General features: G+C 64.5%; 47 protein-coding genes and 1 pseudogene (1 of these 48 cut by a window edge). 19 read left to right on the forward strand and 29 right to left on the reverse strand.

The features are described from left to right. The 5 genes from PVW27_RS14240 to PVW27_RS14260 all read left to right on the forward strand — a co-directional run. A protein-coding gene (locus PVW27_RS14240; protein ID WP_274558859.1) for an ABC transporter ATP-binding protein crosses the window boundary here: on the forward strand, nucleotides 1-587 show its 3' portion. The gene continues 502 nt to the left of window position 1, outside the view; the window shows 587 of its 1089 coding nt (coding positions 503-1089); the start codon falls outside the window, past its left edge; its stop codon occupies nucleotides 585-587. 246 nt (nucleotides 588-833) lie between these two features. Then, nucleotides 834-1049, forward strand: a complete 216-nt coding sequence (locus PVW27_RS14245; protein WP_274558782.1) for a twin-arginine translocase TatA/TatE family subunit — start codon at nucleotides 834-836, stop codon at nucleotides 1047-1049. Nucleotides 1050-1052: 3 nt separating this feature from the next. Next, the gene (gene tatB / locus PVW27_RS14250) at nucleotides 1053-1649 is read left to right on the forward strand and encodes a Sec-independent protein translocase protein TatB (protein WP_274558784.1); all 597 of its coding nucleotides are present in this window, start codon (nucleotides 1053-1055) and stop codon (nucleotides 1647-1649) included. Between the two features lie 3 nt (nucleotides 1650-1652). Then, nucleotides 1653-2564, forward strand: a complete 912-nt coding sequence (gene tatC, locus PVW27_RS14255) for a twin-arginine translocase subunit TatC (protein WP_274558785.1) — start codon at nucleotides 1653-1655, stop codon at nucleotides 2562-2564. Beyond that, nucleotides 2561-3409 (forward strand): ATP-binding protein, encoded by an 849-nt coding sequence (locus PVW27_RS14260; RefSeq protein WP_274558787.1) that lies wholly within the window; start codon nucleotides 2561-2563, stop codon nucleotides 3407-3409. The genes tatC and PVW27_RS14260 overlap by 4 nt, the downstream gene beginning before the upstream one ends. Nucleotides 3410-3491: 82 nt before the next feature. Here PVW27_RS14260 and PVW27_RS14265 read toward each other — a convergent pair whose 3' ends face one another. The 22 genes from PVW27_RS14265 to PVW27_RS14370 all read right to left on the reverse strand — a co-directional run bounded on the left by PVW27_RS14265 (nucleotide 3492) and on the right by PVW27_RS14370 (nucleotide 25676). Further along, on the reverse strand, nucleotides 3492-4799 hold the full coding sequence (locus PVW27_RS14265) for a LysM peptidoglycan-binding domain-containing M23 family metallopeptidase (RefSeq protein WP_274558789.1): 1308 nt from the start codon (nucleotides 4797-4799) through the stop codon (nucleotides 3492-3494). A gap of 91 nt (nucleotides 4800-4890) precedes the next feature. Next, entirely contained in the window at nucleotides 4891-5532 is a 642-nt protein-coding gene (locus PVW27_RS14270) for a protein-L-isoaspartate(D-aspartate) O-methyltransferase (protein ID WP_274558791.1), read from the reverse strand. After that, a complete protein-coding gene (surE, locus tag PVW27_RS14275) occupies nucleotides 5529-6317 on the reverse strand; it encodes a 5'/3'-nucleotidase SurE (RefSeq protein ID WP_274558792.1) in 789 nt (262 codons plus the stop codon). The genes PVW27_RS14270 and surE overlap by 4 nt, the downstream gene beginning before the upstream one ends. Nucleotides 6318-6491: 174 nt before the next feature. Next, the gene (locus PVW27_RS14280; RefSeq protein ID WP_274558794.1) at nucleotides 6492-7133 is read right to left on the reverse strand and encodes an SDR family NAD(P)-dependent oxidoreductase; all 642 of its coding nucleotides are present in this window, start codon (nucleotides 7131-7133) and stop codon (nucleotides 6492-6494) included. 79 nt (nucleotides 7134-7212) lie between these two features. Then, a complete protein-coding gene (locus PVW27_RS14285) occupies nucleotides 7213-7488 on the reverse strand; it encodes a hypothetical protein (RefSeq protein WP_274558796.1) in 276 nt (91 codons plus the stop codon). Between the two features lie 213 nt (nucleotides 7489-7701). Continuing rightward, nucleotides 7702-9177 (reverse strand): amidophosphoribosyltransferase, encoded by a 1476-nt coding sequence (gene purF, locus PVW27_RS14290; RefSeq protein ID WP_274558861.1) that lies wholly within the window; start codon nucleotides 9175-9177, stop codon nucleotides 7702-7704. 131 nt (nucleotides 9178-9308) lie between these two features. Continuing rightward, nucleotides 9309-9869: a CvpA family protein gene (locus PVW27_RS14295; protein ID WP_274558798.1), complete on the reverse strand. Its 561-nt coding sequence runs from the start codon at nucleotides 9867-9869 to the stop codon at nucleotides 9309-9311. A 64-nt stretch (nucleotides 9870-9933) separates the two neighbouring features. After that, on the reverse strand, nucleotides 9934-11298 hold the full coding sequence (gene radA, locus PVW27_RS14300; RefSeq protein WP_274558800.1) for a DNA repair protein RadA: 1365 nt from the start codon (nucleotides 11296-11298) through the stop codon (nucleotides 9934-9936). A 154-nt stretch (nucleotides 11299-11452) separates the two neighbouring features. Further along, on the reverse strand, nucleotides 11453-11902 hold the full coding sequence (locus PVW27_RS14305) for a paraquat-inducible protein A (RefSeq protein WP_274558802.1): 450 nt from the start codon (nucleotides 11900-11902) through the stop codon (nucleotides 11453-11455). After that, on the reverse strand, nucleotides 11899-12288 hold the full coding sequence (locus PVW27_RS14310) for a hypothetical protein (RefSeq protein WP_274558804.1): 390 nt from the start codon (nucleotides 12286-12288) through the stop codon (nucleotides 11899-11901). Before PVW27_RS14310 ends, PVW27_RS14305 begins: the two co-directional genes overlap by 4 nt. Continuing rightward, nucleotides 12285-13031 (reverse strand): ABC transporter ATP-binding protein, encoded by a 747-nt coding sequence (locus PVW27_RS14315; protein ID WP_274558806.1) that lies wholly within the window; start codon nucleotides 13029-13031, stop codon nucleotides 12285-12287. Before PVW27_RS14315 ends, PVW27_RS14310 begins: the two co-directional genes overlap by 4 nt. Beyond that, on the reverse strand, nucleotides 13028-13810 hold the full coding sequence (locus PVW27_RS14320; RefSeq protein ID WP_274558808.1) for an MlaE family ABC transporter permease: 783 nt from the start codon (nucleotides 13808-13810) through the stop codon (nucleotides 13028-13030). Before PVW27_RS14320 ends, PVW27_RS14315 begins: the two co-directional genes overlap by 4 nt. Further along, nucleotides 13807-14850 carry an alanine racemase gene (gene alr / locus PVW27_RS14325; RefSeq protein ID WP_274558809.1) on the reverse strand — a complete coding sequence of 348 codons (1044 nt, stop codon included), beginning with the start codon at nucleotides 14848-14850 and terminating at the stop codon, nucleotides 13807-13809. The genes PVW27_RS14320 and alr overlap by 4 nt, the downstream gene beginning before the upstream one ends. Before the next feature lie 122 nt (nucleotides 14851-14972). Beyond that, entirely contained in the window at nucleotides 14973-16472 is a 1500-nt protein-coding gene (locus tag PVW27_RS14330; RefSeq protein ID WP_274558811.1) for a replicative DNA helicase, read from the reverse strand. Between the two features lie 217 nt (nucleotides 16473-16689). Then, nucleotides 16690-17370 (reverse strand): orotate phosphoribosyltransferase, encoded by a 681-nt coding sequence (locus PVW27_RS14335; RefSeq protein ID WP_274558813.1) that lies wholly within the window; start codon nucleotides 17368-17370, stop codon nucleotides 16690-16692. A 110-nt stretch (nucleotides 17371-17480) separates the two neighbouring features. Beyond that, nucleotides 17481-18524 carry a dihydroorotase gene (pyrC, locus tag PVW27_RS14340; RefSeq protein ID WP_274558815.1) on the reverse strand — a complete coding sequence of 348 codons (1044 nt, stop codon included), beginning with the start codon at nucleotides 18522-18524 and terminating at the stop codon, nucleotides 17481-17483. Nucleotides 18525-18596: 72 nt separating this feature from the next. Further along, complete coding sequence (locus PVW27_RS14345) at nucleotides 18597-19592, reverse strand: phosphoadenosine phosphosulfate reductase (RefSeq protein WP_274558817.1); 996 nt, start codon at nucleotides 19590-19592, stop codon at nucleotides 18597-18599. 125 nt (nucleotides 19593-19717) lie between these two features. Beyond that, nucleotides 19718-20779: a glycosyltransferase family 2 protein gene (locus tag PVW27_RS14350; RefSeq protein WP_274558818.1), complete on the reverse strand. Its 1062-nt coding sequence runs from the start codon at nucleotides 20777-20779 to the stop codon at nucleotides 19718-19720. Between the two features lie 5 nt (nucleotides 20780-20784). Then, on the reverse strand, nucleotides 20785-21549 hold the full coding sequence (locus PVW27_RS14355; protein WP_274558820.1) for an FkbM family methyltransferase: 765 nt from the start codon (nucleotides 21547-21549) through the stop codon (nucleotides 20785-20787). A gap of 1 nt (nucleotide 21550) precedes the next feature. Further along, nucleotides 21551-23977: a glycosyltransferase family 2 protein gene (locus tag PVW27_RS14360; protein WP_274558824.1), complete on the reverse strand. Its 2427-nt coding sequence runs from the start codon at nucleotides 23975-23977 to the stop codon at nucleotides 21551-21553. Then, on the reverse strand, nucleotides 23974-24639 hold the full coding sequence (locus PVW27_RS14365) for a sulfotransferase family protein (protein WP_274558826.1): 666 nt from the start codon (nucleotides 24637-24639) through the stop codon (nucleotides 23974-23976). Before PVW27_RS14365 ends, PVW27_RS14360 begins: the two co-directional genes overlap by 4 nt. Continuing rightward, nucleotides 24636-25676 carry a glycosyltransferase family 2 protein gene (locus PVW27_RS14370; protein WP_274558863.1) on the reverse strand — a complete coding sequence of 347 codons (1041 nt, stop codon included), beginning with the start codon at nucleotides 25674-25676 and terminating at the stop codon, nucleotides 24636-24638. Before PVW27_RS14370 ends, PVW27_RS14365 begins: the two co-directional genes overlap by 4 nt. A 247-nt stretch (nucleotides 25677-25923) precedes the next feature. Between PVW27_RS14370 and PVW27_RS14375 the strand changes: the two genes are divergently transcribed. The 7 genes from PVW27_RS14375 (at nucleotide 25924) to PVW27_RS14405 (ending at nucleotide 34147) form a co-directional block, all read left to right on the forward strand. Further along, nucleotides 25924-26832, forward strand: a complete 909-nt coding sequence (locus PVW27_RS14375; RefSeq protein WP_274558828.1) for an AAA family ATPase — start codon at nucleotides 25924-25926, stop codon at nucleotides 26830-26832. Nucleotides 26833-26933: 101 nt separating this feature from the next. Next, on the forward strand, nucleotides 26934-28193 hold the full coding sequence (locus tag PVW27_RS14380; RefSeq protein WP_274558830.1) for a vWA domain-containing protein: 1260 nt from the start codon (nucleotides 26934-26936) through the stop codon (nucleotides 28191-28193). 37 nt (nucleotides 28194-28230) lie between these two features. Then, nucleotides 28231-29199, forward strand: a complete 969-nt coding sequence (locus PVW27_RS14385) for an XdhC family protein (protein WP_274558832.1) — start codon at nucleotides 28231-28233, stop codon at nucleotides 29197-29199. Continuing rightward, nucleotides 29196-30227, forward strand: coding sequence for a molybdopterin-binding protein (locus PVW27_RS14390; RefSeq protein WP_274558833.1), 1032 nt, complete (start codon nucleotides 29196-29198; stop codon nucleotides 30225-30227). Before PVW27_RS14385 ends, PVW27_RS14390 begins: the two co-directional genes overlap by 4 nt. Before the next feature lie 159 nt (nucleotides 30228-30386). Next, complete coding sequence (locus PVW27_RS14395) at nucleotides 30387-30872, forward strand: (2Fe-2S)-binding protein (RefSeq protein ID WP_274558835.1); 486 nt, start codon at nucleotides 30387-30389, stop codon at nucleotides 30870-30872. A 104-nt stretch (nucleotides 30873-30976) separates the two neighbouring features. Next, on the forward strand, nucleotides 30977-33343 hold the full coding sequence (locus PVW27_RS14400) for a xanthine dehydrogenase family protein molybdopterin-binding subunit (RefSeq protein WP_274558836.1): 2367 nt from the start codon (nucleotides 30977-30979) through the stop codon (nucleotides 33341-33343). A 12-nt stretch (nucleotides 33344-33355) separates the two neighbouring features. Beyond that, nucleotides 33356-34147, forward strand: a complete 792-nt coding sequence (locus PVW27_RS14405) for an FAD binding domain-containing protein (RefSeq protein ID WP_274558838.1) — start codon at nucleotides 33356-33358, stop codon at nucleotides 34145-34147. Nucleotides 34148-34680: 533 nt separating this feature from the next. Here PVW27_RS14405 and infC read toward each other — a convergent pair. Further along, nucleotides 34681-35235, reverse strand: coding sequence for a translation initiation factor IF-3 (gene infC, locus PVW27_RS14410; RefSeq protein ID WP_338019959.1), 555 nt, complete (start codon nucleotides 35233-35235; stop codon nucleotides 34681-34683). Nucleotides 35236-35431: 196 nt separating this feature from the next. Between infC and PVW27_RS14415 the strand changes: the two genes are divergently transcribed. Then, nucleotides 35432-36124 (forward strand): translation initiation factor 3, encoded by a 693-nt coding sequence (locus tag PVW27_RS14415; protein WP_274558839.1) that lies wholly within the window; start codon nucleotides 35432-35434, stop codon nucleotides 36122-36124. A 96-nt stretch (nucleotides 36125-36220) separates the two neighbouring features. Here the strand turns inward: PVW27_RS14415 and PVW27_RS14420 are convergent, their stop codons facing one another. The 5 genes from PVW27_RS14420 to PVW27_RS14440 all read right to left on the reverse strand — a co-directional run bounded on the left by PVW27_RS14420 (nucleotide 36221) and on the right by PVW27_RS14440 (nucleotide 40224). After that, nucleotides 36221-37039 carry a ferredoxin--NADP reductase gene (locus PVW27_RS14420; RefSeq protein ID WP_274558841.1) on the reverse strand — a complete coding sequence of 273 codons (819 nt, stop codon included), beginning with the start codon at nucleotides 37037-37039 and terminating at the stop codon, nucleotides 36221-36223. A 76-nt stretch (nucleotides 37040-37115) separates the two neighbouring features. Continuing rightward, nucleotides 37116-37529, reverse strand: a complete 414-nt coding sequence (locus tag PVW27_RS14425; RefSeq protein WP_274558843.1) for a DUF934 domain-containing protein — start codon at nucleotides 37527-37529, stop codon at nucleotides 37116-37118. Then, nucleotides 37526-38269, reverse strand: coding sequence for a phosphoadenylyl-sulfate reductase (locus PVW27_RS14430; protein WP_274558844.1), 744 nt, complete (start codon nucleotides 38267-38269; stop codon nucleotides 37526-37528). Before PVW27_RS14430 ends, PVW27_RS14425 begins: the two co-directional genes overlap by 4 nt. Further along, nucleotides 38259-39926, reverse strand: coding sequence for a nitrite/sulfite reductase (locus PVW27_RS14435; protein WP_274558845.1), 1668 nt, complete (start codon nucleotides 39924-39926; stop codon nucleotides 38259-38261). The genes PVW27_RS14430 and PVW27_RS14435 overlap by 11 nt, the downstream gene beginning before the upstream one ends. After that, the gene (locus PVW27_RS14440) at nucleotides 39919-40224 is read right to left on the reverse strand and encodes a DUF2849 domain-containing protein (protein WP_274558846.1); all 306 of its coding nucleotides are present in this window, start codon (nucleotides 40222-40224) and stop codon (nucleotides 39919-39921) included. The genes PVW27_RS14435 and PVW27_RS14440 overlap by 8 nt, the downstream gene beginning before the upstream one ends. A 167-nt stretch (nucleotides 40225-40391) precedes the next feature. Here PVW27_RS14440 and PVW27_RS14445 point away from each other — a divergent pair, with 167 nt between their 5' ends. Beyond that, nucleotides 40392-40853 (forward strand): Lrp/AsnC family transcriptional regulator, encoded by a 462-nt coding sequence (locus PVW27_RS14445; RefSeq protein ID WP_274558847.1) that lies wholly within the window; start codon nucleotides 40392-40394, stop codon nucleotides 40851-40853. Nucleotides 40854-40892: 39 nt separating this feature from the next. Here PVW27_RS14445 and PVW27_RS14450 read toward each other — a convergent pair whose 3' ends face one another. Continuing rightward, on the reverse strand, nucleotides 40893-42080 hold the full coding sequence (locus PVW27_RS14450) for a cytochrome P450 (protein WP_274558849.1): 1188 nt from the start codon (nucleotides 42078-42080) through the stop codon (nucleotides 40893-40895). A gap of 60 nt (nucleotides 42081-42140) precedes the next feature. Here PVW27_RS14450 and PVW27_RS14455 point away from each other — a divergent pair, with 60 nt between their 5' ends. From PVW27_RS14455 to PVW27_RS14475, 5 genes and pseudogenes are all read left to right on the forward strand, one after another. Beyond that, nucleotides 42141-43910, forward strand: coding sequence for an ATP-binding protein (locus tag PVW27_RS14455; RefSeq protein WP_274558851.1), 1770 nt, complete (start codon nucleotides 42141-42143; stop codon nucleotides 43908-43910). Beyond that, nucleotides 43907-45145 (forward strand): sigma-54-dependent transcriptional regulator, encoded by a 1239-nt coding sequence (locus PVW27_RS14460; protein WP_274558853.1) that lies wholly within the window; start codon nucleotides 43907-43909, stop codon nucleotides 45143-45145. Before PVW27_RS14455 ends, PVW27_RS14460 begins: the two co-directional genes overlap by 4 nt. Nucleotides 45146-45434: 289 nt before the next feature. Continuing rightward, nucleotides 45435-46430, forward strand: a complete 996-nt coding sequence (locus tag PVW27_RS14465) for a TRAP transporter substrate-binding protein (protein WP_274558854.1) — start codon at nucleotides 45435-45437, stop codon at nucleotides 46428-46430. A gap of 96 nt (nucleotides 46431-46526) precedes the next feature. Beyond that, nucleotides 46527-47219 carry a TRAP transporter small permease gene (locus PVW27_RS14470; protein WP_274558856.1) on the forward strand — a complete coding sequence of 231 codons (693 nt, stop codon included), beginning with the start codon at nucleotides 46527-46529 and terminating at the stop codon, nucleotides 47217-47219. Nucleotides 47220-47222: 3 nt separating this feature from the next. Then, a pseudogene (locus PVW27_RS14475) lies at nucleotides 47223-47678 on the forward strand (TRAP transporter large permease subunit); the annotation flags it as partial. Nucleotides 47679-47800 lie beyond the last annotated feature (122 nt).

Below are 47800 nucleotides of genomic sequence, written 5' to 3' on the forward strand. Positions count from 1 at the left end.
TCTCCGGTCTGGACAACCGCTTGCGCGACGACATCCGCGACCAGACGCTCGAGATCCTCAAGCAGGAGGATGCCGCCGTCCTTCTGGTCACGCATGAGCCGGACGAGGCGATGCGGATGGCCGACGAGATCGCGCTGATGCGCGCTGGACGGATCGTGCAGAAGGGCGCGCCCTACAACATCTACAACGCGCCAAAGGATCGCGATTCGGTCGCGTTTTTCAGTGATATCAATGTGATACGGGGCACTGTTCGCGGCGCGCTGACCGATACGCCCTTTGGCCAGTTCCTCGCGCCCGGCGTGCCTGACGGGGCCGAGGTCGAAATCGTGATCCGGCCTCAGCACATCAAGATCGACCTTGATCGGGGCGGACGCGGCCCCAATCCCACCGTGCAGGACGGCGTCGCCGCACGCGGCGAGGTGGTGCGCGCGCGCTTCATGGGCAGCGAAAGTCTGGTCGAGATCCGGATGGATCATGACGGCTCGGTCCTCAAGGCGACCGTGCCCAATGTGTTCCTGCCCGCACCCGGCAAGCCGCTGTGGCTGATGATCCGCCGCGACCGTTGCTTTGTCTTTCCGGTGCGCTGACACGGTTCCCGGCGGCAACTGTGCAGGATGCGGCAAGGCGCGGCATCGGGATATGTGAAGCCAGAACAGGCCGACGGCGGGAATAACCGGCTTCGGGCTTGCGTTCTGCGGGACGAGGGCAGAAAAACCCCGGATGATCGCTGCTTTGGTTCTTCCAACCGGCGCTGATCGTCATTAGATGTTGAGAGTGATGGCTGAGGGCCTGTGCGGATCAAGCCGCGACGGGCCGAGCAAGGGAGAACTGCAATGTTGAACAATATCGGACTTCCGGGTCTTCTGCTGATCGCGGTGGTCGTGCTGGTGCTTTTCGGGCGCGGCAAGATCAGCTCGCTGATGGGCGAAGTCGGCAAGGGGATCACCGCCTTCAAGCGCGGCGTGAGCGACAGCTCCAAAGAGCTTGAGGACGGCAGTGGCGAGATGACCAAGGATGTCACGCCCGACAAAGAGAAAGACAAGGTCTGATCCATGTTCGATCTGGGCTGGACCGAGCTTCTGCTCATCGGCATCGTCGCGTTGATCGTGGTCGGGCCGAAAGACCTGCCGGTGCTGTTCCGCAATGTGGGGCGCTTCGTCGGCAAGGCGCGGGGCATGGCGCGGGAGTTCAGCCGGGCAATGGAAGACGCAGCCGACGAGTCGGGCGTGCGTGATGTGGCCAAAAGCCTGAAATCCGTGGCCGATCCCAAGAAGATGGGGTTGGACAAGATCCGCGAGGCGACGGACGAGCTCAAGGCGTGGAAGCCCGGCTCGGAAACCGCCAAACTGGCCGCAGACCGGGCCGAGGCGGCCGCCAAGCTGCGCGAGCAGAGCAAGCCCGAGGCTGTCGCGGCCAAGGCCGAGGCGGCGCGGACCGTGGCGGCCGAGCAAGCGGCCCCCGCCGCCAAGCCAGCCGCTGCTGCCCCCAAGGCCAAAGCCGCAGCCAAGCCAAAGGCGGCGGCCCCGGCCAAGCCTGCGGCCAAACCGGCTGCATCCAGGACCAAGGCCACATCCACTGCTGCGGCCTCCAAACCTGCGCCCCGGACCCGGTCCAAGGCAAAGACCGCAGATCCCTCGGCGCAAGAGTAGATCATGACCAAACAAGACGAGATCGACGATAGCAGCGCCCCGCTGATCGAGCATCTGGCGGAACTGCGCACGCGCCTGATCCATTCCGTGGTGGCCTTCATCCTTGGGATGATCATCTGCTTCACGGTATGGAACCCGATCTTCAACTTCCTGACGCATCCGCTCTGTTCGGCCATGGCCGAGCGCGGGCACGAGGATTGCGGGCTGATCCTGATCCGCCTGCAGGAAGGTTTCTTCGTCGCCGTCTCGATCTCGCTGATGGGGGGGCTGATGCTGTCCTTCCCCTACATCGCCTATCAGCTATGGCGCTTCGTGGCGCCGGGCCTCTACAAATCCGAAAAGGGCGCGTTCCTGCCCTTCCTGCTGGCCTCGCCCTTCATGTTCTTTCTGGGCGCAGGCTTCGCCTTCTATGTGGTGACACCGCTGGCCTTCGATTTCTTCCTGGGCTTCCAGCAACCCGGCACCATTCTGGGCGACTCCGCACCAGAGGGGAACGCCGTCGCCGGGATCGCCTTTCAGGGCTCCGCGCAGGAATATCTCAGCCTGACAATCAAGTTCATCGTGGCCTTCGGCCTCTGCTTCCAACTGCCGGTCCTGCTGACCCTGATGGGCAAGGCGGGGATCGTCAGTTCGGAAGGGCTGGCCAATGTGCGCAAATATGCGGTGGTCGGCATCCTGATTCTGGCCGCCCTTGTCACGCCGCCCGATGTGATCACCCAGATCATCCTCTTTGTCGTGGTCTACGGGCTCTATGAGATTTCGATCTTTCTGGTCCGCCGGGTCGAAACCAAGCGCGAAGAGAAACTCCGCGCCGAGGGTTACTACGATGACGAAGAGGATTTCGACGATCCGCTGATCAAGGAATTCGACGAGGATCTGGCCAGTGGGACCGACGGCGAGGACAAGTCGAAGTGAGTTCCAAGACCCTCAAACGCATCGCTGCGGCGCTGGAACGTCTGGCCCCACCGCCGCCGCAAGCCCCGGATTTCGACGCGGCTGAGGCTTTCGTCTGGCATGTCGAGCCTGACCGGCTGGAACCCGTGCCGCAAGTGTCGGGTGTGGCGCTGCGCCTGCTGGTGGGCGTGGATCGGTCGCGCGACACGCTGCTTGAGAACACGCTGCAATTCGCCCGTGGTCTGCCTGCGAACAATGCCCTTCTCTGGGGCGCGCGCGGCATGGGCAAATCCAGCCTCGTCAAGGCTGTCCATGCCGAAGTGCAGGCGCAGGGCCTGCCCCTGAAACTGGTGGAATTGCAGCGCGAGGATCTGCCGTCCGTCGCGCGCCTGCTGAACCTGCTGCGCGTGCGCCCCGAGCGGTTCGTTCTGTTCTGCGACGACCTCTCCTTCAGCCATGACGATCAGCATTACAAATCGCTGAAAGCGGTTCTGGACGGTGGGATCGAGGGACGCCCCGACAACGTGATCTTTTACGCCACGTCGAACCGGCGCCATCTGATGCCGCGCGACATGATCGAGAATGAACGCTCCAGCGCCATCAATCCCTCCGAAGCCGTGGAAGAGAAAGTGTCCCTCTCCGACCGTTTCGGCCTCTGGCTGGGCTTTCACGCCTGCGATCAGGATCAGTTTCTGGCGATGATCCGGGGTTATTGCACGGCCTTCGGCATCGACATCCCCGAAGAGCGTCTGCGGGCCGAAGCGATCGAATGGCAGGCCACGCGCGGCGCACGCTCTGGCCGGGTGGCCTGGCAATTCGTGACCGATCTGGCGGGCCGCGAAGGTGTGCGCCTCACGCAAGGCTGAAACGCCGCGCCGCCTGTGTCACCGTTCTGCAAATACTATACCTGCGGCCCGCATCCTTGCGGACCGCCTGAGGTTGCGCGCCTCAGCGCGGTGCGAGATAGGGGGTCGGGTCCACGCTGTCGAAGCCTTTGCGCACTTCGAAATGCAGATAGTTCGACGACCCGGACCGGATCTGCGCGATCTTCTGCCCGCGGGTGACCTTGTCATCCTTCTTGACGACCGCGCCTTCCACATTGGCATAAACCGTCAGAAGGTTGTCCGGATGCCGGATCACGATGATCGGGATCTGATCGGCGCTGGCGGTGATGGCGGCCACGGTGCCGGCTTCCGCAGCGACGATGGAAGTCCCCGACGGGGCCTGGATGTCCAGACCGTCATTCTTGCCCTTCTGGTAGTCGCGGATGATCGTTCCCTGCACCGGGGTGGCCAGTTGCGCATTGCCTGCCGGGGCGGACTGCGCCGCGCCAAGGTTGGGCGCCGTGGTGGCCGGCGCGGGGGCGGCAGCGGGCCGCGTCGTCTCGGTCGGCAGCGGTGTCGCCGCCGATGGTGGAACCGGCGTCGGCGATCCGGCACCCGGCGCGGTCACGGCGGCGGCCGCCGCCGGACGGGCCGGGGCCTCGGCATCCGGGACCGGGATCAACAGGAACTGACCTTCGCGGATGGTGTAATCCGATCCCAGACCGTTCCATTCGGCCAGTGACCGGACCGAGACATTGTAAAGCCGCGAGATCGTAAAGGCCGTCTCGCCGCGCTTGACCTGATGGCGCGTGGGTTCCAGTCCGACCTGCGGACGCTGTGCCGCGGCGGCGGGTGCCGGGGCTGCGGCAGAGGTGATCATCCCACCGCCCGCCGGTGGCAGGGTCGTCGTGCTGACGGCCGCCGCGTCCGAGCGGTCGATGGCGCTGCTGGCCAGACTGGTGATATCGGTGCCCGGCGGCTGGATCGTGCCGAACCCGCCCGTCGCTGCAGAAGGCTCCGCGACGCGGCGGGGCAGGGCCACCACCTCGTCCGGGCGCAGCGGATCGGCAGGGCGCAAGCCGTTGAAACGCGCCAGTTCATCGGGCGCGATCCCGATCCGCGTGGCGACATCCGCGACGGTGTCTCCTTGCCGGGCGACGGCCACCTGATAGTTCGGATAAGAGATGACGCCGCGCGCATCCGGCGCAGGGCGGTTGGCGACGGGCTGTCGCGCCGCCTCGGCGGTGTCGAGCGTGTCGCCGAAATTGCCACGCATGTCAAAGTCCAGCGGCCTGTCACAGGCCGCCAACAGGCCAAGCGCCGTGCCGGCCAGGATCAGGTGACGCAGCGTGCGGGTCGGGGATGGACGGCCTGTGCCTGTCAGGCCCGGACGAAATGTGCGGGGGGCAGCGGGACGGCTCTGTTCGGTCATCTCGATTTCCTCTGTCCTGCCCCTTGCGGCGGGGCCTGGTTGTTATCGTTCTGTCCGGCCCTGCGACCGGTTCGGGGTCATCCTTCGCCTGTCAGTCGCGCCCCAGACCCTCGACCAGAGGCACGAACCGGACCGGGCGCAACTCGTCATAGTCAAAGCCCGTGTCATGACGGGTCACGCGGATCAGGCTTTGCACCGTGTCGGACTGTCCCACCGGCAAAACCATGATACCCCCGATTTTCAATTGGGCCAAGAGGGGGCCGGGCGGGTCTTCGGCGGCAGCGGTCACGAGGATGCGATCAAACGGCGCCTGATCGGGCAGACCAAAGCTGCCATCGGCGGTAAAGGCGGTGATATTGGTCAGTTGCAACGCATCAAAGATCTCGCGCGCCTCGCGGACAAGTCGGCGATGCCGGTCCACCGTATAGACCCGGCGGGCCAGTTGCGACAGGATCGCCGCCTGATAGCCCGATCCCGTGCCCACCTCCAGAACCGTGTCGCGGGCGCTGACCTGCAAGGCCTGCGTCATCAGCCCCACGATCGACGGCTGGCTGATCGTCTGCCCGCAGGCGATGGGCAGGGGCATGTCCTCATAGGCGCGGGCGGCGAAGATCCCGCGGATGAAAGGGCCGCGGTCGATCTTTTCCATGGCCGTCAGGACACGGCTGTCTGTCACCCCCTTGGAGCGCAGGGCATAGAGGAACTGCATCTTGCGTTCCGCCGCGTCGCTCATTCGATCCCTTTCAACGGCTCCAGAAGGTCATGCGCCGTCAGATCCGCCCGCATCGGCGTGACCGAGATATAGCCGTCCAGATTCACCGCCGCATCGGTGCCGGGCAGGGTGGGCACATGCTGCTCGCCACCCTTGATCCACAGGAAACGCCGCCCCGAGGGCGACAGATGCGGCTCGACCGAGAAACGGGTGTTGCGGCGGAACCCCTGCGGCACCACGCGCGCCCCGCGCACGCCCTCGGCCGGAACGGGCGGGAAGTTGATGTTGTAGAACACCCGGTAATCCGCTCCATGCTCGGCCTCTGGCGTCGCGGCCAGAAGCTTGCGGATCAGCGCAGGACCATGCACCCCTGCCGCCTCGAAAGGATCGGGCGCGGCAAAGTTCGAGGGGCCCAGATATTGCGACAGCGCCATCGCGGGGATGCGTTGCAAGGCCGCCTCCATGGCCCCCCCCAGCGTGCCGGAATACAGCGCGTTCTCGGCCGAATTGTTGCCCCGGTTCACGCCCGACAGCACCAGATCGGGCACCGCCCCCTCCATCACGTCATGAATGCCCGCCAGCACGCAATCGGCGGGGCTGCCTTCGGTCGCAAAGCGCCGCTCGCCCAGCTTGGCGATCATCATCGGATGGGTATAGCTGATGCAATGGGCGACGCCGGATTGTTCGAAAGCAGGGGCCACGACCCAGACCTCGCCCTCCGGTCCGGCCAGATCGGCGGCGATGCGCTCCAGTACGGCCAGACCCGGCGCGTTGATCCCGTCGTCATTGGTAATAAGAATACGCATGCCTGCCCCGGTTCACCTTTTTTCATGGTGTAGAGGACGGGCGCGACGGGGGCAAGAAGGCAGCGCCCTCCTTTCATCGTTCTGCAAATACGCAATTCTCCCATCGCAGCAGGCGGGCCCTGTGCATGTGATCAGGCGGGGAATGAGTATTTGTGGAACGATGAAGCGGATGGCTCAGCCCAGCAGGGCCAGCAGGCGCGCCGCCTCGTCGCGCGGATGCGCCAGGGGCGCGCGATCCTCGCCGGGGAAAAAGCGCGCGCGGGTGGCGGTGGGCATGGGGGCTGGGGTCAGCACATGCACGCGCGGCCCGGTCTTGACGGTTTCCGCCGCCCAGCTTTGCGCCAGCGCGATCTGCGCGGCCTTGGTGGCGCCATAGGCACCAAAGAATTTGTGCCCCGCGCGCGGATCGTCAAAGAACAGCGCCGTGCCCGCCTGTCCCAGAAGCGGGGCAATATAGGGGATCAACTGCCCTGTCGCCGTGACGTTGCAGGCTACGGATTTGTCCCAGTCGCGCGCGTCGATGGTGTTGGCGGGGGACAGGGGCGCGGCGTGAATGGCCGTATGCGCCCAAAGATCGACATGCCCCCAGCGATCATGGATCGACCGGCACAGCTGCGCCATCGCCTCGGGCTTGGTGATGTCCATCGGGGCCAGTGTCGCCTGACCGCCCGCCGCCTTGATCCGGTCGTCCAGTTCCTCCAGCGCGCCGGTGGTCCGGCCCACCGCCACGATGTGATGGGTGGCGGCCAGCGCCTCGGCCAATGCCGCGCCAAGGCCCCGCGAGGCTCCGGTGATCAGGGCGATTTTCTCGGACATCTTGGTTCTCCTCGCGCTTGCGTCGCGCCCGATGTGAGGGGTTGCGCGCCCAAGGTCAAGGGGGCAGGCGGCGCAAGCGTCAGGGCATGGCCAGCCGCTGGGCCTCGCCATTGCGGATCATGTGGATCAGGCCCGGTTCTATCGCCGCGATGGTGGCGTCGCCGATCCTGTCGCCAAGACCCAGTTGCTGCACGCTGCCATTGCTCATCCGGATCAGCGCGCGCGAGGCTTGCCCCGCGACCACCGTGCCAAGCAGCGTTGTGCCGTCAAGCGGCAGCCGGCCTGTCAATGTCGCGGCGGATTGGGTTTTTTCCGTTGTGGGTGTTGTGTCGTCGCTTGGATATGTCGTGCTCATGCCGGTCTGTCATGCCCTGTGATGTTGCCGTCACGCGGCCTGTCGCATGGCAGACAGGGCAGGGAAAGGGGGGTGGCACCACTCTTTCGATCCTCGGCGGGGCATGCGCGATCCGATGCCGAGACGCGGGCAAAACCTTGCCGCATGTCCCATCATCCGGCTGCGACGGATTGTCCGCATCCCTTGTGGCGCTTGATCGCGTGACCTTTCAGGTCACTCGGCCGCCTTCAACTGGAAACCTTTTTCGATCATGTCGGACGGGGCCACCGGATATTCGCCCGAGAAGCAGGCGTCGCAATATTGCGGGCATTTGGCACTGCGCCCCTGCGCCTCGCCCACGGCACGGTAAAGCCCGTCCAGCGAGATGAACTTGAGGCTGTCCACCGCCAGATGCTCGCGCATCTCCTCTTCGGTCATGGTCGCCGCCAGCAGCTTGTCGCGCTGCGGGGTGTCCACACCATAGAAGCAAGGCCAGGCCGTGGGCGGAGAGGCGATGCGGAAATGCACCTCCTTAGCGCCTGCATCCAGGATCATTTCCTTGATCTTGCGGCTGGTAGTGCCGCGCACCACCGAATCGTCCACCAGGATCACCCGCTTGCCCCGGATCAGCGCGCGGTTCACGTTCAGCTTCAGGCGCACACCCATGTTGCGGATGCTCTCGGTCGGCTCGATGAAAGTCCGGCCCATATACTGGTTGCGGATGATGCCCATGCCATAGGGAATCCCGCTCTCATGGGCAAAGCCGATCGCCGCGGGCGTGCCGCTGTCGGGCACCGGGCAGACCAGATCCGCATCCTGCGGTGCCTCGCGCGCCAGTTCCACACCGATCTGGCGGCGCGTTTCATAAACCGACCGCCCTCCGATGATGCTGTCGGGGCGCGAGAAATAGACATGTTCAAAGATACAGAAGCGCGGCGATTGCTTGCGGAAGGGAAAGCGGCTTTCCAGACCCTTGTGGTCGATCACCACCATCTCGCCGGGTTCGATCTCGCGGATGAACTCGGCCCCGATGATGTCCAGCGCGCATGTTTCCGACGACAGCACCCAGCCATCGCCCACGCGGCCCAGCACCAGCGGGCGCACTCCCAAGGGATCGCGCACACCGATCAGCTTGGTCCGGGTCATGGCGACGACCGAAAACGCGCCTTCCACCCGGCGCAGCGCATCTTCCATGCGTTCGGCGATATTGCGTTGCAGGGACCGCGCCATCAGGTGGATGATGCATTCGCTGTCGGAACTGGACTGGAAGATCGAACCACGCTCGATCAATTCGCGGCGCAGCGCATCGGCATTGGTGATGTTGCCGTTATGGGCAATCGCGGCACCCCCCACGGAAAACTCGCCGAAGAACGGCTGCACGTCGCGGATGACAGCGCCTTTCGATCCGGCGGTGGAATAGCGCACATGCCCGATGGCCAAGGGGCCGGGCAGGGTCTGCATCAAGGTCTGCGATGTGAAATTGTCGCGCACATAGCCGAAGCGATGGGCCGAATTGAACCCCAACTCAGGATGATGCGCCACGATCCCGCCCGCCTCCTGCCCGCGATGTTGCAGGGCATGCAGGCCAAGCGCCACGAAATTCGCGGCATCAGTGACACCGAGCACACCGAAGACACCGCATTCCTCGTGCAGCTTGTCATCGCCGTCGTCGCCGTAGGCGTCGAAATCGAAAGGATGGGAGGGGGGCATGAGTTTGGACAAGGCAAGCTCCGAATCCGAATGGCGTGCGTCTGCCCCCTCTTAAGGGGTCAGCGCGCCAGTGTCACGAAAGGATCACATAAGATCTGAACCGGCGGCGCGCCGGTCCATCACACCAGGACTTACTGCGGTGCTTCGCAGATACCGACAAGGTCTTCATACTGCTGCGCGATCCAGCCCAGCGCCTGATCGGGGTTCCGTTCGCCGATCTGGCCGGTCAGATTGGCGAAAACGCGCGCCGAGCGGCTGTCATCGACCATGGCGATCTGCTGGGCCGAGGCGATGGTTTCATAGGCGAAAAAGGCCACGGCCACCAGAACGATGCCGCGCAGCACGCCGAACAGAAAGCCCGCGCCCTGATCCAGCCCACCCAGAACCGACCGTTGCACAAGGTTCGAGAACAGCGGTGTGAACAGCGACGCGACCACAAGGGCCAAGGCAAAGACCGCACCGAAGGCCGCGATGATGGACAATTCGCAGCTATCCGCGATCATGGCCCCCACGACCGGGATCTCCTTGACCAGCGGCTGAACCTGCGGTGCGAACATGAACGCGACCAGGGCCGCCACGATCCAGCCCGCAATCGCCAGCGCCTCGCGCACGAAGCCGCGGCTATAGGCCAGCAGCGCCGAGACCACGATCACGGCCGCCACCACGCCGTCGATAAGGGTAAAGCCTTCCATGTCGTCCCGTTCCTTGCCTTGAGGCGCGACCCTGCGCCGAAAACCCTAACCACGCGGCGTGGCGCTACCCAGCGCCGAAAATCTCGCCCACGAAAGCGGTCAGATCACCCATCCGGGTCAGCTTCATCCCGCTGTCGCCACCCGGCTTGCCGCCAGAGGGCGCGATGGCCGCTGTGAAACCAAGTTTTTGCGCTTCTTTCAACCTGTTTTCCGTCTGACTGACCGGCCGCAGGGCACCCGACAGACTGATTTCGCCGAAAATCACCGTTTCCTTCGGCAGGGCGGCGTCTTCCCGCGCACTCAGCAGGGCTGCGGCCACGGCCAGATCGGCGGCGGGCTCGGTCACCTTCATGCCGCCCGCCACGTTCAGATAGACATCAAGCCCCGTGAAGGGAATGCCGCAGCGCGCCTCCAGCACCGCCAGGATCATCGCCAGACGCCCGCCATCCCAGCCCACGACCGACCGACGCGGCTGGCTGTGGGGCGATGGGGCAACCAGCGCCTGAAACTCGACCAGCAGGGGGCGCGTGCCCTCGACCCCCGCAAAGACCACCGATCCGGGGCTGGGCTCGCCCCGTTCGGACAGGAACAGCGCCGAGGGGTTCAGTACCTCGGCCAGCCCCGATCCGGTCATTTCAAAGACGCCGATCTCGTCGGCCGGGCCGAAGCGGTTCTTGACCGCGCGCAGGATGCGGAACTGATGCCCGCGCTCACCCTCGAAATAGAGCACGGTATCGACCATGTGCTCGACCACGCGGGGGCCCGCGATCTGACCATCCTTGGTCACATGGCCCACAAGGATCACCGACATGTCCCGCCGCTTGGCAAAATTGGTCAACTCATGCGCCGCCGCGCGCACCTGCGACACCGATCCCGGCGCGCTTTCCACATTGTCGGCCCACATCGTCTGAATCGAATCGATCACCGCCAGCTGCGGCTTCTCTGTCTCCAGCGTGGTCAGGATGTCGCGCAGATTGGTGGCTGCGGCCAGTTGCACCGGCGCATCCCCCAGTCCCAGACGCTGCGCCCGCATCCGCACCTGCGCGGATGCTTCCTCGCCCGAGACATAGATGGTCTTCAGCCCCGCCTGGGCAAAGCGCGCGGCGGCCTGCAACAGCAGCGTGGACTTGCCGATCCCCGGATCACCGCCCACCAGAATGGCGCTTGATGGCACCAGTCCGCCACCCAGCACGCGATCCAGTTCCGAGATGCCCGAATTGGTCCGCGGCGGTGGGGTCTCCTCGGTCGCCAGATCGGTCAGTTTGATGGGCGAGCCGCGCTTGCCCCCCAGCGTTTTCGAGGCGGGACCGGCGGATAGCGGTGCCTCCTCGACAATCGTGTTCCACGCGCCGCAGGCGTCACAGCGCCCGGACCACTTGTTGAAGGATGCGCCGCAGGCGTTGCAGGAAAAGCTGTTGGATTTTGCCATGACGCAGTCATGCCCCAGCGGTGCCGGGCGGTCAAACCCTGAAATCAGCGGTCTGCCCTGGCCCGGTTTTCTGGCGCGCGGGCGGTCGATGGGTATTCAGGCCGAAGCGCGGAAGAAATGTTGAAAAAATGAAACCAATGACCTTAATTCAGCATCATTGTTTCCGTGTCACAAGCGACAGCGCAAGCGAGGTCAGGATGCAGGCCGTGAACAGGTAAAGCCCCCAGGCCACCTCAAGCCGTCCCACGCCCATGCCCTTGGCGATCACGATATAAAGCGCGATCAGGAAAATATCCGCCATGGCCAGCTTTCCGGCCATGGCGACCACAGGCAAAAGCCGCGGCGTCATCCGCCCCAGATGGATCAACGCCAGACCTGCGGTCTTGAGCATCGGCGCCACAAGCGCAAACACCGTCACCACAAGCGCCAGAACCACATCCTCGCTCCAGAGCGTGACCAGTCCCGATACGACCGAAATCTCGTCGGCGCGAAAGAAAGGAAGCAGTTGCGCACGCATCAGGGGGGCGAACCACGACAGGGGGAACAGGATCAGCAACGCCAGATTGGCCGCAATCAGCGCGGGATGCGCGCGGGACCGCTTCACTGCGCCAGCCACCAGAGCACAAACAGCGCCGCGATCAGCAGCGCGTGCAGCGCGTCGATCCCAATCCAGCGCCGACCGGGCAGGACCCCGGACATCGCCAGCGGGATCGATGCGGTCAGTGCGATCACCATGCCGCCACCGGCATTGGCCACATCATAGGCAAGCTGCGCCAGCGGCCCGCTTGTCAGGCCCAGCAGCGGCGGCGCGACACGGGCGGCAATCCCCAGCACGGCCAGCAGCAGCGCCACCATCGCCAGAAGCCGCGCCGGACCCGTGGCAACCAGTCCGCGCAGCAGCGCCAGCAGCAGGGTCACGGGCAGGTAGATCGTGGTCTTGAGCGCCAGAAACGCCAGCAGGATAGGGCTTGGCTCGAAGAGCGTGCTCATCGCACCGCCTCGATCGGGCCTGTCGCGCGGCCATGGATGAACTGGTCCAGATAGGGATCACCCGAGTCATCCATCTGCGCCACCGGCCCGGTCCATTTGATCACCCCGTCATGCAGCATTGCCACATTGTCGGCAATGGCGCGTACCGATGTCATGTCATGGGTGATCGTCATGGCGGTCGCGCCCATCTCGGTCACGATCTCGCGGATCAGCTCATTGATGACACCCGCCATGATCGGGTCCAGCCCGGTGGTCGGCTCGTCGAAAAAGATGATCTCGGGCTCGGCGGCGATGGCGCGGGCCAGACCCACGCGCTTCTGCATGCCCCCCGACAGTTCCGCAGGCAGCTTGTCCGCCACATCGGGTTTCAGCCCCACGCGGCGCAGCTTTTCAATCGCGATGGCGCGGGCTTCGTCCTTGGGGCGTTTCAGCGTGCCACGCATCAGCCGGAACGCGACATTCTGCCAGACGGGCAGCGAATCGAACAGCGCGCCGCCCTGAAACAGCATCCCGAAGCGCGCCAGAAAGGCGTCGCGGTCGCCCTTGCGCACATCCTGCCCGTCCACCTCAATCGTGCCGCGGTCGGGCGTGACCAGCCCAAGAATGCATTTCAGCGCAATCGACTTACCGGTGCCCGATCCGCCGATGATCACCATCGACGTGCCCTTCGGCACATGCAGGTTCACCCCGCGCAACACGCGATTGGACCCGAACGCCTTGTGAACATCGGTCAGCCTGATCATGCCGAGAAAAACGCCTCCGTCAGGATGAAATTCGCCGCCAGGATCAGGATGGCCGCCGCCACCACCGATCCTTTGGTTGCGCGCCCCACGCCCATCGCGCCGCGCGCCGAGTTCATGCCATAGTAGCAGCCCATGAGCGCGGCGATGAAGCCGAAGACCGCCCCCTTGGCCAGGGATGAGATGACGTCCCGCATCTCAAGGAAATCGGCCGTATTCTTCAGATATGTGGTGGCGTTGAAGCCCAGCCTCTCGGTGCCAACCAGAAACCCGCCATAAATGCCGATCACATCGCCCACACCCACCAGCATGGGCATCACCAGCGTGGCTGCCAGCACGCGCGGAAGCGTCAGGTATTTCATCGGATGTGTGGACAGGGTCACCAGCGCGTCGATCTGTTCGGTCACCTTCATCGTGGCGATCTCGGCCGCGATGCTGGATGTGACCCGCGCCGCGATCATCAGGCCGACCAGCACGGGACCAAGCTCGCGCACCATGCCGATGGCCACGATCTGCGGCACCACCGCTTCCGCCGAAAAGCGGGCGCTGCCGGCGTAGATCTGCAAGGCAAGGGCGCCACCGGTAAACAAGGCGGTCAGCCCCACCACAGGCAACGAGAAATAGCCGATCTGCAACAAGGCCTGCCCGAACTCGCGCGGATAGAAGGGCGGTCGCGCCAGATGGCTGATGGTCTGGCCGGTAAAGATGGCGAAGCGGCCCAGAGCGGCCAGAAGCGCAAGGGTAGACCGGCCCAGCGCGGCAAGGGGAGACAGAAGGATCATGCCCCGGTATAGCGCCGCTGATACCGGCTGCCCAGAGAGGTCAGGATCTCATAGCCGATGGTGCCCGCGATATCGGCCAGCGTGTCCACGGTCTGCACATGGTTCAACAGATCAAGACTGCGCGGTTCCTCGGGCAGATGCGAGATATCGACCGTGATCAGATCCATCGAGACCCGCCCGCGCACCGGACAGGCCGTATCCCCCGCATAAAGATGCAGGCCCTTGGACAGGGCGCGGTGGATGCCGTCGGCATAGCCCGCCGCCACCGTGGCCAGCCGGATCGGCTGGCTGGCGGTCCAGCTGTTGCCATAGCCCACAGGCTCGCCCACCTCGACCACGCGGGTCTGGATCACCGGCAGGCTGACATGGGCGACAGCCCGCGCCTGCGTGAAGGGCGCGCCGCCATAAAGCCCGATACCGGGGCGTGTCAGGTCGAAATGATAGTCCGGCCCCAGAAGGATGCCGCCGGTTGCCGCCAATGAACGCGGCACGTCCAGCCCGTCGGTCATGGCGCGGAACGTGGCCAGCTGAATCTGGTTCATCGGATGATCCGGCTCATCCGCACAGGCCAGATGCGACATGATCAGGGTGATGTTCTGCTCCAGCGCGATATCGCGCAGCGCCGCCCATTCGGCGGGTTCCATCCCCAAGCGGTTCATGCCGCTGTCCAGCTGCACCCCGAAAGGATGGCCCGGCAGCGCCTCGACATGGCGCAGCATCTGGTCGATGGAATTGATCATCGGTGTCAGATGCAGATCATGGATGCGGTCGGTATCCCCTGCCATATGCCCCGAAAAGACGTTGATCTCGGGTCCCGGACCCAGTGCCTCGCGCAGCTCGGCCGCTTCTTCGGTCACGGCCACGAAAAAGCGCCGCGCACCCGCCCGCGCCAAGGCCCGCCCGACGCGACCGGCGCCCAATCCATAGGCCCCCGCCTTGATCACGGCGGCGGTTTCCACCCCGGCGCCAGAGGCAGCATCCAGGGCGCGCCAATTGGCGGTCAGGGCATCAAGGTCGATGGTCAGGGTCGCGGCTGTCATGGGGTCGTTTTGGCATGCCGGGTTCCAAGGTCAAGGCCAAATCGGACGCAAGGCTTGGGGCCAGCACCGGACATGGATATTTTTGGCAAGAAGAAGCAGCAGGCGGCGCGCGCCCATCGGCCTCAGAAGCCCACATCCTCGCCGCTGCCCTGCTGCCAGGGTTTGACCAGGTTGCCGAAGCGGGTGAAGCGACCCTCGAAGCTGAGTTCGACCGTGCCGATGGGACCATGCCGCTGCTTGCCGATCACGACCTCCGCCTTGCCATGCAGCCGCTCCATCTCGGCCTGCCATGTGGCCATCTTCTCCAGCTCGTGATCGCCGGGCTTCTCGCGTTCCTTGTAATATTCCTCGCGGAACACGAACATCACCACATCGGCATCCTGTTCGATCGACCCGGATTCGCGCAGGTCCGACAGCTGCGGGCGCTTGTCCTCGCGGCTTTCGACCTGACGGCTCAACTGCGACAGGGCGATGACAGGGATGTTCAATTCCTTGGCGATGGCCTTCAGGCCCATCGTGATCTCCGAGATCTCGTTCACCCGGTTCTCGGACTTGCCCGCGCCGCGCACCAGCTGCAGATAGTCCACGATCAACAGGTCCAGCCCATGCGTCCGCTTCAGGCGCCGCGCGCGCGCGGCCAACTGGCTGATCGGCAGGGCAGGGGTGTCGTCGATGAACAGCGGGCAAGCCTCCAGCGACTTGGCGGCCTCGACGAAGCGGCGGAACTCGCCCTCCGTCATGTCACCGCGCCGGATCTGCTCGCTGGGCACTTCGGCGGCCTCGGACAGGATACGGGCGGCCAACTGCTCGGCGCTCATCTCCAGACTGTAGAACCCGACGACGCCGCCCTCGACCGTGCCCTCATGCCCGTCGGGCAGGATGCCGCGCTTATAGGCCTTGGCCACGTTGAAAGCGATGTTGGTGGCCAGCGAGGTTTTCCCCATCGACGGACGCCCGGCAAGGATCAGAAGGTCGGACTTGTGCAAACCGCCCAGCTTCTTGTCCATGTCGATCAGACCCGTGGAAATGCCCGCAAGCCCCCCCTCGCGCTGATAGGCGGCATTGGCCACGTTCACCGCATCGGTGACCGCGCGCAGGAACGACTGAAACCCGGTATCGGTCTTGCCCTGTTCGCTCAGCTTGTAGAGCGCCTGTTCCGCCTCGACGATCTGTTCGCGCGGCTCGGAGGCTATGTCCACCTTGGCGGCCTTGGCGGCGATGTCGCGCCCCAGCCCGATCAATTCGCGCCGGATCGCCAGATCATAGATCATCTGCGCATAATCGCGCACCGCATAGGACGACACCGCCGATCCCGCCAGACGCGCCAGATAGGCCGGGCCGCCCAGTTCCTCCAGCCCCGAATCCCCTTCGAAGAAGGCTTTCAGCGTCACCGGCGAGGCCAGGTTGTTCTTGGCGATCCGCGCCGCCGCGACCTCATAGATGCGCGCATGCACGGGATCGTAGAAATGCTGCGCCCCGATGATGGCGGCGACACGGTCATAGACGTCGTTATTCGTCAGGATCGCGCCCAGAAGCTGCTGCTCGGCCTCGATCGAGTGAGGCATCGTGTCGGGTTCCTGAACCACGGTGCCGGTGGCATTGAAAACGCTGACTGTGTTCATGATCGTCCCTGTCATTCCAGCCCGTGTCATAGAAAGCGCGGGCCGCGGGGGCAAATTGTATGTTTCTGGGGATAGGCTGTGCATATCCCCTCTGCCTACCGCATCATGGGGCGCGACGGGGCCATGCGTCAACATCTGGATGATCTGCGCCGGCCATCCCTTGTCCGGCCGCACAGGGACGACGGCGGATTGACGCCGTCAACCCGCCCTGCGCCTGTCATTTTCCGGCGCGCGCGGCCCGCCAGGCATCCGGCGCGGTCAGAAAGGCTTCGACCTCGGCCATGGTGGTGTCATCAAAGGCCCCCGAGGCGCGCGCCTCGGCCAGAACGTCCCACCATGTGCACAGGTAATGCAGCGCAACCCCATGATCCGCCAGAACCTTCTCGGTCTGCGGGAAAATGCCGTAGTAGAAGATCACCGCCGTATGCCCGCAAGAGGCTCCGGTCTCGCGAATCGCATCGACAAAGCTGAGCTTGCTCCCACCGTCCGTGGTCAGATCCTCGACCAGCAGGACGCGCTGGCCTTCCGTCATGGCACCTTCGATCCGGGCATTGCGACCATAGCCTTTCGGCTTCTTGCGCACATAGGTCATGGGCAGGGCCATGCGTTCGGCCACAAGCGCGGCAAAGGGAATGCCTGCGGTTTCACCGCCCGCGATATTGTCGAATGCCTCGAAACCCGCATTCCGCATCACGGTCACGGTCAGGAAATCCATCAGGGTCGACCGGATCCGCGGATAGGAGATCAGCTTGCGGCAATCAATATAGACCGGCGAGGGCAGGCCGGAGGCAAAGATGAACGGCTCAACGGAATTGAAATGCACCGCCTTGATTTCCAGCAGCATCCGCGCGGTCAGGCGCGCCATCTCTTGCGCGGGGGGATAGGAAGAGGGGATCATGGCAGCATCCTTTGCAAATCTGTGTCGTCTTCATCGTTCCCCAAATACTCACATTCCGGCGCGGCGTCAGGCGCATCGGTCGCGATTGAGTATTTGCAGAACGGTGAACATCAGGCAGTCACGGTCCAGTAGAGCGGGAAGCCCGGATCAAAGACCGTCACCGGGCCGTCGCCGCCATCGATCTTGGCAGGATAGGCCACGGGGTCCGCGCCGCGTGTCAGGGTGATGTGCCCCTCGTTCACCGGCAGGCGGTAATAGGCGGGGCCATGCAGCGATGTGAACCCTTCCAGACGGTCCAACGCGCCTTCCTCCTCGAAGACTTGGGCCAGGATCGACAGGGTGTTGGTCGCGGTGAAACAGCCCGCGCAGCCACAGGCATGTTCCTTGAGCGCATCCACATGCGGGGCCGAATCCGTGCCCAGAAAGAACCGCCCATCACCCGAAGTGGCGGCGGCGCGCAGGGCCAGACGATGGCTTTCGCGCTTGGCCACGGGCAGGCAATAGTAATGCGGCTTGATCCCGCCCACGAGGATGTGGTTGCGGTTGATGATCAGGTGATGGGTGGTGATCGTGGCGGCCAGATCTTCCGGCGCAGAGCGCACATAGTCCACCGCATCCGATGTGGTCACATGTTCCATCACCACGCGCAGGCCCGGTGTGGCACGACGGATCGGATCCAGTACGCGGTCGATGAACACGGCCTCGCGGTCGAAGATATCCACCGCGTGATCCGTCACTTCGCCATGCATGCACAGCGGCAGGCCGATCTCGGCCATCCGCTCCAGCACCGGGCGCACCTTGTCGAAATTCTTCACGCCCGAGGCGGAATTGGTCGTGGCCCCTGCCGGATAAAGCTTGACCGCGTTGATCAACCCGCTGGCATGGCATGCAGCCACGTCATCCGGGTCCGTCTCCTCGGTCAGATAGAGCGTCATCAGCGGCGCGAAATCCATGCCTTCGGGCAGCGCGGCCATGATCCGGTCGCGATAGGCCATCGCCTGCGCGCCAGTGACCACGGGGGGCACCAGATTGGGCATGATGATGGCCCGCGCGAAATGGCGGGCGGTTTCCGGCAGGACCGCGCGCAGCATCGCGCCATCGCGCAGATGCAGGTGCCAGTCGTCGGGGCGGCGTATGGTGATCGTCGTGCTCATGCGCTTCGCTTACACAAAGCGCGCGCGCAGGGCCAGAGGGTGATGTGCGCAAAGCGCTGTCGCGCTGCTCTGTCAGGTGTCTTTGCTGTCCGCGCCGGCAGGGCCGTTGCCCTTGCGGGCAGGGGGCGGGGTGAATTCACCAACCGTCGCGGCTTTCTCCAGCCCTTCAAGGCGGCGTTTGATCCGGGGCGCGTTCATGCGGCTGACAACGTTGCGGCATAGCAGAATGGCCAGATAGGGCCGGTGCGTCGCATCCAGATGCCCCAGAAGATTGCGCAGATAGGGAGAGTGACACCGCCGGGCGCGGGCCAGCCGCGCGAATTCATGCGGTGTCAGGCTGTCCGCCGAGATGGCCAGCAGCAAATCGTCGAGAATCTCCATCTCGATCAGGTCACCCTGCAACGCATCTCCCATATGCCGCAGACGCAGCTTGGTGACATTGGGGCGCGTGAACAGCGCCGCATGCATCGCGTCCAGATCCTCGGCCGGGTCATAGATGACATAGCCGCACTGCGCGGCGTCCATCATGTCCGGCGCATAGCCATAGCGATCGGTGAATGACGTGCGGCGCATATGCGCAAACCGGTTGTCCCATTCGGTCACGCGCGGATCAAGGGTCGCCTGCGGTTGCACCAGCAGAACATGTGCCCCCGGTGACGCCACCGAAAAGGCCGCCGCCGCATAGCCGCAGGGACCGGCACCGTAGAAGATGACGCGATCGAATTCCTCGAACCAGCCGTCATCCGTCAGACGATCGAACAGGGCATAGACCGCCGGATCACGGAACCATGTGTCACCATCGCTGATCACGCATAGATGCGACCACCCATGCGCCTTGACCATGTCCCAGCCAAGCGGTTGACCGACATCCGATTGCAACTGGATTCCCTGAATCGTCTCGAAACTGACCAGAAGCGTGCTGCCCGCGGTGATGCGTGTGGCGAAATGGCGGCTTCCAAGGGATTCAAAGGATCCAGAGTTTTCAGCGATTTCAGAGAGTTGCGCCAGCCATTCGCGTTTCTTCAGTCCTGCGAGGGACCGGTCGGGCAAAGGGTTCATCTGAGACATCGCTGCACGTCCTCGGGTGTCCTGCCACATCTGGCAGGTGTATTCTGCGCCGGAATTAGCCCGTGTTTAGGGCAAAATTTAGGAGAATATGGCGGCGTTCAAGGCGATTGCGGGGCAGTGCGCCGTCAAACCTCGTCCAGATCGGGCTTTGTTTTCTGTGCCGCGATGGCATGGGCCAGCAACGGTCCGGCCTCGGCCTTGCTCAGCGGGTGCGAGGCGGGCGTCATCATCAGCCGTCCCATCAGGGCGCGCATCTCTTCCTCGCGCATCAGGGCGGCAAAATGGCTGTCGCGCCACGCCACCGCAGCCCGGTGTCCTTCGGCCAGTTCGGGATCGGCCATCAGCCTGTTGCGTTCGGCCTGCATCCGGGTGGACAGGGCCAGGATCGAGCGATCCTCGTCGGTGTTGAAATTCCGCTCGACCCAGTAATCCAGACCAAGCCGCTGTCCGGCATGCACCGCCCGCCCCCGGTCGGCCTTGAGGACGAAATCCTGCATCGCCCCAAGCGGATAGTGGTTGAGTTGCACCAATGTGTGATTCGGCCGCCCGAAGGGCGAGAACAGCCCGGCCCGGCGAAACCGCGGGGGCAGGGCGCGTCCCGCGCCGTCGAACCAGCGCCCCTGATCGCACCGCGCCGGATCGGGGGCGCGGGGGCGGTGGATGCCGGGTTTGGCATAGGTGCCGTCATTGCGATAGAGCGTCTTAAACATCGACGCGCGCCACGGCCAGTGCATGATCGTGGGGGCGGCGCGGGTGAACCGTGCGGTGACAGGCCGATCCTCATGCAGCACCATCCCGGCATTGCCGAACAGCCGCCATGTCAAGGTGATGGCCGTCGCCTCGGGCAGCGCGTCCAGCAGGGCGGGCAGGGTGCGGTCGCCTACGTGGATATTGACGAATTCGTCGATATCCAGCGGCAGGACCCAGTCTGCATGTTGCAGCAGCGGATGATCCGCCGCCCGCTTCATCGCGCTGAACTGGATGCCCGCCTTGTCATAGGGGGGCAGGTTGCGCAGATGCGTCAGCACCCCCATTTGCGCCAAACGGTCCAGCATCAGGTCGGACCCGTCCTGGCAGTCATTTGAAAAGACAAGGAAATCCGTGAACCCCACAGCGCGATGATGCGCCAGCCATTCCAGCAGAAAGGCCCCCTCGTTGCGCTGGGTCAGGATGGCAAGCGCGCGCATCCGCCTTACCAGCCCCGCAGAAAGGTGACGACCTTGGCCTCGGAGGCTTGTGGGAAATAGGTCAGACCGGCGGCGGCAAATGCGTCGAACACGGCCTTGACCCCGGCCTGTTTGATCCATTGCGGATGCAGCTCGACCACAGCGGCGCGCAGACCCTCCAGTGGCAACATCGGGATCACATGCGCCTCCGCCCCCTCGATATCGCAGACCAGCACGGTGGGACGGATCGCCTCGAACACCTCGCGGGCTGCACGGGTTTCAACCTTGGCCACCGACAGATGCGGCTCTTTCTCCAGCGGCGTCATCGATGAGGCGAGGATGTTCTTGCGCACATAGAAATCCACTTCGCCGGTCTCCTCGGCGATCAGCGCGTGATGCACCGTGGCGCGCGTGGCCCCATTCGCGGCATGGACCGACCGGATATAGGGGATCAGGCCGGGATTGCCCTCAAAGGCATGCACCGTCGCGCCGCAGCGCATGGCCATCAGCGTGGACATATAACCAATCCCCGCGCCCAGCTCGATCACCGTATCGGTGGGTTTGACCACGCGTAGCACGGCATCGGTTTCCTTGCGCTCATAGCCATTGGCGCGCAGGGATTGCCGGATACGCGGGCGCAGCACGGCCCGGTCCAGCGGGAATTTCAGGTTATGCGACCGGATCATCTCGGTGATCGGCGCGGCCTCGGGCATGACACCAATCTCGGGCGTCGCCTCGATGTCAGTCTCAGGCGCGGGCGGTGCGGCGCAGGGGGCTTTTCGTTTGGCCATGTCAGCTTTCCATATCAAGGGCGAGGGCATAGGCGACGCGTTCCGTGGCCGTCAGCTTGAGGGTCAGGGCCTGCTCATACAACTCTCGGAACTCCGGCATGGCCTGCAATTCTGCCGCCTTGGCCCGGTGCCACGCAAGTCCTTGTTCATGCAGGGCGCGCAAGCGGTCGTCCTGCATCATGGCGTCGCATTCAGCCCGCACACGCGGCACGTTGCGCTTGATCGTGATGTCGCGCACATCGGACCAGTCCATCCTGATCCAGTAATTGATCCCGATGGCCCGATCCACATGCAGCGCACGGCCCCGTTGCCGCTTGATGAGGAAACTTTCGGCCGAGCGCAGCGCGTAATGGTTCAGTTGCAGCAGGTCATATCCGATGGATTTGACCGAGTTGCGCCAGCCTTTCTCCGCCGCCTCGCGGGTCATGTCCTGCCCCGATCCGTTCACCCAGAGCACCTGATCGCGCAGATCCGAGTCCAGCTTGTTGGGGCGGTGACAGCTCAGCTTGGCATAGGCGCCATTGTTGCGGAACATGGTCTTGAAACCCCATGCCGTATGCGGCTTGGGGCAGAACCGCGGCGCGCACCATTCGAACTGATCTGTCACGAACCGGTCAGACAAGGCGGTCACGCCGCCATGTCCGAACAGCCGCCATGTCATCGCGACATTGGTGGCCCCCGGCAAGCGGGCGAAGAAATCATCCAGCGTGCCATTGTCGCAGCGGATATTGATGAACTCGTCCACGTCGATATGGATGATCCATTCCGCATCGCGGATCAGCGGTTCCTTCAACGCCTTGTTCAACGCCGATTGCTGGGGCGAATTGCCCTTCCATCCGTCGTTGTTGCGATGCTGGAGCAGGCCCATCTCCTGCATCCGGTTCAGGATCTCGGCTGTGCCGTCGGTGCAGTCATTGGTGTAGATCAGGAAATTGTCCACGCCGATGGCGCGGTGATAGGCGACCCATTCCGCGATGTAGGGCGCCTCGTTCTTCATGCAGCCGACGATCACGCGACCCGAGGAGCCCTTGGGCAGCACGCGGGGCGCACGGGGCGCATAGGCGGCGGCCAGCTCTTCCTCGTTCACCATCCCCAAGCGGTTGTGCGGCCGGAAGGGCGAGGCTTGCAGCTTGTGGAAATTCTCGATCGCCAGCGGTGGCATGATCCGCGCCGCCGACTCGGTCAAGGGCGTGGCTTTGGGCTGCGCTTTGGCCGCAGGGGCGGGTGCAGCCGGGATCACGGGCGCTGCGGCACCCTTGCCCCCGCGCCCCTCTGGGCGGGGATCATCGGGCATGGCCGCGTCGCCCGCCTCTGCGGCATTGGCCTTGATGGCGCGGTCGATTCTTGCGCGGAAGGCCAGCAGATACTGGCTTGCGCGAAATCCCTGACCGGGATCGGCCTCGGTCCATGCCGGGGTCTTCGCGCCCCGCTTCCGGGTTGGAAAGACCCCGCGCAAGGCGCTCTGGCTGGACAAGGATGACTTCAGACGATCCTCAAGCGGCTTGGAGATTCCCAAAAGCGTATCTGGATCAATGGGTTCACCGTCTATCCTGATCTCGTCGATGAACTTGCGCCACAGCGGGCGGGGCACGATCTGTCCGGTCACGTCCTGAAGCCGCTCCAGCAACAGGTTCATGCGCCGCGCCCGGCTGATCCAGGCCGCCGAAGGGGGCGCAGGCAGCTTGGCGGGCGTTGCACGGCCCAATGTCTCGGTGATGCCGAACGCGGCGCGGATCTCCTCGGTCGCGTCCTCGCCATGAAACAGCGCCACATCATAGGGGCGCAGGGTGACCGCGCCCTGACCGAAAACGCTCTCCCAATGGCACACAAGACCCGCGTAATCCAGCCAGAAGGCAGGGCAATGCGTCTCGAAGAACCGCCCTCGCTCCGGATCAACGGCAGGTGCCAGCGCCAAAGCCGCCTCCCACCATCCGCTCGCAGGCAAATCACGCTCCACCTCCAGCGGACTGTGCCGCCCGTCCAGCACCTGCGCCGCAAAATGGCGCGCCAGCAACCGCGCCGGGGCGTCCACATGGGCGATGATGCGGATATCCTCCGACAGCGGGGCCAGCAAGTCGCGCAGCCGTTCCAACTCGGACCGCCGGGCCAGCGATGTGCCCAACTGGCTCGCCGACAGGATCAGCGTCTCGGGTCGATGCGTGGCCATGTCGCGGGCCAGTGTCGCGGACAGCTCCGCGCGCAGCGCCGCCTGACGCGCAGGATCGGCATGGCCGCGCCCGGCGCGCAGGGCATCCACGTGATCAGGGTCCGTCACGGCCATGTAGAGCCGCGTATGGTTGCGCGGTCCGGCGGCGCGCGGAAACAGCACGCCCTTGGCCAGCATCTGTTCGCGCTTGTCGGCCATCACCTGTTGCAGGCGCGCGGCACCGACATGTTCCAGCCCGATATGCAGATAGATCCGCGTCATGCGACCTGCTCCCCGACCACGGTCGAGGTCGGCGGATTGCTGTTGGCGCGGCCCCACCATGGCAGCGTCCTTGCGATATGGGCACCGATCAGGGCAGGGGCCTGCGGGTCCGCGACATCATAAAGCAGAAAGGCCGGATCATCCCTGAACAGGGCCTGAAGATGGGCGTAATGCCCCTCGATCCAGCGCACCCGCTCTGCCGTCGTCGCGCCAAAGCCGCGTGGCAAGCCGGGCACATCGCTGCGGGGCAGACGCTCGGTGCCAAGGTTCGACCAGCGCAGCATCGAATCCGACAGCGCGCGCGGATCGCGCCAACTCGCCAGAAACCGCACCCCCGGATGATGCGCGCGAATGGCGCTGATCAGGCCCCAATCCGTCTGCGGCCACAAGGACTGCCCCTCGCGCAGGCAGCTGATCTCCGAGAAAGCGTCGAACCCCTCCAGCCGGGCCAACGGGTCGCCGGTGTTGAAATACCCGTCATAAAGGCTCTGGCCGAGGAAAATCCCGTGCATGCTGGTATCCGCAGTCTGGCGGCGGCGGATGCGGTAATCCGCCACTTTCAGCCCCGACAGGCGCAGCGCATGGGCCAGTGTGGTGGTCCCTGTCTTGGGCAGGCCAAGGTTGACGACACGCAACCGGTGCGGGGGGCGGTGGGCGGTCATGCAGCCTCCTCCCACAGACCCAGTTCGCGCAACAACGCCTCCTCCTGCGGGGGCAGGGTCGAGGCGGCCTTCAACTGGTCGCGCATGTCCTGATATTCCGGCCGCGCCAGCAGGGCTGCGGCCCGCGCGCGGTGCAGGGCCACACATTCCAGATGCAGCGCATCAATCACCGGATCGGCGCGCAACCGCGCCATCTCGGCCTCCAGCGCGGGTAGATAGCGCTGGATGCTGGTATCTTCCATCGCGGGGTCGTTACGCTCGCGCCAATAGGTGTCGTCAAAGGCCCGGTTCTCGCGGTTCACGTCGCCCCGATCATTCTTGACCAGATAGCTGTCCAGAGACCGCAGCGCATAATGGTTCAGCGTGGCATGCACCCGCGCGCCCATCGCGGGAAACTTGCGGATGCGGCGCGGATTGGCCGCCACCAGAAACTTGTGCGGCACCGCGCGGCCCGCGCCATCCGTCCATGCGGGATATTTGCGCGGCGGCAGCTTGGCGCTGAAAAAAGGCCGGTGCGCGCCGTAATAGTGCAGCGGGAAATCCCGCCGGATCAGGGACTTCACCTCGATCGCGGTTTCGCCGCACCAGATATCGGGGTTATGGCAGCGGGTGAATTGCGCGATGACGGGCCGGTCCTCGAACCCGTCGATCCCCGCATTGGCGAAGAACTGAAAAGTCACGCTGATCGCCTGCGGATCACCGCAGGCCGCAATCAGCGCGGGGATCGTATGGTCGCCCACATGGATGTTCAGAAACTCGTCCACATCCGCGATCCAGACCCAGTCCGCCTCGGTCACGATATCCTGCGAGGCCGCATGTTTCAGCGCCTCCATCTGGTAATTGCGCCCTTCGGCCGGGTTGGGCAGGTGCCGCACCACGCCGCGCTCCGCCAGCGCATCCAGCATCCGGTCGGTCCCATCGGTGCAATCATTGGAATAGAACAGGAAATCGGTGACCCCGATCACCCTGTTGAAGGCGATCCATTCCAGCAGAAAGGGACCCTCGTTCTTGACGCAGGTCACCGCCGTAATACGCAGCCCTGCCTGCCGCGTCTTGTCCTGTTCACTCATGACACCCGTGCCTGTCTACTGCCGGGGCGCGCTGCCCGCGCACGCCTCTCCGTCACTGTGACGGATTTTTGTTTCACAAAATCATCGCAGGTCACGCAGAATCCGTCAATCTTTCACAAAATTTTCCACGGCTTGCGGGCATTCGGGTCACGCTGTCTTGCCTTGACGGCGCATTGGCCCAGTTGCAGGGTTCGTGCCAAAGGGAGGATCACATATGCCGTTGCCGCAATCCATCGACGAGGTGCAAAGCCTGCTGGCCGGTCAGGACTATGTCTGTGGCCGGGCGCTGGCCACGGTCACGTTCCTGTCGCTGAAACTGGGCCGCCCGCTGTTTCTGGAGGGCGAGGCGGGCACCGGCAAGACAGAAATTGCCAAGGCCATCGCCGCCGCCCTTGGCCGCCGCCTGATCCGCCTGCAATGCTATGAGGGCCTTGATGCCTCCTCTGCCGTCTATGAATGGAACTTCGCCGCGCAGATGATCGCCATCCGCACCGCCGAAGCCGCAGGCGGTGCCGACCGCGACACGCTCAAGACCGAGCTTTTTACCCAGGACTACCTGATCGAGCGGCCCTTGCTGCAAGCCATGCGCCCGCAGGCAGGCGGCGCCCCCGTCCTGCTGATCGACGAGCTGGACCGCACGGATGAACCGTTCGAGGCGTTCTTGCTGGAGGCGCTCAGCGATTTTCAGGTCACGATCCCCGAACTCGGCACGATCCACGCGCCCGAACCGCCCATCGTCATCCTGACCTCGAACCGCACGCGCGAAGTGCATGACGCCCTCAAGCGGCGCTGTCTTTACCACTGGGTCGATTACCCCACCTTCGACCGCGAGATCGACATCCTCAAGGCCCGCGCGCCGGAGGCGTCCGAAGCGCTCAGCCGCGAGGTGGTGGCATTCGTCCAACGTCTGCGGACCGAGGATCTCTTCAAGAAACCCGGCGTGGCCGAAACCATCGACTGGGCGAAATGCCTGCTGGCGCTGGACGTGATCAGCCTGTCGCCCGAGGTCATTGCAGATACGCTGGGCGCGATCCTGAAATATCAGGACGACATTGCAAAATTGCAGGGTAGTGAGGCGAAACGTCTGCTCGACGAGGCGCGCGCCACCTTGGAGCCCGCGTGATGCAGCAGAGGTTGCAGCGGGGGGCTTCCGCCCCCCGACGTCGAACTGTGTTCGACGAGCCCCCCGAGAGTATTTGCGGCAAGATGAAACAGGCGTAACTCATGGCCGAATACATCCCCCTCGATCTGCCCGACAATCCGCGCCTGGCCGAGAACATCACCCATTTCGCCCGCGCTCTGCGCAAGGCGGGCCTGCCCATCGGCACAGGCCGCGTGATCGATGCCATCCGCGCGGTTGAGGCGGCAGGATTCACCGACAAGCGCGATTTCTTCTGGGTGCTGCATGCCTGTTTCGTGAACCGCCCCGAACATCGCGCGGTCTTTGCGCAGATCTTCCGGCTCTACTGGCGCGACCCGCGCTATCTTGAGCACATGATGTCCATGATGCTGCCCGCCATTCGCGGCGTGCAGGAAGACCGCACGGCGCAAGCCGCCGAGAAACGCGCGGCCGAAGCCCTTCTGGATGGCGCGAACCGACCCGTGGAACAGGAAAACCCCCGCGAAGAGGAAACGATGATCGAGGTCGATGCCTCGATGACCATTTCCACCGAAGAACGGCTGAAAACGCTGGATTTCGAGCAGATGAGCACCGCCGAGATCGCCGCCGCCAAGCGGATGCTGGCGCGGATGAGCCTGCCGGTGAAACCCATCCCTTCGCGCCGGGGCCAGCCCAGCCTTACCGGGCAGCGCATCGACTGGCGCCGCACCATGCGCGCCTCGATGCGCCGGGGCGGCGAGATGCAGGAACTCTCGCTCAAGAAACCGCGCCCGCGCTGGCCCAATCTGGTGGTGCTTTGCGATATCTCGGGGTCCATGAGCCAATACAGCCGGATGGTTTTGCATTTCCTCCATGCCGTCGCCAATGAAAAGGGCGCGGGCTGGGCAAAGGTGCATGCCTTCACCTTCGGCACGCGCCTGACCAATATCACCCGCCATCTGGCCACCCGCGACGTGGATCAGGCGCTGAAGGCGGCGGGGGCCGAGGCGCAGGATTGGGAAGGCGGCACCCGCATCGGCACCTGCCTGCATGCCTTCAACCGCGACTGGTCGCGCCGCGTCATGGGGCAGGGGGCGGTGGTCCTTCTGATCACCGACGGGCTGGACCGCGACAGCGCCGCCGATCTGGGCCGCGAGATGGAACGCCTGCACCTGTCCGCGCGCCGCCTGATCTGGCTCAACCCGCTTCTGCGCTGGGACGGTTTCGCCCCCAAGGCGCGCGGCATCATGGCCATGCTGCCCCATGTGGACAGTTTCCGCGCCGGCCATTCCATCGACAGCCTCGAGGCCCTTGCCGCCGCCATATCAAAGCAGGATGATACAGGCGAAAAGACCCGGCTGATGGCCGCGCTGCGTGCCCATTGACCGACGCGGCCCGTCAGGGCCAAGGGAGGGACCCGATATGACCGACAGATATGACCGCATCCCCGAAATCGCCCTCGACTGGCACCGCGACGGGCGCGGCGCCGTGCTGGCCACCGTGGTGGAAACATGGGGCTCCGCCCCCCGCCGCGTCGGCAGCCAGCTTGTCATCTCGGGCCGCGGCGAGATCGAAGGCTCCGTCTCGGGCGGCTGTGTGGAAGGCGCGGTGGTGACCGAGGCGCTTGAGGCATTGGAGCAAGGCACATCCCGCCTGCTGGAATACGGCGTCAGCGATGGCGATGCCTTCGCCGTGGGGCTGGCCTGCGGTGGCACGATCCGTGTGCTGGTCGAACCCGTCGGCGCGGAACTGACCGAATCCCTGCTGGCCGATCTGACCGCCGCCCGCGCCGCCCGCCGCGCCGTCGCTTATGTGGCCGACCTTGCCAAAGGCACACGCCACCTCACCACATCGGACCACGCAGACCGCTTCCGCATGGACCGTTCGGGGTTTGAGGACGACGGCCAGACCTTCGTCGCCATCCACAACCCACCGCTGCGGATGATCGTGGTGGGGGCCGTGCACATCGCTCAAGCCCTTGTGCCCATGGCGCGGATCGTGGGCTATGATCCGGTGATCGTTGACCCGCGCGATGCCTTCGGAAGCCAGGCCCGTTTTCCCGGCGAAACGATCCTGAACGACTGGCCCGATGATGCCATCGCCACACTGGGGCTGGACGCGCGCACCGCACTGGTGCTGCTGACCCATGATCCCAAGCTGGACGATCCCGCGATCGAGGCCGCCATGGCCTCGGACGTGTTCTATATCGGCGCTCTCGGCTCCAAACGCACCCATGCGTCGCGCGTCGAAAGGCTCACCGCCAAGGGCATCCCGGCGGATCGGATCGCCCGCATCCACGGCCCTGTCGGTCTGGACATCGGCGCGGCTGGCCCATCCGAGATTGCCCTGTCGATCCTTGCCGAATGCACGCAGGTCTTGAGGAAAGGATGAAATTCGGACCCATCCCCGTGGCGCAGGCGACAGGCGCGATCCTGGCCCATTCCGTCGATCTGGGCGGCAAGCGGCTGCGCAAGGGCGTGACACTTGAGGCGGGCCATGTGACCGCGCTGACGGCGGCGGGGCATGAGACGGTGATCGTCGCACGGCTGGATCCCGGCGATGTGCATGAAAACGACGCGGCGGCGACGCTGGCCTCGGCCCTCGTGCCAGATCCGGCGGCGGCGGGGCTGCGCCTGACAGCGCCCTTCACCGGCCGGGTGAACCTCATGGCCGAAGGACCGGGTGTTGCGGTCATGGATGTCGCAGCGCTGACCGCGCTCAACGCGGTCGATCCGATGATCACGCTGGCGACCGTGCCGCCCTTTCACCAGATGGGGCCGGGCGGCATGGTGGCCACGGTCAAGATCATCTCCTACGGCGTGGCCCGCGCCGATCTTGAGCGCGCCTGCACCTTGGGCGCGGGCGCGATCCGGCTGGCACAGCCGCAACTGCGCACTGCGACCCTCATCATCACCGACATCGCAGGCGGTCTGGCCAGCACCGAGGAGCAGGCGCCCGACAAGGGCCGCGCGGCCATCGAGTCGCGTCTGGCTGCCCTGGACATGGTGCTGGACCGGGTCGTCACGGTGCCGCATCGCAGCGAAGAACTGGCCGATGCCATCGCGGGTGCCCAGAGCGATCTGGTGCTGATCCTGACCGGGTCCGCCACATCGGACATGGATGATGTGGGCCCCGCCGCCCTGCGCCGTGCCGGCGGGCAGGTGGAACGCTTCGGCATGCCGGTTGATCCGGGCAACCTTCTGTTTCTGGGCGCGCGCGACGGACGCCCCGTGATCGGCCTGCCGGGCTGCGCGCGCTCTCCTGCGCTGAACGGGGCGGATTGGGTCCTGTCGCGCATCGCCTGCGGTCTCACGGTCACGGCGGCGGATATCGCCGCCATGGGAATCGGCGGCCTGCTCAAGGAAATCCCCTCGCGTCCCATGCCGCGTGCAGGGCGGGGCGACAGAAAACCGGCCTGATGATCACGCTCCGGACCATGCGGCGGGTTCGTTTGATGCGTGACAAAGGCATGGCAAGTCACTTCCTTGCGAGACGCGACAAAATTCATGCTTCTCATATCGCCGGGGGCATGTTTAGGTATCTATCGTGGACGACATAAAATCTCTGGGAGGAGCGTCATGGTACAGGTCAAAATGACCGTGAACGGCAAGGCCGCATCGGGCGATGTGGAAGGCCGGACATTGCTGGTTCAATTTTTGCGCGAAAATCTGCATCTGACAGGCACGCATGTGGGCTGCGACACGTCGCAGTGCGGCGCTTGCGTCGTGCATGTGAACGGCACCGCCGTGAAGGCCTGCACCATGCTGGCCGCCGAGGCCGAAGGGGCCGAGGTCGTGACCATCGAAGGCGTGGCCAATGCGGATGGCTCGCTCAATACCGTGCAGCAGGCGTTTCAGGATCACCACGGGCTTCAGTGCGGTTTCTGCACCCCGGGCATGGTGATGACGGCAACGGCGCTGCTCAAGGAAAACCCCAATCCGACCGAGGCGGAAATCCGCGACTATCTGGAAGGCAATATCTGCCGCTGCACCGGCTATCATAACATCGTCAAGGCGATCATGGCCGCAGCAGGGCAGGACGTCAGCCGCATCGCGGCCGAATAAGATCGAGGGATGCGCCCAAGCGGCGCTATCTTCGCATTACCTAGGATCATGAAGAATGCGCGTCCGAGGAGGGAAGCCATTCTTTACTCAGGGAGAGGAATACCATGCCCAAGGATCATGGAATTGGCGCCAGCCCGAAGCGGCGCGAGGACCTGCGGTTTCTGACCGGAAACGGCAATTATACGGATGACATCAACCTCTACGGACAGACCTATGTGCATTTCCTGCGCTCGGATGTGGCGCATGGACGGCTGAACAAGGTCGATACCGCGGCTGCGGCGGCGATGCCCGGCGTGGTGCGGATCTTCACAGGCGCCGATTTCGCCGGTGTGGGCGGTCTGCCCTGCGGCTGGCAGGTCACCGACAAGCACGGCCAGCCGATGCAGGAACCCGGCCATCCGGTTCTGGCACAGGGTAAGGTCCGCCATGTGGGCGATCCCATCGCCGCCATCGTGGCCGAAACCTATGAGCAGGCCCGCGACGCGGCCGAGGCCATCGTGCTGGACATCGAGGAACTGCCCGCCGTCATCGACATGAAGGCCGCCGTCAAGGATGGCGCGCCCAAGGTGCATGACGAGCTGACCTCGAACCTCTGCTATGACTGGGGTTTCGTCGAAGAAAACAAGGCCGCCGTGGACGAGGCGTTCAAGTCCGCCGCCCATGTCACCACGCTGGAACTGGTGAACAACCGCCTTGTCGCCAACCCGATGGAACCGCGCGTGGCGGTGGGCGATTACAACCGCTCGACCGATGAATCCACCCTCTACACCACCTCGCAGAACCCGCATGTGATCCGCCTGCTGATGGGCGCCTTCGTGCTGGGCATCCCCGAACACAAGCTGCGCGTCGTGGCGCCCGATGTGGGCGGCGGTTTCGGCACCAAGATCTTCCACTACGCCGAAGAGGCCTTCTGCACCTTTGCAGCCCGTCAGTTGAAGCGCCCCGTCAAATGGACCTCGACCCGGTCCGAGGCCTTCATGTCCGATGCCCATGGGCGCGACCACGTGACCAAGATCGAACTGGCGCTGGACAAGGACAACAACTTCACCGCGCTGCGCACCGAAACCTATGCGAATATGGGGGCCTATCTCTCGACCTTCGCACCCTCGGTGCCGACATGGCTGCACGGCACGCTGATGGCGGGCAACTACCGCACCCCGCTCATCTATGTGAACGTGAAGGCCGTGTTCACCAACACCGTGCCGGTTGACGCCTATCGCGGCGCGGGCCGCCCCGAGGCGACCTATCAGCTGGAGCGTGTCATCGACAAGGCCGCGCGCGAATTGGGCGTGGACCCGATCAAGCTGCGCCGGCAGAACTTCATCACGCAATTCCCCTATGCCACCCCTGTGGCGGTGGAATATGACACCGGCGATTACGTCGCGACGATGGACAAGCTCGAACAGATCGCCGATCTGTCCGGCTTTGCCGCGCGCCGCAAGGCGTCCGAGGCCAAGGGCAAACTCCGCGGTCTGGGCGTCAACTGCTATATCGAGGCTTGCGGCATCGCACCCTCGAACCTCGTCGGCCAACTGGGTGCCCGTGCTGGGCTCTACGAAAGCGCCACGGTCCGCGTGAACGCCACCGGCTCCATCTCGGTCATGACCGGCAGCCATAGCCACGGGCAGGGGCACGAGACCGCCTTCCCGCAGGTGATCGCGGAAATGCTGGGCATCGACGAGTCGATGATCGAAATCGTCCATGGCGACACCGCCAAGGGCCCGATGGGCATGGGCACCTATGGCTCGCGCTCCCTCGCCGTGGGCGGCAGCGCCATGGTCCGCGCGACCGAGAAGATCATCAACAAGGCCAAGAAGATCGCCGCCCATCTCATGGAAGCCTCGGACGCGGATATCGAGGTCAAGGACGGCAAGTTCCACGTCGCCGGCACCGACAAATCCGTCGCCTGGGGCGATGTGACGCTCGCGGCTTACGTGCCTCACAACTACCCGCTCGAAGATATCGAACCGGGGCTTGAGGAAACCGCCTTCTACGATCCCTCGAACTTCACCTACCCCTCGGGCGCCTATTGCTGCGAGGTCGAGGTGGACCCCGACACCGGCCGGGTCACCATCGAACGGTTCAGCGCGGCGGATGATTTCGGCAACATCATCAACCCGATGATCGTGTCGGGCCAGGTGCATGGCGGGATCGGGCAGGGCATCGGTCAGGCTCTGCTGGAAGGCTGCGTCTATGACGACAACGGCCAACTTCTGACAGGTTCCTACATGGACTACGCCATGCCGCGCGCCTCGGACGTGCCCTTCTACACGGTGGATCACTCCTGCGTCACGCCCTGCACGCACAACCCCCTTGGCGTGAAAGGCTGCGGCGAGGCCGGGGCCATCGGGTCACCCCCCGCTGTCGTGAATGCCGTGATCGACGCGCTGCATTCCGCGGGCAAGACCCACGTCACCCATATCGACATGCCGCTCTCGCCCAACCGGGTGTGGGCCGCGATGAACGCGTAAGGAGAAGCCATCATGTATAACTTCGAGTTTGTCCGCCCCACGACGATCGCGGATGCGGTGGCGGCTTTGGGCCATGAAGGCGCGCAGGCGCTGGGCGGGGGGCAGACCCTCCTTCCCACCATGAAGCAGCGTCTGGCCAGCCCCGAAAAACTGGTCAGCCTGACCGGCATCGCCGAGATGCAGGGCGTCTGCATCTCCGACGACGGCCATCTGTGCATCGGGGGGGCCACCCCCCATGCCGTGGTGGCGCGAGAGGCCGCCAAGCACTACCCCGCCCTCGCGGGCCTCGCCTCGCATATCGGTGATCCGGCGGTGCGCAACCGGGGCACCATCGGCGGCAGCCTCGCCAATAACGACCCCTCCGCCTGCTACCCCTCCGCAGCGCTGGGATCGGGCGCGGTGATCGTCACCAACACGCGGCGCATTGCGGCGGATGACTACTTCCAGGGCATGTTCACCACAGCCCTGCAAGATGGCGAGATCATCACCGAAGTCCGCTTCCCGGTGCCGGAAAAAGCCAGCTACCAGAAGTTCGAACAACCCGCCTCCCGCTTCGCGCTGGTCGGCGTGTTCGTCGCCAAATACGCAGACGGCGTGCGCGTGGCGGTCACGGGTGCCTCCGAGGAAGGCGTCTTCCGCTGGTCCGAGGCCGAAACGGCACTGTCCAAATCCTTCACCGCCGACGCGCTGAACGGCCTGACCGTCCCCGCCGACGGCATGATCGGCGATTTGCACGGCTCGAAAGAGTATCGCGCCCATCTGGTCGGCGTCATGACCAAACGCGCGGTCGCCGCTGCGGCGTGATCCGGGTGTGACGGAATGAGAAACGCCCCTGCGGGAAACCGCGGGGGCTTTTTTATCCTTAATCCGTAGGGTGCGTGCTCGCACGCACCACGTCCCCCCTCCGCGTCAATAAATGGTGCGTGCTCGCACGCACCCTACGGATCGCTGGTCGGGGTCATGACCAAACGCGCGGTCGCCGCCGCAGCGTGATCCGGGTGTGAAGGAATGAGAACCGCCCCCGCGGGAAACCGCGGGGACGTTTTTATATGTAACCCGTAGGGTGCGTGCTCGCACGCACCACCACCCCCCCTCCGCGTCAACAAACGGTGCGTGCAAGCACGCACCCTACGGCTCGCTGGCATTTCCCGTTGTAAAGCCCCACGTCACCCCAAACCCTTACCACCCCCTCAACCTTCGCTAAAAGGTGGTAAACACGCCCGCGTAAACCATTGAAAACGCACATACCGAAAAATGTCCCACGATGGGACAGACAAAGAAAAACCGCCCCGGCGTCGCAAGACGGGGGCGGTTTCTTTCGTCCAAATCAGGCTGGATTATTTCGGCAGAGGTCCGATCAGCATGATCATCTGGCGGCCTTCCATCTTGGGGAAGTTCTCGACCTTGCCCACATCCTTGGTATCCTCGGCGACCCGCTCCAGCAGCTCGCGCCCAAGGTTCTGGTGCGCCATCTCGCGGCCCCGGAAGCGCAGGGTGATCTTCACCTTGTCGCCTTCCTCAAGGAACTTGAAGACCGACCGCATCTTGACCTCATAGTCATGCTTGTCGGTGTTCGGACGGAATTTGATTTCCTTGATCTCGATGATCTTCTGCTTCTTGCGCGCCTCGGACTCGCGCTTCTGCGTCTCATACTTGTACTTGCCGAAGTCCATGATCTTGCAGACCGGCGGCACGGCATTGGGAGAGATCTCGACCAGATCGAGGCCCGCTTCCTCGGCCATGACAAGGGCCCGCTCGGGCGTGATGACGCCGACGTTCTCGCCATCTGCGCCGATCAGCCGGATTTCGGGGGCGCGGATGCGTTCGTTGATGCGGGGGCCTGTTTCGCGCTGCGGGGGCGCGTTATGCGGTCTGCGGGCTATGGTGGTGATCCTTCGATTGTTGGCATATTTCGAGGCCGCAACCTAACCTTGGGCGGGGCTTACTTCAAGCGGCAAATCGGCAGATACCTGCCGATCTGATGGCGATCCGGTTGTCTCGCCGACCCCGCATCCTCATCTGACGGCCTGTTGCGTGTCAGACCCTTGGTCTGCCGCGTCTTGGAGTCATGATGAAGGACTGAATGTGATGAACAAAGTGATCCTGCCTGTCGCCGTGCTGGCCATCGGTGCTGCTGGCTATCTGTTCTGGGCGAACCAGACCAATGATGTGCCAGCGGTTGAGGTCACGGCCCCGCAAGCGCCGACCCAGACGACTGAAGAGGCGGTTGATGAGGCGGTTGACGCGACCCAGGATGCGGCGGACAGCACGGCCCGCACCATCGAGGAGACCGTTCAGGACGCAACCGAAACGGCGCGTGACGCGGCGGATGCCGCCTCGGACACCGCTCGTGCGCTGGCGGATGATGCGGCCGAGGCTGTGGACAGCGCCGTACAGTCGGCAACTGCCGCCGCCGATACCGCCGCCGATGCCACACGCGACGCCGTGAACGCGGCAACCCAGACCGCGCGCGAGGCGCTGCAATCGGCCATTGATGCGGCACCCGCCGATGACACAGCATCCACGGATACGACTTCTGGCACCACGGCCCAGAGCGCTGTGGCCAGTCTTGCCGCCGCCACCGGCATGACCGCCGCCGAGGCCGATGCCGCGCTGACGGTCGAGGGGTTCGACTTTGACCGTGCCGTGACCCTGATCCAAGCTTCGGATCTGGGTGACCTGCGCAAGACCCTGTTGACGACCGGGATTGAGCAGGCCCAGGGCAATCCCGAATTGCTGCGCATCGCGCTGGACCAGACCCGCAGCGCGCTGGGGATGTGACCCGGATCTTGATGCGGTGACATCAAAAAGCGAAGGCCGCGCAAGCAACCCTCGCGCGGCCTTTTGCATGGCGGGTGTCCGGATGCGGCGCTGCGATCAGCCCACGAAGGCCTTTTCCACCACATATTCCGCCGGATCGGAATTGGCGCCCTCGCGCAGGCCGAACCCTTCCAGCACGGTTTTCATGTCGGTATTGAAATCCAGCGATCCGCAGACCATGCCACGGTCGTTCTCGGGCGAGATGGGCGGGATGCCCAGATCGGCAAAGACCTTGCCGCTTGTGAGGTTGTCCGTGATCCGCCCCATCCGCGCGCTCTGTTCCCGCGTTGTCGTGGGATAATAGCGCAGCTTGTCGCCCACCAACTCGCCGATCAGCGGATCCTCGGACAGGCCCTCCACCAGTTGGCGGCCATATTCCAGCTCGGCCACGTCGCGGCAGGTGTGCATCATGATGACCTCCTCATACCGCTCGTAGGTCTCGGGGTCGCGCATCAGGCTGGCGAAGGGGGCGATCCCCGTGCCGGTGGCAAAGAACCACAGACGTTTGCCCGGCAAGAGTGCATCCAGCACCAGCGTGCCCACGGGCTTGGGCCGCAGGATGATCTGTTCGCCCGGCTGGATATGTTGCAGCTTCGATGTCAGAGGGCCGTCTGGCACCTTGATCGAATAGAACTCCAACTCCTCGTCCCAGCTGGGCGAGGCTATGGAATAGGCGCGCAGCAGGGGTTTGCCATTCTCGCCCATCAGCCCGATCATCACGAATTCGCCCGAGCGGAAGCGCAAGGATTGCGGCCGTGTCACGCGGAAGGAAAACAATCGGTCCGTCCAATGGGTCACCGCTGTCACGGTCTGGGCATCGGGCAGGGTGGGGACTTTGGGAATGGAAATCTCGGTCACTGTCAGGCTTTCGGTCATATGCGTCCTGCCGGGGAATAAACCGGCATCCTTTCCTTATCTTTGATCCATGTCAGATGAAAGCGCGGCGGAAGGTTCAGCCGCGCAGCCGCGCCTGATAGTCATGGGCGCGCCAGTCGGCACGGGCCAGCCATTGAGCCTCGGGCTGGCGGGTGGCAAGGGCGGCCGAAATCTCGACCTCGTCAAAGCCTGCGCGCCGCGCCATGGCGTATTGATCCGCGATCACGTGCCCCGCCGCGCGCAACCGACCCTGATAGCCGCGCAGGCGCAAGCGCCGCGCAAGGGTAAAGCCGCGACCATCGGCGAAACTGGCAAAGGGGATGCGGATGATCTGCACCGCGTCCAGTGCAAGCGAGTCGGGGTCGGCATCGGCGGGCAGGTCGATGGCCGTCGCGCCAGCCGCGGCCTCGGCCAGTGGACGAAAGCCTTCGGCCCAGTCCTCGGCCGCAAAGCCTGTGTCCCGCACGATGACGGTGCTGTTCGATGTCATTGCCCTGCTCCTGTTCTGACCATCTTGCCATTCACGAAATGGATGCCGCATTCTTCCTTGGCCGCTCCGCGCCAGCGGCCCGCGCGCTCATCCTCGCCGGGTTTGACGGGCGAGGTGCAGGGCGCGCAGCCGATGGAGGGATATCCGCGCGCCACCAGCGGATGACGGGGCAGGCGGTTGTTGATCATGTAATCCTGCACATCGCCCTTGTCCCAATGGGCCAGAGGATTGACCTTCAGCCGCCCGTCGGTGTCCGCCTCGAAGAACTCCAGTGCCGCACGTGTGCTGGCCTGAAACCGCTTGCGCCCGGTGATCCATGCGTCAAAGCCGTGCAGCGCGCGCTCCAGAGGTTCCGTCTTGCGCAGCGCGCAGCAGGCATCCGGGTCGGACTGGTGCAGCAAGCCGTCAGGGTCCTGTGCCGCCAGCGCCACGGGGCGCGCGCGAATGATCCGCAGATCCGACAACTCCAGCCGCTCCGCGACCTGCCGCTGATAGTCCAGCGTTTCGGGAAACAGCATTGCCGTGTCGATGAACAGCACCGGCACGGTCCGGTCGATCACCGCCAGCATATGCAGCAGCGCCACGCTTTCCGCGCCAAAGGAGCTGACCAGCGCGATCCGGCCCACCTGCGGGTCGGACAGTGCATGGCGCAGCACGGCGCTGGCCGCATGGTGGCGATAGCGCGCGTTCAGGTCTGCCGCGCGCTCTGCCACGGGGGCTAGGGGCGCCTCAAGCGGCATGACGGCCCTGCGCCTCGGGGTAAAGAGCGGCCTTGAACGGTGCCACGCCCAGACGGCGATAGGCCTCAAGGAAGGTTTCCTCACGCCCCTCGCGCAGGTCCAGATAGGCGCGGATCAGCCGTTCGATGGCCGGCAGCAGGTCATCGGCCGCGAAACCGGGGCCAGCGCGTTCGCCGATCACGGCATCTTCGGTGCCGTCACCGCCCAGCGTGATCTGGTAGTTTTCCACGCCCGCGCGGTCCAGCCCCAGAATCCCGATATGGCCGACATGGTGATGTCCGCAGGCGTTGATGCAGCCGGAAATCTTGATCTTGAGCGGGCCGATATCATGCTCCAGCTTGAGCGTGTCGAAATGGGTGGCGATCTCTTGCGCGATGGGGATGGAGCGCGCCGTGGCCAGCGCGCAATAGTCCATGCCGGGGCAGGCGATGATATCGCTGATCAGGCCGATATTGGCGGTGGCCAGCCCCGCCTCTTTCAGCGCCGCATGTACCACTGGAAGATCGGCGCGGGCAACATGGGGCAGGATCACGTTCTGCTCGTGGCTGATGCGCAGCTCGTCATAGGCATAGGTTGCGGCCAGATCGGCCATGACGCGCATCTGATCTGCAGTGGCGTCACCCGGTGTGGCCCCATGTGCCTTGAGGCTGATGGACACGATGGCATGATCGGCTTGGCGATGCGCGGTAAGGTTGGTGTCGGCCCATGCCCGGAACACCGGATCGGTGGCATAGGCCACCTCATAGGCATTCAGCGGCTTGGCCACGAAATCCGGGGCGGCAAACTGCGGCGCGATCTGTGCCAGCAGCGCCTGATCCGCGCCGTTGAAGGCGGTGCGCAGGGTTTCGAACCGTTCCTCGACCAAGGCGCGGATGGTGTCGATCCCGTTCTCGTGCACGGTGATCTTGATGCGCGCCTTGTATTTGTTGTCGCGCCGTCCCAGCAGGTTGTAGACGCTGACAATCGCCTCCAGATAGGGCAGCAGATCGCCGCGTGGCAGAAAAGGCCGGATCACCTGCCCGATCATCGGGGTGCGGCCAAGGCCACCGCCCACGATCACCTCGAACCCGGTCTCGCCGTCACGCGCCACCATGCGCAGCCCGATGTCATGGGCGCGGGTCACGGCGCGGTCATTGGGGCTGCCGGTGATGGCGATCTTGAACTTGCGCGGCAGGAACTGGAATTCGGGGTGATCCGTGGACCATTGGCGGATCAGCTCGGCCACCGGGCGAGGATCGGACAGCTCATCTGCGGCAGCACCCGCGAAATGGTCGGCGGTCACGTTGCGGATCGTGTTGCCGCTGGTCTGGATCGCATGCAGCCCCACCTCGGCCAAGGCGTCCAGCATGTCGGGCACATCGGACAGTTTGGGCCAGTTATACTGGATGTTCTGGCGGGTGGTGAAATGGCCGTAACCCTTGTCCCAGCGTTCCGCCAGATAGGCCAGTTGCCGCATCTGCGCGCTGTTCAGGGTGCCGTAAGGGATCGCCACCCGCAGCATATAGGCGTGCAGTTGCAGATAGAGGCCGTTCATCAGGCGCAGCGGCTTGAACTCATCCTCGGTCAATGACCCGTCGATGCGGCGGGCCACCTGCGCGCGGAACTGGGCGTTACGCTCGGCCAGAAAGGCCCGGTCGAATTCGCTGTAGTTATACATTGGCCAGACCCTCCTGCTTGCCATGCGCATAGTTGGACGGGCCCTTGCGGCGGAACTCCTCGCGGAAATGGGCGGGCTGCGGGCCGCGCGGGCCGGGGATCACATCGGCAAGGTAGGCCCCCACCACGCGGCCCGGTTGCCGCTGGGCATCCAGCAGGCGCATCTGGGCAATCGCCTCATCCTCGATCACCTCGGCGCGCGACAAGTCGCGCGTCCAGCTGTCATCGGCGGCCAGATAGATGACATCGCCTTCGATCAACGCATTGGCGGTGACGACCTTGGGGGTGAAACGGGACATGGAACTCTCCTTCAAGGGGGCGCGCCCCTGTCAGCTTTCGGTTTGACCTTTCCGGCAATATAGGAAATATTTCCTATCAAGCGCCAGTATCCACGACAGATAAGGAACGTTGTTTCCTGTGGCGGATGATGGCGTAATGATTTTCCACTTGAGCGGAGATAATGGAAATGTCGATCCGACTGGATGCCACCGACCGGAAAATTCTGGCAGAGTTGCAGCGCGACGCGGGGCAATCGCTGGATGAAATCGCCAAACAGGTCGGGTCCTCCAAGACACCCGTCTGGAACCGCATCCGCAAGATGCGCGAGGCCGGGATCATGGGGGCGCAGACCGTCATCCTCGATGCCGAGGCGCTGGGGTTCGAGGCCTGCTTCTTCGTGCTGATCCGCACGTCAGAGCATGAGGCGACATGGCAGGCGGCCTTCCTCAAGGCGCTGCAAAAACGTCCCGAGGTGCAGGAGGCGCATCGTCTGGCGGGCGATATCGACTATATCCTCAAGGTCCGGGTCAAGAATGCGCGCGCCTATGATGCCTTCTATCAGGCGCTGATTTCCGAGGTGAAGGTGCATAACGTGACGGCGTTGTTGTCGATGGAGGAGATCAAATCGACGACGGCTCTGCCGTTGTGAGGGCGGGGCCGGATATTTTCAGCAAAAAGAAGCAGGACGTCAAACGCGGACCATCAGGCGGCTGAGACCGTGGAAATGATAGCTGTCGGCAAAGCGTGGCTGGCCTGACAGGCGCAGGTCCGGGCAGCGGTCGAAGAGCGTCTTGAGCGCGATCTGCAATTCCAGTCGCGCCAGCGGCGCGCCGACGCAGAAATGCAGCCCGGCGCCAAAGGCCGCGTTGGCTTTCGCGGGCCGCGCGGGATCGAAACGGTCGGGGTTCTGCCAATGGGCAGGGTCGCGGTTTGCGGCGCCCAGCAGCAATCCGATCCGGTCACCGCGCCGGAAGGTGTGGCCGTTCAACTCCACATCCTCATAAGCGTAGCGGGTGAACATGTGGAGCGGCGGGTCAAGGCGCAGGAGTTCCTCGACCGTGGCCGCGATCCGGTCGGGCGTCAGATGAGCGCGCGGATCGCGCTGGGCCAGCAGCAGGCGGGTGGCATTGCCGATACTGTGCACCGTTGCCTCATGCCCGGCGTTCAGGAGCAGAATGCAGGTCGAAATCAGCTCTGGCGTGGACAGGCGCGCGCCGTCTTCCTCGGCGGCGATCAGTTGGGTGATCAGATCATCGCCGGGCATCGTGCGGCGCTGGTCGATATAGTCGGTCAGAAAGGCGGTGAAGGCGATGGCGGCGCCTGCCGCCTCATCCTCCATCCGGCGGGTGCGCCTGGCCTGATACATGCCCACCATGGCGTTGGACCATGACAGCAGGTCATCGGCGCGGCTTTCCGGCACGCCCAGAAGCCGCGCGATCGTGATGACAGGGATCAGCCGCGCATAGGCGGGCAGCAGGTCGAAAGCCACGTCCTGCGGGAAAGCGTCGATCAGCCGATGGCACAAGGCTGTGAGTCCGGGGGCCAGATCCGCGATGCGCTGCGTGGTGAAGGCGCGCAGCACCAGCCCGCGCAGGCGGGTGTGGCGGGGTGGCTCCAGTTCCAGCATCGAATGATCCTCGATCGCGTAGAACGGCGCCAAATGCGCAGGCGGCGGGCTTGCCTGTTCCGCGGGGATCTCGCGCCCGAAGCGGCGGTCGCGCAGCACGACATTGACGCTGGCATAGGACAGCGCGCAGGGCATGGCGTATTCTTCCCACCAGACCAGCGCGCCACCGGCCGCGCGGGCACGGGCATAGGCGGGGTAGGGATTCTGCACGAAGGCAGGGTCGGTCGGGGATTGGGCAAAGCGATACATGCAACAAGGGATGCCCGACAGCACTGGTCAAGACAAGGGCGGCGCGGATAGATTGGAGCCATGAGACAAGACACCGCCCGCCGCCTTGCGGTCTTCGCCCTGTTCGTGATGGCCGTTGCCGCCTTTTCGGCGGCGGTCTGGCGCACGGGCTATGGTCAGGCGCTGGATCAGGCGGCACAGCGTGGCGAGGCGGATCTTCTGCTGGCGACAGACCGGCTGACCGGGCAGTTGCAGCTTTACCAGCAGCTTGCCGTGATCATGGCGGCGCATCCATCCCTGGCCGAGGCGCTGCGGCTGGGGGACGGCGAGGCTGTGCGCGCCATCCTTGTGGCGACCGCCGACAAGACCGGGGCGCTGGATGTGCAACTGGCTGACCGTGACGGTCGCGTGCTGGCGACGGCGAACGGGATGAATGACAGCGGGCTGGCCGACAGCGCCTATTTCCGGCGCGCCATGACGGGGGCGCTGGGCGAGGGGCACGGGATCAATCCCGTGGGCGGGCAGCGCAGCTATACCTTCGCGGCCCCGATCTTTGGCGCGGATGCGCAGGTCAAGGGTGCGGTCATGGTGCTGGCGGATATCGGTCTGGTCGAGGCCGAATGGCGCGGCGCGCGGCCCACGGTGTTCTTCACCGATTCGGATGGTCTGGTTTTCATCACCAATCGCTCGGAATTGCTGTTCTGGAAGCGCGCGCCCGGTCAGATCGGCCTGTCGCCGCCTTCGGGTGTGGCGGGAGAGTTCTCTTTCCTGCAACGGGGCGCGCACATGATCTGGCGCGAACGCTGGAGCCCTTATATCCCGGCCCGTGCCCTGCATCTGGCCCGCGATCTGCCGGTGATCGGCATGCGGGCCGAGGCGCTTGTGGACGTTGAACCGGCCCGACGTCTGGCGACCTTGCAGGCGGGGCTGGTGGCGGCGGTCTGTCTGGCCTTCGGGGCGCTGCTGTTTCTGGCGACCGAGCGGCGTCGCACATTGGCGCTGGCCAATGCCAAGCTGGAAGGCCGCGTGGCCGAGCGCACGCGCGAGCTGTCCGGGGCGAATGCCGCGCTGCGCCGCGAGGTGGCCGAACGCACCGCCGCCGAGGTCGCGCTGAAGAAGGTGCAGGATGATCTGGTGCAGGCGGGCAAGCTCTCGGCCCTTGGCCAGATGAGCGCGGGCATCAGCCACGAGTTGAACCAGCCGCTGATGGCGATCCGGCAATATGCCGAGAATGGCGTGGGGCTGCTGGAACGGGGCAAAACCGATGTTGCGGTCCAGAACCTGCGGCGGATCGGGGATCTGGCGCATCGCATGGCGCGCATCATCCGCAATCTGCGCGCCTTTGCCCGGCAGGAAAGCGAGCCGATGGGGCGGGTCGATCTGGTCGCTGTGATCAATGCAACGCTGGAACTGTCCGAGACGCGCCTGTCGCGCGACGGCGTGACGGTGGAATGGACGCCGCCCGCGCCGCTGCATGTCATCGGGGGCGAGGTGCGGCTGGGACAGGTGGTGCTGAACCTGATCGGCAATGCCGCTGACGCGATGGCGGGGCTGGAGGAGCGCCGTATCAGCCTGTCCCTGCGCCGCGAGGAGCAGCGTGTCGTTCTGGAAGTGGCCGATACCGGGCCGGGAATCGAAGAACCCGAGAAGATCTTTGAGCCCTTCTACACGACCAAGGCGGTCGGTGCCGCCGAGGGCATGGGTCTGGGCCTGTCGATCTCTTACGGGTTGGTGCAAAGCTTCGGCGGCGCGATCCGGGGGCGCAACCGGCCCGAAGGCGGCGCGGTCTTCACGGTCGAATTGACAGCCGCCGCCACGGACACCCCCGCACGATCCGAGGCGGCAGGATGATCCGGCAGGTCCTGATCGTCGATGATGATGTCGCCGTGCGCGAGGCGCTGGCGCAGACGCTGGAACTGGCCGATTACAGCCCGCGCGTCACCGGAAGTTTCATCGAGGCCAAGGATCACATCTCGGACGCGTTCGAGGGGGTGATCCTGTCGGATATCCGCATGCCGGGGCGGGACGGGTTCTTTCTGCTGGATCACACGCAGAAACTCGACCCCGACCTGCCGGTGATCCTGTTGACCGGCGAGGGCGATATCCCGATGGCGGTGCGTGCCATGGGGCAGGGGGCCTTCGGTTTTCTGGAGAAACCCTGCGCCGCCGCCGATCTACTGGCCGAGGTGGAACGCGCCCTCAAGACCCGCGCGCTTGTGCTGGAGAACCGTCGCCTCAAGGCGCAACTGGAAGCGGGCGATCCCGCCGCGCGGATGCTGTTCGGCACGTCGGCCCTTGCCGAAGGCCTGCGCGACCGCGTGCGGGCGGTGGCCCGGACCCGCGCCGAGGTGCTGGTGAGCGGTCCTCCCGGCAGCGGGATATCCAAGGTGGCCGAAGTGATCCATCTGTGTTCCGCGCAGGCCAAGGGTCCGTTCGTCAAGACACCGGCCGCCGGGCTTGATCCCTCAGGGCTGGTGCAGGCGCTGGACAGCGCCACGGGCGGCAGCCTGTTTCTGGACGAGTTGGGCGCAATGCCCGCCGAGACGCAATTCGCCCTGCTGGATCATCTGGAGCAGGAGGGGGAAGTGCGCCTGATCGCGGGCAGCAGCGGCGATCTTGTGGAACTGGTCGCGCGGGGGCGGTTGAACCCGGATCTCTACTATCGGCTGGACGTCATGCCGGTGCGGATTCCGTCGCTGGGCGAGCGGCGCGAGGATATTCCGGTGCTCTTTCGCCAATATGTCGCTCAGGCCAGCGAGCAGGCCGGTCTGACCCCGCCACCGATCGGCCCCGAGGTGATCGGCGCGCTGATGGCACGGGACTGGCCGGGCAATGCGCGTGCGCTGATGTCGGCGGCAATGCGGTTTGCGCTGGGTCTGGGCGAGGGGCAAGGGCCCGAGACCGGTCATGGTCCCGGTCTGGGGCTGGCCGAACAGATGGCGCAGGTCGAACGCTCGCTTCTGGTGGCGGCGCTGCGGCGGCAGCATGGCCGGGCCGCCGATGCGGCACGCGATCTGAAACTGCCGCGCAAGACCTTTTACGACAAGCTGGCGCGCTATGGCCTGAAACCCGAGGAGTTCCGCTGAGTCGGCCATGACTGCGGACCTGCGATTCGGCGCCTGATTCGGTGAGGACTGTGCGGATTCTCGCAAATTTCCGCCGATCCCTGTGCGGATTTCCGCACAAGCTGCAACTGTCGCATGGCTGACATGTTGTCAGTGCATGGCCAAGCCTCTCAAAAACCTTGGTTTTCTCGAACCGCCCAGAAACTTTGCACATTTGCTTGAGTCGTGCGTCATCGAAGTCAGAGTCTGCAGCGCAGTGCCTCTTTCAGGGGGCGCAGAATGCAACGTCTCAATCTGGGAGGAGAGACCTATGAAATTCCTGACATCCGCCGCCATGGCGCTGGCCCTGACCGTCACTGCAGGGGCCGCCGCCGCTGCCTGTGATCCGGGCGAAATCGTCATCAAGTTCAGCCATGTGACCAACTCGGACAAGCACCCCAAAGGGATCGCCGCGACCCTGTTCGCCGAGCGTGTGAACACCGAGATGAACGGCAAGGCCTGCATGGAGGTCTTCCCGAACTCCACGCTCTACACCGACGAGAAGGTGCTGGAAGCGATGCTGCAGGGTGACGTGCAGTTCGCCGCCCCCTCGCTGTCGCTGTTCGAGCCCATCACAAAGGCATTCCGCCTGTTCGACCTGCCTTTCATGTTCAAGGATATCGCCGCCGTTGACGCGTTCCAGGCATCGGGCACCGGTCAGGAGATGCTGCAGTCGATGACCCGCCGCGGCGTTCTGGGCATGGGCTTCTGGCACAATGGCATGAAGCAGTTCTCGGCCAACAAGCCGCTGATCCTGCCTGAAGACGCCAAGGGCCTGAAATTCCGCGTGCAGCCCTCTGACGTGCTGGTCGCGCAGATGAACGCGCTGGGGGCCACCGCACAGCCGATGGCCTTTGCCGAGGTTTACGGCGCGCTGCAGACCGGCGTTGTGGATGGACAGGAGAACAGCTGGTCCAACATCTATGGCCAGAAGTTCTTCGAAGTGCAGGACGGCATCACCGAAACCAACCATGGCATCATCGACTATATGGTCGTGACCAGTGTTGACTGGTGGGAATCGCTGGACGCGGATGTCCGTGATCAGCTGAAAACCATTCTGGATGAAGTCACCGCCGAGCGGAACGCCGCCGTTCTGGAAGTCGACAATCAGGCCCGTCAGGCGATCCTGGATGCCGGCAGCAAGATCGTCGAGTTGACACCCGAGCAGCGCGCTGCATGGGTCGAGGCGATGAAACCCGTCTGGGCACAGTTCGAGGAAGAAGTCGGCGCCGACAACATCGCGGCAGCGCAGACGTTCAACAACTGATCCCACGGATCACTCGGGGCGCGCGGCCATGCGTGGCGCGCCCCACCGTTCCGCCTGCGGAACATCCAATTCATGACAACAACAGGGGGACTGCCGATGTCTGGGCCTGGCCGATACGAGCCGCGCAGCATGCTGGGGAAGGTCGTGCATGAGTTCGAGGAAACGGCGATTGCCGTGATGCTCGGGGCGATGACGATCCTGACCTTCGTCAACGTGATCATGCGTTACGTGTTCAACTCGATGGTGATCTGGGGGCTTGAGGTCGTTCTGATCCTCTTTTCCTGGCTGGTCCTGTTCGGGATCGCCTATGCCTTCAAGGTCACGGCGAATCTGGGTGTGGACGCGATCATCTCGGTCGTTTCGCCGCGCGCCCGCTATGTTCTGGCGCTGCTGTCGGCGGCGTGCTGCATCGTCTATGCCCTGCTGATCGCCAAGGGGGCCTGGGATTACTGGGCGCCCTTCGCCGGGTTGCAGCAAACAACGGGCCACTGGTTTCCGACCGGCTTTGACCCCAATACCCGCGACCGCGCCTTCTTCGAGACCGATCAGGTGCCGATGCTGGAATGGCTGCGCTGGCTGGAGGATGCCATCAACCAAGGCGAAAGCTACTCCAAGATGCCGCGCATGGTGCCCTATCTGATCCTGCCCGTGGCCGCGGCACTGATGCTGTTCCGCATCATCCAGGTGACCATCCGCATCGTGAAGGGCGAGCAGCATAGCATGATCGTCAGCCACGAGGTCGAGGACGCGCTGGACGAGATCGCCAAAACCCGTCGCGGACAGGAGTAAACCATGGACGTCTTTATCCTTTTCGCGATGGTCATCGGCCTGATGCTGATCGGCGTGCCGATTGCCGTGTCCCTTGGCCTGTCCTCGATCCTGTTCATGCTGGCGCTCAGCGACACCTCGCTCGCGGCCGTGGCGGCCTCGCTTTATAACGGCATGGCCGGGCATTACACGCTGCTGGCGATCCCGTTCTTCGTGCTGGCCTCCAGCTTCATGTCCACGGGCGGCGTGGCGCGGCGGATCATCCGCTTTTCCATCGCACTGGTGGGCCATCTGCCGGGCGGTCTGGCGATTGCGGGCGTCTTTGCCTGCATGATGTTCGCGGCCTTGTCGGGCTCCAGCCCTGCCACGGTGGTGGCCATCGGCACGATCGTGATCGCGGGCATGCGGCAGGTGGGCTATACCCGCGATTTCGCCGCCGGTGTGATCGCCGTCGCCGGCACGCTGGGCATCCTGATCCCGGCTCTGTTGCACAAATCGGCTGATCGCCGAAGTTCCCCTTTCCCTGGACAGACTTATCCCACGGTCTCTGTGACGGGTATGCCGAGTGCGGTGTAGCCGTTCAGGATGGCGATGCGGACCTG

Origin of the sequence: Seohaeicola sp. 4SK31, from assembly GCF_028802875.1 — a bacterium.
In the GTDB taxonomy this organism is placed as follows: domain Bacteria; phylum Pseudomonadota; class Alphaproteobacteria; order Rhodobacterales; family Rhodobacteraceae; genus Seohaeicola.

Excerpts from the sequence above, each read along its gene's own strand:
- PVW27_RS14270 (WP_274558791.1), bottom strand. The coding sequence starts at position 5,532 with ATGAGCGACGCGGCGGAACGCAAGATGCAGTTCCTCTATGCCCTGCGC.
- alr (WP_274558809.1), bottom strand. The coding sequence starts at position 14,850 with ATGACAGCCGCGACCCTGACCATCGACCTTGATGCCCTGACCGCCAAT.
- PVW27_RS14430 (WP_274558844.1), bottom strand. The coding sequence starts at position 38,269 with ATGCCGCTTGAGGCGCCCCTAGCCCCCGTGGCAGAGCGCGCGGCAGAC.
- PVW27_RS14400 (WP_274558836.1), top strand. The coding sequence starts at position 30,977 with ATGCCCAAGGATCATGGAATTGGCGCCAGCCCGAAGCGGCGCGAGGAC.
- PVW27_RS14445 (WP_274558847.1), top strand. The coding sequence starts at position 40,392 with ATGTCGATCCGACTGGATGCCACCGACCGGAAAATTCTGGCAGAGTTG.
- PVW27_RS14285 (WP_274558796.1), bottom strand. The coding sequence starts at position 7,488 with ATGAGCACGACATATCCAAGCGACGACACAACACCCACAACGGAAAAA.
- radA (WP_274558800.1), bottom strand. The coding sequence starts at position 11,298 with ATGGCAAAATCCAACAGCTTTTCCTGCAACGCCTGCGGCGCATCCTTC.
- purF (WP_274558861.1), bottom strand. The coding sequence starts at position 9,177 with ATGCCCCCCTCCCATCCTTTCGATTTCGACGCCTACGGCGACGACGGC.
- PVW27_RS14365 (WP_274558826.1), bottom strand. The coding sequence starts at position 24,639 with ATGACCGCCCACCGCCCCCCGCACCGGTTGCGTGTCGTCAACCTTGGC.
- tatC (WP_274558785.1), top strand. The coding sequence starts at position 1,653 with ATGACCAAACAAGACGAGATCGACGATAGCAGCGCCCCGCTGATCGAG.
- PVW27_RS14405 (WP_274558838.1), top strand. The coding sequence starts at position 33,356 with ATGTATAACTTCGAGTTTGTCCGCCCCACGACGATCGCGGATGCGGTG.
- pyrC (WP_274558815.1), bottom strand. The coding sequence starts at position 18,524 with ATGAGCACGACGATCACCATACGCCGCCCCGACGACTGGCACCTGCAT.
- PVW27_RS14350 (WP_274558818.1), bottom strand. The coding sequence starts at position 20,779 with ATGCGCGCGCTTGCCATCCTGACCCAGCGCAACGAGGGGGCCTTTCTG.
- PVW27_RS14375 (WP_274558828.1), top strand. The coding sequence starts at position 25,924 with ATGCCGTTGCCGCAATCCATCGACGAGGTGCAAAGCCTGCTGGCCGGT.
- PVW27_RS14360 (WP_274558824.1), bottom strand. The coding sequence starts at position 23,977 with ATGACGCGGATCTATCTGCATATCGGGCTGGAACATGTCGGTGCCGCG.
- PVW27_RS14455 (WP_274558851.1), top strand. The coding sequence starts at position 42,141 with ATGAGACAAGACACCGCCCGCCGCCTTGCGGTCTTCGCCCTGTTCGTG.
- PVW27_RS14265 (WP_274558789.1), bottom strand. The coding sequence starts at position 4,799 with ATGACCGAACAGAGCCGTCCCGCTGCCCCCCGCACATTTCGTCCGGGC.
- PVW27_RS14315 (WP_274558806.1), bottom strand. The coding sequence starts at position 13,031 with ATGATCAGGCTGACCGATGTTCACAAGGCGTTCGGGTCCAATCGCGTG.
- PVW27_RS14335 (WP_274558813.1), bottom strand. The coding sequence starts at position 17,370 with ATGATCCCCTCTTCCTATCCCCCCGCGCAAGAGATGGCGCGCCTGACC.
- PVW27_RS14395 (WP_274558835.1), top strand. The coding sequence starts at position 30,387 with ATGGTACAGGTCAAAATGACCGTGAACGGCAAGGCCGCATCGGGCGAT.
- PVW27_RS14330 (WP_274558811.1), bottom strand. The coding sequence starts at position 16,472 with ATGAACACAGTCAGCGTTTTCAATGCCACCGGCACCGTGGTTCAGGAA.
- PVW27_RS14345 (WP_274558817.1), bottom strand. The coding sequence starts at position 19,592 with ATGTCTCAGATGAACCCTTTGCCCGACCGGTCCCTCGCAGGACTGAAG.
- PVW27_RS14380 (WP_274558830.1), top strand. The coding sequence starts at position 26,934 with ATGGCCGAATACATCCCCCTCGATCTGCCCGACAATCCGCGCCTGGCC.
- PVW27_RS14245 (WP_274558782.1), top strand. The coding sequence starts at position 834 with ATGTTGAACAATATCGGACTTCCGGGTCTTCTGCTGATCGCGGTGGTC.
- PVW27_RS14390 (WP_274558833.1), top strand. The coding sequence starts at position 29,196 with ATGAAATTCGGACCCATCCCCGTGGCGCAGGCGACAGGCGCGATCCTG.
- PVW27_RS14470 (WP_274558856.1), top strand. The coding sequence starts at position 46,527 with ATGTCTGGGCCTGGCCGATACGAGCCGCGCAGCATGCTGGGGAAGGTC.
- PVW27_RS14355 (WP_274558820.1), bottom strand. The coding sequence starts at position 21,549 with ATGGCCAAACGAAAAGCCCCCTGCGCCGCACCGCCCGCGCCTGAGACT.
- PVW27_RS14280 (WP_274558794.1), bottom strand. The coding sequence starts at position 7,133 with ATGTCCGAGAAAATCGCCCTGATCACCGGAGCCTCGCGGGGCCTTGGC.
- PVW27_RS14440 (WP_274558846.1), bottom strand. The coding sequence starts at position 40,224 with ATGTCCCGTTTCACCCCCAAGGTCGTCACCGCCAATGCGTTGATCGAA.
- PVW27_RS14425 (WP_274558843.1), bottom strand. The coding sequence starts at position 37,529 with ATGACATCGAACAGCACCGTCATCGTGCGGGACACAGGCTTTGCGGCC.
- PVW27_RS14385 (WP_274558832.1), top strand. The coding sequence starts at position 28,231 with ATGACCGACAGATATGACCGCATCCCCGAAATCGCCCTCGACTGGCAC.
- PVW27_RS14450 (WP_274558849.1), bottom strand. The coding sequence starts at position 42,080 with ATGTATCGCTTTGCCCAATCCCCGACCGACCCTGCCTTCGTGCAGAAT.
- PVW27_RS14465 (WP_274558854.1), top strand. The coding sequence starts at position 45,435 with ATGAAATTCCTGACATCCGCCGCCATGGCGCTGGCCCTGACCGTCACT.
- PVW27_RS14435 (WP_274558845.1), bottom strand. The coding sequence starts at position 39,926 with ATGTATAACTACAGCGAATTCGACCGGGCCTTTCTGGCCGAGCGTAAC.
- surE (WP_274558792.1), bottom strand. The coding sequence starts at position 6,317 with ATGCGTATTCTTATTACCAATGACGACGGGATCAACGCGCCGGGTCTG.
- PVW27_RS14460 (WP_274558853.1), top strand. The coding sequence starts at position 43,907 with ATGATCCGGCAGGTCCTGATCGTCGATGATGATGTCGCCGTGCGCGAG.
- PVW27_RS14320 (WP_274558808.1), bottom strand. The coding sequence starts at position 13,810 with ATGATCCTTCTGTCTCCCCTTGCCGCGCTGGGCCGGTCTACCCTTGCG.
- PVW27_RS14310 (WP_274558804.1), bottom strand. The coding sequence starts at position 12,288 with ATGAGCACGCTCTTCGAGCCAAGCCCTATCCTGCTGGCGTTTCTGGCG.
- PVW27_RS14415 (WP_274558839.1), top strand. The coding sequence starts at position 35,432 with ATGAACAAAGTGATCCTGCCTGTCGCCGTGCTGGCCATCGGTGCTGCT.
- PVW27_RS14295 (WP_274558798.1), bottom strand. The coding sequence starts at position 9,869 with ATGGAAGGCTTTACCCTTATCGACGGCGTGGTGGCGGCCGTGATCGTG.
- tatB (WP_274558784.1), top strand. The coding sequence starts at position 1,053 with ATGTTCGATCTGGGCTGGACCGAGCTTCTGCTCATCGGCATCGTCGCG.
- PVW27_RS14420 (WP_274558841.1), bottom strand. The coding sequence starts at position 37,039 with ATGACCGAAAGCCTGACAGTGACCGAGATTTCCATTCCCAAAGTCCCC.